The organism is Cupriavidus sp. FW306-01-F10A (genome assembly GCF_058782785.1).
Map to the genome: position 1 here is coordinate 224,665 of NZ_JBYSYA010000008.1, position 52,573 is coordinate 277,237.

Annotated in this window: 46 protein-coding genes and 1 tRNA gene; 10 read left to right on the forward strand and 37 right to left on the reverse strand. The window is 66.6% G+C overall.

What is annotated here, in order from left to right; translation table 11 throughout:
* Positions 1-6: 6 nt before the first annotated feature.
* Both ugpA and ugpB read right to left on the reverse strand, forming a co-directional pair.
* Positions 7-888 carry a sn-glycerol-3-phosphate ABC transporter permease UgpA gene (ugpA, locus tag AC3WLF_RS14695; protein ID WP_010809460.1) on the reverse strand — a complete coding sequence of 294 codons (882 nt, stop codon included), beginning with the start codon at positions 886-888 and terminating at the stop codon, positions 7-9.
* 151 nt (positions 889-1,039) lie between these two features.
* Positions 1,040-2,356, reverse strand: a complete 1,317-nt coding sequence (gene ugpB / locus AC3WLF_RS14700; protein ID WP_492356945.1) for a sn-glycerol-3-phosphate ABC transporter substrate-binding protein UgpB — start codon at positions 2,354-2,356, stop codon at positions 1,040-1,042.
* A gap of 190 nt (positions 2,357-2,546) precedes the next feature.
* On the opposite strand from ugpB, the gene AC3WLF_RS14705 reads away from it, so the two are divergent.
* Positions 2,547-3,338, forward strand: coding sequence for an HAD-IIB family hydrolase (locus tag AC3WLF_RS14705; protein WP_492319903.1), 792 nt, complete (start codon positions 2,547-2,549; stop codon positions 3,336-3,338).
* A gap of 74 nt (positions 3,339-3,412) precedes the next feature.
* On the opposite strand, the gene ntrC is transcribed toward AC3WLF_RS14705, so the two are convergent.
* The 4 genes from ntrC to AC3WLF_RS14725 form a co-directional block, all read right to left on the reverse strand.
* Positions 3,413-4,960, reverse strand: coding sequence for a nitrogen regulation protein NR(I) (gene ntrC / locus AC3WLF_RS14710; protein WP_492319902.1), 1,548 nt, complete (start codon positions 4,958-4,960; stop codon positions 3,413-3,415).
* A gap of 87 nt (positions 4,961-5,047) precedes the next feature.
* Complete coding sequence (gene glnL / locus AC3WLF_RS14715) at positions 5,048-6,226, reverse strand: nitrogen regulation protein NR(II) (protein WP_492319901.1); 1,179 nt, start codon at positions 6,224-6,226, stop codon at positions 5,048-5,050.
* A 4-nt stretch (positions 6,227-6,230) separates the two neighbouring features.
* On the reverse strand, positions 6,231-6,806 hold the full coding sequence (locus tag AC3WLF_RS14720; protein WP_492319991.1) for a DUF4124 domain-containing protein: 576 nt from the start codon (positions 6,804-6,806) through the stop codon (positions 6,231-6,233).
* Positions 6,807-6,948: 142 nt separating this feature from the next.
* Positions 6,949-8,364: a 3-hydroxylaminophenol mutase gene (locus AC3WLF_RS14725; RefSeq protein WP_010809454.1), complete on the reverse strand. Its 1,416-nt coding sequence runs from the start codon at positions 8,362-8,364 to the stop codon at positions 6,949-6,951.
* A 452-nt stretch (positions 8,365-8,816) separates the two neighbouring features.
* Here AC3WLF_RS14725 and AC3WLF_RS14730 point away from each other — a divergent pair, with 452 nt between their 5' ends.
* Positions 8,817-9,281, forward strand: a complete 465-nt coding sequence (locus AC3WLF_RS14730) for a rhodanese-like domain-containing protein (protein WP_010809453.1) — start codon at positions 8,817-8,819, stop codon at positions 9,279-9,281.
* A gap of 71 nt (positions 9,282-9,352) precedes the next feature.
* Here the strand turns inward: AC3WLF_RS14730 and AC3WLF_RS14735 are convergent, their stop codons facing one another.
* The 6 genes from AC3WLF_RS14735 to hrpA all read right to left on the reverse strand — a co-directional run bounded on the left by AC3WLF_RS14735 (position 9,353) and on the right by hrpA (position 18,285).
* A complete protein-coding gene (locus tag AC3WLF_RS14735; RefSeq protein WP_492358429.1) occupies positions 9,353-10,177 on the reverse strand; it encodes a competence/damage-inducible protein A in 825 nt (274 codons plus the stop codon).
* A 12-nt stretch (positions 10,178-10,189) separates the two neighbouring features.
* Positions 10,190-11,089 carry an EI24 domain-containing protein gene (locus tag AC3WLF_RS14740; RefSeq protein ID WP_492352272.1) on the reverse strand — a complete coding sequence of 300 codons (900 nt, stop codon included), beginning with the start codon at positions 11,087-11,089 and terminating at the stop codon, positions 10,190-10,192.
* Positions 11,090-11,242: 153 nt separating this feature from the next.
* Positions 11,243-12,217, reverse strand: a complete 975-nt coding sequence (locus AC3WLF_RS14745; protein ID WP_011615615.1) for a sterol desaturase family protein — start codon at positions 12,215-12,217, stop codon at positions 11,243-11,245.
* Positions 12,217-13,077, reverse strand: coding sequence for a polysaccharide deacetylase family protein (locus AC3WLF_RS14750; RefSeq protein ID WP_492319898.1), 861 nt, complete (start codon positions 13,075-13,077; stop codon positions 12,217-12,219). Before AC3WLF_RS14750 ends, AC3WLF_RS14745 begins: the two co-directional genes overlap by 1 nt.
* 18 nt (positions 13,078-13,095) lie before the next feature.
* Entirely contained in the window at positions 13,096-14,094 is a 999-nt protein-coding gene (locus tag AC3WLF_RS14755; RefSeq protein ID WP_492319897.1) for a YVTN family beta-propeller repeat protein, read from the reverse strand.
* 153 nt (positions 14,095-14,247) lie between these two features.
* Positions 14,248-18,285, reverse strand: a complete 4,038-nt coding sequence (hrpA, locus tag AC3WLF_RS14760) for an ATP-dependent RNA helicase HrpA (RefSeq protein ID WP_492358430.1) — start codon at positions 18,283-18,285, stop codon at positions 14,248-14,250.
* A gap of 23 nt (positions 18,286-18,308) precedes the next feature.
* On the opposite strand from hrpA, the gene argA reads away from it, so the two are divergent.
* Positions 18,309-19,775 carry an amino-acid N-acetyltransferase gene (gene argA, locus AC3WLF_RS14765; protein ID WP_492319895.1) on the forward strand — a complete coding sequence of 489 codons (1,467 nt, stop codon included), beginning with the start codon at positions 18,309-18,311 and terminating at the stop codon, positions 19,773-19,775.
* Positions 19,776-19,873: 98 nt separating this feature from the next.
* A complete protein-coding gene (locus AC3WLF_RS14770; RefSeq protein ID WP_010809445.1) occupies positions 19,874-20,146 on the forward strand; it encodes an oxidative damage protection protein in 273 nt (90 codons plus the stop codon).
* Positions 20,147-20,214: 68 nt separating this feature from the next.
* Here the strand turns inward: AC3WLF_RS14770 and rpiA are convergent, their stop codons facing one another.
* Positions 20,215-20,901, reverse strand: a complete 687-nt coding sequence (gene rpiA, locus AC3WLF_RS14775; protein WP_492358431.1) for a ribose-5-phosphate isomerase RpiA — start codon at positions 20,899-20,901, stop codon at positions 20,215-20,217.
* A 158-nt stretch (positions 20,902-21,059) separates the two neighbouring features.
* Between rpiA and tal the strand changes: the two genes are divergently transcribed.
* Complete coding sequence (tal, locus tag AC3WLF_RS14780) at positions 21,060-22,016, forward strand: transaldolase (protein WP_492319893.1); 957 nt, start codon at positions 21,060-21,062, stop codon at positions 22,014-22,016.
* A 33-nt stretch (positions 22,017-22,049) separates the two neighbouring features.
* Here tal and AC3WLF_RS14785 read toward each other — a convergent pair whose 3' ends face one another.
* From AC3WLF_RS14785 to rnr, 3 genes are all read right to left on the reverse strand, one after another.
* Positions 22,050-22,817, reverse strand: a complete 768-nt coding sequence (locus tag AC3WLF_RS14785; protein ID WP_492357319.1) for an SIR2 family NAD-dependent protein deacylase — start codon at positions 22,815-22,817, stop codon at positions 22,050-22,052.
* 4 nt (positions 22,818-22,821) lie between these two features.
* A complete protein-coding gene (gene rlmB, locus AC3WLF_RS14790; RefSeq protein WP_010809441.1) occupies positions 22,822-23,565 on the reverse strand; it encodes a 23S rRNA (guanosine(2251)-2'-O)-methyltransferase RlmB in 744 nt (247 codons plus the stop codon).
* A gap of 78 nt (positions 23,566-23,643) precedes the next feature.
* Positions 23,644-26,247 (reverse strand): ribonuclease R, encoded by a 2,604-nt coding sequence (rnr, locus tag AC3WLF_RS14795; RefSeq protein ID WP_492319891.1) that lies wholly within the window; start codon positions 26,245-26,247, stop codon positions 23,644-23,646.
* Between the two features lie 70 nt (positions 26,248-26,317).
* Between rnr and AC3WLF_RS14800 the strand changes: the two genes are divergently transcribed.
* From AC3WLF_RS14800 to AC3WLF_RS14810, 3 genes are all read left to right on the forward strand, one after another.
* Positions 26,318-26,404: transfer RNA gene (locus AC3WLF_RS14800), tRNA-Leu, on the forward strand.
* Positions 26,405-26,792: 388 nt separating this feature from the next.
* On the forward strand, positions 26,793-27,227 hold the full coding sequence (locus AC3WLF_RS14805) for an Rrf2 family transcriptional regulator (RefSeq protein ID WP_492319890.1): 435 nt from the start codon (positions 26,793-26,795) through the stop codon (positions 27,225-27,227).
* Between the two features lie 65 nt (positions 27,228-27,292).
* On the forward strand, positions 27,293-27,904 hold the full coding sequence (locus tag AC3WLF_RS14810) for an NAD(P)-dependent oxidoreductase (RefSeq protein WP_492319889.1): 612 nt from the start codon (positions 27,293-27,295) through the stop codon (positions 27,902-27,904).
* Between the two features lie 48 nt (positions 27,905-27,952).
* On the opposite strand, the gene AC3WLF_RS14815 is transcribed toward AC3WLF_RS14810, so the two are convergent.
* The 16 genes from AC3WLF_RS14815 to ndk all read right to left on the reverse strand — a co-directional run bounded on the left by AC3WLF_RS14815 (position 27,953) and on the right by ndk (position 45,414).
* Entirely contained in the window at positions 27,953-28,519 is a 567-nt protein-coding gene (locus AC3WLF_RS14815) for a phosphoribosyltransferase (protein ID WP_492319888.1), read from the reverse strand.
* Positions 28,520-28,644: 125 nt separating this feature from the next.
* The gene (locus AC3WLF_RS14820; protein ID WP_492319887.1) at positions 28,645-29,985 is read right to left on the reverse strand and encodes an adenylosuccinate synthase; all 1,341 of its coding nucleotides are present in this window, start codon (positions 29,983-29,985) and stop codon (positions 28,645-28,647) included.
* 85 nt (positions 29,986-30,070) lie between these two features.
* Positions 30,071-31,222, reverse strand: a complete 1,152-nt coding sequence (locus AC3WLF_RS14825) for an ATP phosphoribosyltransferase regulatory subunit (RefSeq protein ID WP_492319886.1) — start codon at positions 31,220-31,222, stop codon at positions 30,071-30,073.
* Between the two features lie 201 nt (positions 31,223-31,423).
* Positions 31,424-32,332, reverse strand: coding sequence for a protease modulator HflC (gene hflC / locus AC3WLF_RS14830; RefSeq protein WP_010809434.1), 909 nt, complete (start codon positions 32,330-32,332; stop codon positions 31,424-31,426).
* Between the two features lie 10 nt (positions 32,333-32,342).
* The gene (hflK, locus tag AC3WLF_RS14835; RefSeq protein WP_010809433.1) at positions 32,343-33,704 is read right to left on the reverse strand and encodes an FtsH protease activity modulator HflK; all 1,362 of its coding nucleotides are present in this window, start codon (positions 33,702-33,704) and stop codon (positions 32,343-32,345) included.
* Positions 33,705-33,856: 152 nt separating this feature from the next.
* Entirely contained in the window at positions 33,857-35,119 is a 1,263-nt protein-coding gene (hflX, locus tag AC3WLF_RS14840) for a GTPase HflX (RefSeq protein WP_492358432.1), read from the reverse strand.
* Positions 35,120-35,344: 225 nt separating this feature from the next.
* Positions 35,345-35,584 carry an RNA chaperone Hfq gene (gene hfq, locus AC3WLF_RS14845; protein WP_010809431.1) on the reverse strand — a complete coding sequence of 80 codons (240 nt, stop codon included), beginning with the start codon at positions 35,582-35,584 and terminating at the stop codon, positions 35,345-35,347.
* 211 nt (positions 35,585-35,795) lie between these two features.
* Positions 35,796-37,139: a ribosome biogenesis GTPase Der gene (gene der / locus AC3WLF_RS14850; protein ID WP_010809430.1), complete on the reverse strand. Its 1,344-nt coding sequence runs from the start codon at positions 37,137-37,139 to the stop codon at positions 35,796-35,798.
* Between the two features lie 220 nt (positions 37,140-37,359).
* The gene (gene bamB, locus AC3WLF_RS14855) at positions 37,360-38,535 is read right to left on the reverse strand and encodes an outer membrane protein assembly factor BamB (protein WP_492319883.1); all 1,176 of its coding nucleotides are present in this window, start codon (positions 38,533-38,535) and stop codon (positions 37,360-37,362) included.
* Between the two features lie 68 nt (positions 38,536-38,603).
* The gene (locus AC3WLF_RS14860) at positions 38,604-39,236 is read right to left on the reverse strand and encodes a tetratricopeptide repeat protein (protein ID WP_439670731.1); all 633 of its coding nucleotides are present in this window, start codon (positions 39,234-39,236) and stop codon (positions 38,604-38,606) included.
* 69 nt (positions 39,237-39,305) lie between these two features.
* The gene (gene hisS, locus AC3WLF_RS14865; protein WP_010809427.1) at positions 39,306-40,676 is read right to left on the reverse strand and encodes a histidine--tRNA ligase; all 1,371 of its coding nucleotides are present in this window, start codon (positions 40,674-40,676) and stop codon (positions 39,306-39,308) included.
* Positions 40,677-40,715: 39 nt separating this feature from the next.
* Positions 40,716-42,008: a flavodoxin-dependent (E)-4-hydroxy-3-methylbut-2-enyl-diphosphate synthase gene (gene ispG / locus AC3WLF_RS14870; protein ID WP_492319882.1), complete on the reverse strand. Its 1,293-nt coding sequence runs from the start codon at positions 42,006-42,008 to the stop codon at positions 40,716-40,718.
* A 38-nt stretch (positions 42,009-42,046) separates the two neighbouring features.
* Positions 42,047-43,012 carry a RodZ domain-containing protein gene (locus AC3WLF_RS14875; RefSeq protein ID WP_492319881.1) on the reverse strand — a complete coding sequence of 322 codons (966 nt, stop codon included), beginning with the start codon at positions 43,010-43,012 and terminating at the stop codon, positions 42,047-42,049.
* Entirely contained in the window at positions 43,005-43,784 is a 780-nt protein-coding gene (gene pilW / locus AC3WLF_RS14880; protein ID WP_492319880.1) for a type IV pilus biogenesis/stability protein PilW, read from the reverse strand. Before pilW ends, AC3WLF_RS14875 begins: the two co-directional genes overlap by 8 nt.
* A complete protein-coding gene (gene rlmN, locus AC3WLF_RS14885) occupies positions 43,781-44,935 on the reverse strand; it encodes a dual-specificity RNA methyltransferase RlmN (RefSeq protein ID WP_010809423.1) in 1,155 nt (384 codons plus the stop codon). The genes pilW and rlmN overlap by 4 nt, the downstream gene beginning before the upstream one ends.
* 53 nt (positions 44,936-44,988) lie before the next feature.
* Positions 44,989-45,414 (reverse strand): nucleoside-diphosphate kinase, encoded by a 426-nt coding sequence (gene ndk / locus AC3WLF_RS14890; RefSeq protein WP_010809422.1) that lies wholly within the window; start codon positions 45,412-45,414, stop codon positions 44,989-44,991.
* A 373-nt stretch (positions 45,415-45,787) separates the two neighbouring features.
* Here ndk and AC3WLF_RS14895 point away from each other — a divergent pair, with 373 nt between their 5' ends.
* A complete protein-coding gene (locus AC3WLF_RS14895) occupies positions 45,788-46,492 on the forward strand; it encodes a Bax inhibitor-1/YccA family protein (protein WP_010809421.1) in 705 nt (234 codons plus the stop codon).
* Positions 46,493-46,562: 70 nt separating this feature from the next.
* Here the strand turns inward: AC3WLF_RS14895 and rlmD are convergent, their stop codons facing one another.
* Complete coding sequence (gene rlmD, locus AC3WLF_RS14900) at positions 46,563-47,867, reverse strand: 23S rRNA (uracil(1939)-C(5))-methyltransferase RlmD (RefSeq protein WP_492319990.1); 1,305 nt, start codon at positions 47,865-47,867, stop codon at positions 46,563-46,565.
* Between the two features lie 251 nt (positions 47,868-48,118).
* Between rlmD and AC3WLF_RS14905 the strand changes: the two genes are divergently transcribed.
* Positions 48,119-48,973, forward strand: coding sequence for an endonuclease/exonuclease/phosphatase family protein (locus AC3WLF_RS14905; protein ID WP_492358433.1), 855 nt, complete (start codon positions 48,119-48,121; stop codon positions 48,971-48,973).
* Positions 48,974-49,003: 30 nt separating this feature from the next.
* Here AC3WLF_RS14905 and AC3WLF_RS14910 read toward each other — a convergent pair whose 3' ends face one another.
* From AC3WLF_RS14910 to AC3WLF_RS14925, 4 genes are all read right to left on the reverse strand, one after another.
* On the reverse strand, positions 49,004-49,840 hold the full coding sequence (locus AC3WLF_RS14910) for a 3'-5' exonuclease (protein ID WP_492319878.1): 837 nt from the start codon (positions 49,838-49,840) through the stop codon (positions 49,004-49,006).
* Complete coding sequence (rpoS, locus tag AC3WLF_RS14915) at positions 49,837-51,015, reverse strand: RNA polymerase sigma factor RpoS (RefSeq protein ID WP_011615628.1); 1,179 nt, start codon at positions 51,013-51,015, stop codon at positions 49,837-49,839. Before rpoS ends, AC3WLF_RS14910 begins: the two co-directional genes overlap by 4 nt.
* A 6-nt stretch (positions 51,016-51,021) precedes the next feature.
* Complete coding sequence (locus AC3WLF_RS14920) at positions 51,022-51,882, reverse strand: peptidoglycan DD-metalloendopeptidase family protein (protein ID WP_010809416.1); 861 nt, start codon at positions 51,880-51,882, stop codon at positions 51,022-51,024.
* Between the two features lie 8 nt (positions 51,883-51,890).
* The coding region (locus AC3WLF_RS14925) for a protein-L-isoaspartate(D-aspartate) O-methyltransferase (RefSeq protein WP_492358434.1) at positions 51,891-52,573 on the reverse strand (683 nt) is incomplete at its 5' end.

A 52,573-nucleotide genomic window follows, 5' to 3' on the forward strand; every position in this document is an offset into this window, starting at 1 on the left:
TCTCCGTCAGTACTGGACCTTGCGTTCAACATAGCGGAACTGCACCACGGTCAGCGCGATCACGATCACCATCAGCACCACCGACTGCGCGGCCGAGCCCCCGATGTCCATGCCGCGGAAGCCATCATGGAAGACCTTGTAGACCAGCGTGTTGGTCGAATTGAACGGGCCGCCGTGGGTGACCGCGTCGATGATCGCGAAGGTATCGAAGAACGCGTAGACCACGTTGATCACCATCAGGAAGAAGGTGGTCGGCGACAGTAGCGGGAACATGATCGACCAGAAGCGGCGCCATGGGCCGGCGCCGTCGATCGCGGCGGCCTCGATCAGCGAGCGCGGGATGCTCTGCAGACCCGCCAGGAAGAACAGGAAGTTGTAGCTGATCTGCTTCCAGGCGGCGGCCAGCACCACCAGCAGCAATGCCTGGTCGCCATTGAGCAGGAAGTTCCATTCCACGCCGAGCTTGCGCAGCGCATAGGACACCACGCCCAGCGTCGGGTTGAACATGAACATCCACAGCACGCCGGCCACGGCCGGCGCCACCGCATACGGCCAGATCAGCAGCGTCTTGTAGCCGACGGCGCCGCGGATGATGCGGTCGGCAAAATAGGCCAGCAGCAGCGCGGTAGTCAGGCCCACCACGGTCACGCCCACGGCAAAGATGGCGGTGGTCTGGAACGACTCCACGTACAGCGGGTCGTTCCACAGCATGCGGAAGTTGTCCAGGCCGACAAACTCCAGGTTGATGCCGAAGGCATCCTGCTGCAGCATCGACTGGTACAGCGCCTGCCCGGCGGGCAGGAAAAAGAAGATCAGCGTGATCGCGATCTGCGGCAAGACCAGCAGATACGGCAGCCACGGCGAACGGAAAACGACGCGTTTTTCCATGAACGGATTCCGGCGAATGCCGCGGGTCGCGGCATCGGACTAGGTACGGATGCGGACAGTCCCGATCGGTCCGAAGGGGCCGTCCACAATGCAAGCGGGCGGAGGTTTCGCCACCGCCCGCTTGTCACATCAGCTTGCTGGCTATGCCGGCTTACTCGCGGGCAGTCTTCTGGAAGCGCTCCAGCAGATCATTGCCGCGGGCCACGGCCGAGTCCAGCGCCGCCTTGGGCTCCTTCTTGCCGGCCCAGACGGCTTCCAGTTCCTCGTCCACCACGGTGCGGATCTGCACCATGTTGCCCAGGCGCACGCCGCGCGACTTGTCGGTGGTCTTGACCACCATCTGCTGCACCGACACATCGGCACCCGGGTTCTTGTCGTAGTAGCCCGATTTCTTCGTCATCTCGTAGGCGGCCATCGTCACCGGCAGGTAGCCGGTGGCCTGGTGCCAGTCAGACTGGATCTCGGGGCGCGACAGGAAATTGAAGAACTTGGCCACGCCCTTGTACTCGTCGGGCTTCTTGCCGCCCATCACCCACAGCGAAGCGCCGCCGATGATGGTGTTCTGCGGGGCGCCCTGCACCTCCGGGTAGTACGGCAGCTGTGCCACCGCGAACGCGAACTTGGCGTTCTTGCGGATATTGGCCAGCGATGCCGACGAGCCGGTGAACATCGCGCACTCGCCGTTGTAGAACTTGGCCTGCGACTCGGCCTTGCGCCCGCCGTAGCTGAAATAGCCCTTCTTCACCATGTCCTGCAGGTTGGTGATGTGCTTGACGTGCAGCGGGCTGTTGAAGACCAGGCGCGTGTCGGTGCCGCCGAAGCCGTTGTTCTTGGTCGCATACAGCGTGTTGTGCCAGGCCGAGAAGCTCTCCAGGTGGACCCAGCCCTGCCAGTCGGTGGTGTAGGCGCAGTTGGTGCCCGAGGCCTTGAGCTTGGCCGAGTACTGCATCACCTCGGGCCAGGTCTTGGGCGGTTTTTCCGGATCCAGGCCGGCCTTCTTGAAGGCGTCCTTGTTGTAGTAGAACACCGTGGTCGAGCTGTTGAACGGGAACGACAGCATCTCGCCCTTGGACGAGGTGTAGTAGCCCGCCACCGCCGGGATATAGGCCTTCTGGTCGAACTTCTCGCCGGCGTCCTTCATCACCGCCGACACCGGCTTGATCGCGCCCTTGGCGCTCATCATGGTGGCGGTGCCCACTTCAAACACCTGCAGGATGGCGGGCGAGCCGCCGGCGCGGAAGGCCGCAATGCCCGCGGCCATGGTTTCGTCGTAGTTGCCCTTGTTGACCGGCACCACCTTGTATTCGGACTGGCTGGCGTTGAACTTGTTGGCGATCTCGTTCACCTTGTCGTTCAGGGCCCCCTGCATGGCGTGCCACCACTGGATTTCAACGGCGGCGTGGGCGCTGCCGGCCCCGGTCAGGGCTGCCAGCGCTGCGAGTTTGAGCACGGTACGGGAAAAGGACATCGGTGGCTCTCCTTTGGTCTGTCTGTTCCGGCGAAAATCCGACAGTATGTGATTTTTTTGTGACAGCGGCATGTTACGCCTGTCGCACCTGCGCTAGCAAATCAGCAGATTCACCAGTATGGCCAGTACGATGCCTTTTGCAGTGCAATAAGGGAAATTGCCGCCAGATCCGCGGTTACAATGGCCCGCCATGCAATCCCTGAATAAGCTCTCTAATTCCGTGCTGCAGCGCGTGCGCGGCGTGCTGACCGACATCGACGGCACCCTGACCACCGACGGGCGGCTGCCGGCCTCGACCTACCTGGCGCTCGACGGGTTGCGCCGCGCGGGCCTGCACGTGATCCCGGTCACCGGGCGCTGCATCGCCTGGGCCGAGATCCTGACCCGGCTGTGGCCGGTCGACGCCATCATCGGCGAGAACGGTGCGTTCTACTCGCACCTGCACAACGGCCGCCTGCAGACCCGCTTCCTGGACGATGCCGCCACGCGCGCGCGCAACCTGGCGCGCATCGAAGCGCTGGGCCAGCACATCGTGCGCGAAGTGCCGGGCTGCGCGCTGGCCTCGGACCAGGCCTGGCATGCCGCCGACCTGGCCATCGACCATGCCGAGGACGTCGCGCCGTTGCCTGCAGACGCCGTGGCCCGCATCGCCGCCATCATGCGCGAGGCCGGCATGACCGCCACGGTCAGCTCGATCCATGTCAACGGCTGGTTCGGCCTGCACGACAAGCTGTCGATGAGCAGGCTGTGCGTGGCCGAACTGCTGGGCGAAGACGTGGACGCGCGCCGCGACGAATGGCTGTTTATCGGCGATTCGGCCAACGATGCCAGCATGTTCGCCCACTTTCCGCTGTCGGTTGGCGTGGCCAATGTGCGCGACATCCTGCCGCAGCTGCCGGTGCCGCCGGCCTATATCACCGCAGCGGCCGGTGGCGAGGGCTTTGCCGAGATGGCGCAGCGGCTGGTCGAAGCGCACGGCTGAATACCCCACGCATAACAAAAAAACCGGCCGGGAAAGTCCCGGCCGGTTTTTCTTGTCACCCGCCCTGCCCTGGCTCAGTCGAACCCAAGCTCCTGCAGCTTGCGCGTGATGGTATTGCGCCCGATCCCGAGCCGGGTCGCCGCCTCGACGCGGCGCCCGCGCGTGACACCCAGCGCGGCCTCCAGCACCGCCTTCTCGAAGCGGCGCGTCAGCACATCCATGACCTCCGGCTGGCCGGCTTCGAGCATTGCCCGTGCCTCGCCGGCGAGCAGGCTTTCCCAGCCGGCCGGGGCCAGGGCCGGGACCACCGTCGCCACGGACGCGGGCCGGACTGCGGTGGCCGTGTCGGCCTCTGCCACCGGCGTCGCATACCCGCCGTAGTCGGCCAGGTCAGGCGCGCTTTCATACTCGGGCGCACGCGCTTCGGCAACGCGCTCGGGCCGCGGCGCATTGACCGGCTCGCTGGTGCCGGCTTCCAGCATCTCGCGTGGCAGGTCCTTGACCTCGATGGTCTGGGCCGGCGCCATCACGGTCAGCCAGTTGCACAGGTTCTCCAGCTGGCGCACGTTGCCGGGGAACGGCAGCGTGCTGACATAGGCCAGCGCTTCGTCGGACATGCGCTTGGGCTCGACGCCCAGTTCCTTGGCGCTCTTCTGCAGGAAATGACGCGCCAGCAGCGTGATGTCCTCCGGGCGTTCGCGCAGCGGCGGCAGGCGCAGCCGGATCACGTTCAGGCGGTGGAACAAGTCCTCGCGGAACAGCCCTTCCTTGACGCGCAGCTCCAGGTTCTGGTGGGTGGCGGCAATCACGCGCACATTGGCGCGCAAGGGGTTGTGGCCGCCGACACGATAGAAGTTGCCATCGGACAGCACGCGCAGCAGGCGCGTCTGCAGGTCGAACGGCATGTCGCCGATTTCGTCGAGGAACAGCGTGCCGCCCTCGGCCTGCTCGAAGCGGCCGCGCCGCATGGTCTGCGCACCGGTGAAGGCGCCGCGCTCATGGCCGAACAGTTCGGATTCGAGCAGGTCCTTGGGGATGGCTGCGGTATTGAGCGCGATAAAGGGCCCGTTGGCGCGCGGGCTGTGCTTGTGCAGCGCGCGTGCGACCAGCTCCTTGCCGGTGCCGGACTCGCCGGTGATCATCACCGTCACGTTGGACTGCGAGAGCCGGCCGATGGCACGGAACACGTCCTGCATCGCCGGCGCCTGGCCGAGGATCTCGGGCGCATCGACGAGGCGGTCGTCCAGCTCTTCCTCACGCAGGCTTTCTTCGAGCGCGCGGCGGATCAGCTCGACCGCCTTGTCGACATCGAAGGGCTTGGCCAGGTATTCGAAGGCGCCGCCCTGGAACGCGGCCACGGCGCTGTCCAGGTCCGAGTAGGCCGTCATCACGATGACCGGCAGGCCCGGATGCCGGGCCTTGATGGCCTGCAGCAGGTCCAGGCCCGATCCGCCGGGCATGCGGATATCCGATATCAGCACCTGGGGCTGGTCTTCTTCCAGCGCGGCCAGCGCATCCCGCACATTGGTGAAGCTGCGCGAGAGCAGGCTTTCACGGGCCAGGGCCTTTTCCAGGACCCAGCGGATTGATTGATCGTCGTCGACTATCCAGATCGGCTTCATGTGCGTCGCTTGTCTGCTCGGTGTCATTTGGTCTTCCGCATGCCCGGCCACGGCGGATGCACCATCGCTCGCGGACGCCGGCAAAAGCTAGTGCAGCGGCAGCAGGATGCGGAAGTCGGTACAGCCCGGCCTGCTCTCGCATTCGATCAAGCCCTCGTGCTGCTGCACGAAGGTTTGAGCGAGTGTGAGACCGAGTCCGCTGCCGCCATCCCTGCCCGATACCAGCGGATAGAAGATGCGTTCGCGGATGTCTTCGGGAATTCCCGGGCCGTTGTCGATGACATGCAAGTCCAATGCCAGCTTGAACAAGCGCTTGGCAATCGTGACCTGGCGCGCCACGCGCGTGCGCAGCACGATCTGCGCATCGCCGCGCGCCATGCGGTCGGCCAGCGCCTGCGCGGCGTTGTGCACGATGTTGAGCACGGCCTGGATCAGTTGCTCCATGTCGCCCTGCAGCTCGGGCAGGCTGGCGTCGTAGTCGCGCACGATCTCCAGCCCGTTGGGAAACTCCGCCAGCACCACCGAGCGCACGCGCTCCAGCACTTCATGGATATTCAGGCTGGACACGATATGCGGATGCCGGTGCGGCTCCAGCAGCCGGTCCACCAGCGTCTGCAGCCGGTCCGATTCCTTGATGATGACCTGCGTGTATTCGCGCAGCGAGCGCTCCGGCAGCTCGAACTCCAGCAGCTGCGCCGCGCCGCGGATGCCGCCCAGCGGGTTCTTGATCTCGTGGGCCAGGTTGCGGATCAGTTCCTTGTTGGCCGAGGTCAGGTCCAGGATGCGCTCTTCGCGTTCGCTGCGCACCTTCTGTTCATTGGGCAGGATTTCCACCACCACGGTGTCGCCCACCGCTTCCAGCGCGGAGATCACCACGTGCACATGGGCCGGCTCCTGCAGCGGCGGGTGCAGGATCAGGTCCTGCCGGCGCACGTCGAACTGCCGCGTGACCACGGTGTCGATCATGCTGTGCAGCTCGTCGGAACGCCCGAACAGGTCAGGCAGCGTCAGCTCCACCATGCCCTTGCGCGACACGCCGAAGGTGGCTTCAGCCGCCGGGTTCGCAAAGACCACGCGCAGCCCCGGCTGCTGCACCAGCAGCACCGGGTTGGCCACTACGTCCAGGCCGGCATGGAACGCCACGGCGCCCATGGTCAGCACCTGGGCGCTGCCTTCGGCCGGCGCCGCGTCAGCCGCCGGCGATTCGCCACGGGCGCCGTCGGCACCGCCGGCCTTGCGCGACACTCCGCGAATCAGGCGACGCATAAGACTAGTCCTTCAAATTGCCAAGCTCGCGCCGCAGCGACGCCGCATTGGCCTCGCTGCGGGCGATGTCGTCGCGCAGCGCTGCGGTGCGGTCGAGGTATTTCTGATAGTTGCGCTCATTGCCCTGGCGCTCCGGCTGGCCGTTGTTGTACTCGGCGCGCAGCGCCTGCAGCTTGGCCTCTTCGGCCTGCAGCTCCTGCGCGAGCACCGCGCGGCGCTCGCCGTCGCGGCTCTTTTGCGTGGCGCTGTCCACGCGCGGGAAGCTGGTGCCTCCAGCCGCCGCGCCGGCGGTGCTGCCAGCGCCCTTGGCCGGCGCAGCGATGCGCCCGCCCGGAACCGTCACCACCTCCGGCAGTTTCAGCTTCTTGCAGCCCTTGCCGGCGTTGCCATTGCGATACTCGGGCACGCCATTGGGCCCGGTGCAGACATAGACGTCCGAGGACTGCGCGGCAGACTGCCCGGCCCATGCGCCCAGCGTCAGCGCCACGGCACTCACCAGAACAGGGAATCCGAGACGAAATTGGTGCAGAGAGCGGGGCAAGGTCAGGGTCCGGCAGGCCGTGCGTGAAGAGGCGTCCATGAACATGGCGTTAGGTTTGAACGGGGGTGGGAACACGATTCCCCATTCTAGCGAGCAAAGCAAAAAGGGACAGCCGAAGCCGCCCCTTTCTGGTGCAACTGTTGCCCGGTCACAACCTGTGTCATTCCCGGGCAAGGGCCGCTTACAGCGAGTAGTACATTTCGAACTCGACCGGGTGCGTGGTCATGCGGAAACGCGTGACTTCTTCCATCTTCAGTTCGATGTAGGCATCGATCATCGAGTTCGAGAACACGCCGCCGCGGGTCAGGAACTCGCGGTCGTTGTCCAGGTACTCCAGCGCCTGGTCCAGGCTCGAGCACACGGTCGGGATCTTTGCATCCTCTTCCGGCGGCAGGTCGTACAGGTTCTTGTCGGCAGCTTCGCCCGGGTGGATCTTGTTCATCACGCCGTCCAGGCCGGCCATCAGCAGCGCCGAGAAGCCCAGGTACGGGTTCATCAGCGGATCCGGGAAGCGGGTCTCGATGCGGCGGCCCTTCGGGTTGGCCACGTACGGGATGCGGATCGAAGCCGAGCGGTTGCGGGCCGAGTAGGCCAGCTTCACCGGAGCTTCGAAGCCCGGCACCAGGCGCTTGTACGAGTTCGTGCCCGGGTTGGTGATGGCGTTCAGGGCGCGGGCGTGCTTGATGATGCCGCCGATGTAGTACAGCGCGAATTCCGACAGGCCGGCGTAGCCGTTGCCCGCGAACAGGTTCTGGCCGTCCTTCCACACGGACTGGTGCACGTGCATGCCCGAACCGTTGTCGCCGACGATCGGCTTCGGCATGAAGGTGGCGGTCTTGCCGTAGGTGTGGGCGACGTTCTGGATCACGTACTTCTGCATCTGGGTCCAGTCGGCGCGCTGCACCAGCGTGCTGAAACGGGTGCCGATTTCGTTCTGGCCCTGGCCAGCCACTTCGTGGTGGTGGACTTCAACGGGGATGCCCAGCGATTCCAGGATCAGGCACATTTCCGAACGCATGTCCTGGAAGGTGTCGATCGGGGCGACCGGGAAGTAGCCGCCCTTCTTGCCCGGACGGTGGCCGCTGTTGCCATGCTCGAATTCCTTGGCCGACGACCACGGGGCTTCTTCGGAGTGGATCTTCACGAAGCAGCCTTGCATGTCGACGTTCCAGGTCACGCCGTCGAAGATGAAGAACTCGGGTTCCGGGCCAAAGAAGGCGGTGTCGCCCAGGCCGGTGCTCTTCAGGTAGGCTTCGGCGCGCTTGGCGATGGAACGCGGGTCGCGGTCATAGCCCTTGCCGTCCGACGGCTCGACCACGTCGCAGGACAGCACCAGCGTCGGTTCTTCGTAGAACGGGTCGATGTGGGCGGTGTTCGAATCCGGCATCAGCAGCATGTCCGAAGCTTCGATACCCTTCCAGCCGGCGATCGACGAACCGTCGAAGGCGTGGCCGCTTTCGAACTTGTCTTCATCGAAGTGCGACACGGGCACGGACACGTGTTGCTCCTTGCCTTTGGTATCGGTGAAACGGAAATCGACGAACTTGACGTCGTTTTCCTTCACCAGCTTCATCACGTCTGCAACGCTGTGGGCCATGCCAATCTCCTGGATATTCGGCGGAAGTCTGAGAAAGCCAATTCTTGGGCCTGTCGTCACCGGCGCCGATGCATGCTCTGCCGCGCCGTCCCGACCAGCCACGAAAGGACGAGGAATGTTAGCAGAAAGCGTGCCATGCAAACGCCCCACCGCCACCGGCAGCCCGAAAAATGTGCAACGTCGGCGAACCGCGCACCGCGGCGGCGTAAGGAAAGCAGCGGCTCCACTGCCGAGTGGCGCACCGGTTACACGCATTCCGACGTAGCGCCCCCTAATGAAACACCACAATGGTGCATCCAGCAAGGTACCGCACTGAAGCAGTGCATTTGCACCAAAAATAGTCATCAGACGCCCCAGCAGCCGGCAATGAGGTTTCGAATCGGCCCGGCGCTATAGAATAGTGTGTTGCGGCTTTGCCGCCCCCAATTCCATTCCTCAAATTTGTCACGCAGATGACCACCCGAGACGATCTCCTCCAGGCCGCCCGCCAGCGCCAACAACAGAACCAGCTCCCGTATTTCGGCGCGCTGTCGCCGCAGGAAGCCTTTGCGCTGCTGCAGAACGATCCTTCCGCCGTGCTGGTCGATGTGCGCACCCAGGCCGAGCTGGACTGGGTCGGCGGCGTTGACGTGCCGGACGCGCAGTTCGCCCATGTCGAATGGATGTCCTATCCGGGCGGTGCGCAGAATGCCCGCTTCGTCGAAGAGCTGAGGGCACGCGTGCCGGCCGACGTGCCGGTGCTGTTCCTGTGCCGCAGCGCGGCGCGCTCCAAGCACGCCGCGCGCGTGGCCACCGAAGCCGGCTACCACTTCGCCATGGATGTGCTGGAAGGCTTCGAGGGCAACCGCGACGACCACCACCACCGCAAGACTGTTGAAGGCTGGTGCGTGCGCGGACTGCCGTGGCACGGCGCCTGATCGCGGTCGGGCCAGGATGAGAGAAGGGGCAGCCAAGGCTGCCCCTTCTTCTTTTTGCGACCCGTGCCGCCTTAAGCCTGCGCCGCTTCGCGCGGCGGCTGCTCCACGGTCTCGAACCCCATCGCCTGCACGCCTGCGAGCAGCATCGCATAGGCCGGCGTCAGCAGGTCGGCCGGGCCCTTGACCCCCAGGTCGATATGGCGGCGCGCGAAGCGGTCGCCGCGCTGCACGTCGCCGACCGACGGCAGGCTGAACACACGGATGCCCGGATGCGCCGCTTCGACCGTCTCCATCAGCGGCGTCAGCGTGGACTCTGGCGCCTCGAACACGTAGAAGGCCCGCTCCTGCTGCTGCACCTGGTGGAACAGGTGCGCATAGTCGTGGTCCAGCACCCATTCCATCATCGGCCATGCCATCACCGGGAAACCCGGCATGAAGTGGTGGTGACCGACCGAAAAGCCCGGGATGCGGTTGTAGCTGTTGGGGATGATGCGCGCGCCCTCGGGGAACTCACCCATTTTGAAGCGGTGCTGGTTTTCCGGCTGGTTCAGGTCGGCTTTGACCGGGTCGCCGCCGGCGGTCTCGGCAATACGCAGCGCAATCAGCTCGCGCGCGTCGGGATGCAGCACCAGCGGCACGCCCAGCGCGGCGGCCGCGCACTGGCGGGTGTGATCGTCCGGCGTGGCGCCGATGCCGCCGGTGCAGAACACCACGTCCGGGCCGGCCAGCGTGCGCCGCAGCGTGGCGGTGATGCGGGCGCGGTCATCGCCGACGTATTCGGCCCAGTCCAGCGCCAGGCCGCGCGCGCCCAGCAGTTCGATGGTGCGGCGCAGATGCTTGTCTTCACGCCGCCCCGACAGGATCTCGTCGCCAATGACGATCAGGCCAAAACCCATATTGCCCTCGCTTCAGGAGTTTTCGATGCGGCGCACGTCGCTCGGCGCCAGGTCGATGACGTCGCCGTCAAGCGCCGGCTGGTCCGGCTGAGGCACCGGCGGCTGGGCCGGCACCGCCGCGCGCTCGGCCCGCAACTGCGCCAGAGCGCGCAGGCAGAAGTGGCCGAACCACAGCGCCGAGAAAATAAAGATCAGCACATACAGCCACAGCGTGCCGGCCAGCACGAACGGAAACAGGAAGATCACCGCCGCCGACGACACCCACAGCAGCGTCGGCGCCGAGCCCAGCAGCCCCACCGCCACCCCGATCACCAGCAGCGGCGTGCGGTGGCGGCGCACCAGCGTCTTGCGCTCTTCGGCGCTGGCGTGGTCGGCGAGCGCGTCATACGTCATCACGCGGTAGGTCAGCCAGCCCCACAGCACCGGCGGGATCAGCGCAAAGAACGGCGGGATCAGCCATAGCGGCAGCGTCACCAGCACCAGCACCAGGAACACCAGCGTGCTGCCCAGCGACTGGAGCACGCTGCCCAGGATGCTGCCGCCATGGGCCTTGGCCAGGTCCGGGTAGCTGCGCTCCAGGTGGCGCACCACCGCCGGCACCGAGAACACGCCGATAAACATCAGCATCGAGGCAATCACCAGCGGGATCGCCAGCGCCGCCACGAACAGCGGCGCCACGATGGTGCGCATCGATTGCAGGCCGAACCAGTCGAGCGCACTGTAGATCCAGCTGGTCAGGATGGAGGTTTCCAGGAAGCTGCGCGTGGCGCCCATGATGGGGTCCCAGCCCCACCAGAGCAGACCGCCCCACAGCAGCGTGGCCAGGACGAAAGGCAGCACGGTCAGCATCAGCATGCGGGGATGCAGCTGGCTGACCAGCGCGCGGCCAAACGAGCGGAAGATATCGTTCATGCAGTCGAAGGCAAACAGGAGGAAAGGCGCCGGGCGCGGCAGAAGTCCGACTGGGCCGGACCGGCGGCAACCCGGAACACTAGCATACGCCGCTTGCCGCCGCGGCGCGCCGTGTTGCGCCGCGGGTGGAGGACTGCCTCCAGACCCGCCGTTTCAGCGCAGCCGCAGCAGCCGCTTGATGCCGTACCACTGGTGCGCCAGGAAGCCCGCGCCGTAGTCGTGGCCCTTGCCCAGCGGCGGCGGCAGCTGGTCGCGGATGCCGGTCGGATGGTAGGTCTCGGTGAAGACCGCGGTGCCGAGCAGCATGTCCCACCACGGGAAGATCACGCCGTAGTTGCAGCCGCCCAGCTTGGCCGGTGCGCCGTCGGCCTCATGGCCGATGCCCACGGCGTGGTGGGTGCGGTGAAAGCGCGGCGAGATCAGCAGCCGCTCGCCGATGGCGCCGAAGTGCAGCCGCACGTTGGCATGCTGCAGGCTCTGCAGCAACTGCGACAACGCCACCAGCAGCACGTACTGCGACGGCTCCACGCCCACGCCCAGCGCCACCAGCGCGAACACCAGATCGCGCAGCATGTCGTCCAGCAGGTGGTTGCGGTTGTCGCTCCACAGCGTCATCTGGCGCTGGCTGTGGTGCACCGCATGCAGATGCCACCACCAGCGGAACGAATGCGACAGCCGGTGGTACCAGTAGTCGAGGAAGTCGAACAGCAGCAGGTAGACAAAGAAGCTGACCAGCGGCACCGAGGTCACGCCCGGCCACCAGTCTTCCACATTGATGCGGTGCCAGCCCATCAGCCGCAGGTCGCCTTCCAGGGCGTCGGTCAGCGGCGCGAGCAGGAAGAACATGGCCAGCCGGAACAGCCCGAGCCGGTGGATCACCGTGTAGAAGATATCGGTGCGGATGCCGGCGCGGTCGGATACCGGCTCGACCGGGCGCCATTTCTCCAGCGGCCCCAGGATCAATGCCATCACCACGATCTGCACCAGGCCCACCAGCAGCCACTCGGTGCCGGTGAAGGCTTCCTCGGCATAGCGGCCAAACCCGAGGTCGTAGACCACGGGCAGCACCACGTCCTGGAACAGCGTGCCCTCGACCTGGCCGATCCAGCCGTTCAGCGTCTCCCACATCAGCGCCTGCCCTCCTTTTGCCCGACTGGCTGCGGCCTGGCGATCCAGTCGCGGTAGGCCGGGTGCTCGCGCAGCGTCGCGAAACAGAATCCCTTGCGCTCAAGGCCGGCGAGCAGCGGCTCCAGCACGCCGGGCGCCCACGGATCCTTGCGCGACCAGATGCCCAGGTGCGCCATGGTGATATCGCCGTCGCGCAGGTTGGCCAGCGCGCGTTCCAGCAGTGCCGCGTTGGGATAGCGGTCGGACGACAGCTCGTCGCCCAGGAACCCGGCCGGCGCCCAGCCGACGTGGCGGAAGCCGCACTGCTCGGCCCATTGCACCGTCTGCGGCGCGGTGCGCCCGCCCGGAGCGCGCCACAGCGGCACCATGGCGGCGCCGGTCATGCCGTGGAAGGCGTCGGCGCTGCGCCGCAGCTCCTGGCAGAATCCGGCCGCATCCATGGCCATGTCCTTGCCCGCCTGCGCGCCGAACTGCGGCCGCATGGTCACATGCCCGGCGCGCACGCTGCGCAGGTAGACATGGTCGAAGGTATGCGTGCCAAAGGCGTGGCCGTCGGCCACCAGCGACTTCCAGTACGGCGCCCAGGATGGGTCCAGCGAACTGTCCTGGCGCACGGTCGGCTCATTGGCCAGGAAGAACGTGGCGCGGATATGGTGGCGGCGCAGCGTATCGGCGATCAGCTGCGCCTGGCTCATGCTGCCTGTGTCGAAGGTCAGGTAAAGCGTGCCGGCCGGGCACGCCTTGGCGGCAGGCTTGGGCGCGTCAGCCGCCTGCAGCGCAGATGGCAGGCCGCAGGCAAGCGCCAGCGCAGCCAGCAGCCTGCCCAGCCGTCCGGATCGCGATGCCCTGGTGTCATCCATGGTCCCTGCCCTGCCCGGTCAATACAGCGGCGCGCGCGTGCGGAAATAGATGCCGTGCGGCGAGCGCCCAACGCGCACGGTCTTGACCAGCTTGCGGCTGGCCACGTCGACCAGGCCGACCGAGCGCGCCCAGCGGAAGGTGACCCACAGCGTCTTGCCGTCGGCGGTCAGCTCCATGTCGTCCGGGCCCGGCGGCAGGCCGGTGATGTCGCCGACCTTGGTCAGCGTCTGCTGGTCGATGATGCTGATGCTGCTCGTGACCCGGTTGCTGAGGAACAGGTGGCGCTTGTCGCCGACCGCGCGGAAGTTGTGCGCGCCCTTGCCGGTCTGGATCTGCTTGACCACCGTGCGCGTGCGCCAGTCGATCACGGCCACGTAATCAGCCCCGGTCATGCCGACCAGCAGGTATTTCTGGTCCGGCGTGACCCAGATGCCCGCCGGCGCCGAGCCGGTTTCCATGCGCCACATCACGTTCTGCGTGACCAGGTCGATAGCCGCCACCTCATTGGAGTCCTGCAGCGTGATGAAGGCGATGCGGCTGTCGGCGGTAAAGGCGATATGGCTGGGGGTCTTGGCCAGCGGGAACTGCTTGGCCAGCTTCAGCGCCTTGCCGTCCCAGCGGTAGAGGTCGACACGGTCGAGCCGGTTGCCGGTGGCGACAAACCACTTCTGGTCCGGCGAGAAGCCGATCTGGTACGGGTCGTCGACATTGGGCACGCGCTGCTGGACCTTGCCCGAGACCGGGTCCAGGAACACCAGGTCGTTGCCGACCGCGTTGGCAACGATCAGCGACTTGTCGTCCGGCGTTGCGATCAGGTGGTGCGGTTCCTTGCCGATCGGGAAGGTCTCCAGCACCTTCTGCGTATCCTTGTCGATCAGCGTGACGGTTGCATCACCTGAATTCAGTATCACCACCACTTCTGCCGATGCCGGTGCGGCCAGCAGGCCCAGCGCCAGGGCGCCCACCGTGAAACCACCAGCTACAACACGACGCAATGCGAACCGCAGCGCAAACATAAGACCCGCCAGAAGAAGACTGAACCGGCGATTCTAACGGTTGAGCACGAAAATCCGCTGACGCCGCGGCCGATCCCGATCAAGATTTTGGCAGATTGTTGCGCCGGAGCGACCATTTGCGGTTCGCCCCGGCATTGCGCCCCGCGCCGGCGCTCAGCGCTGCATCGATTCCCACACTTTCTGCAGCCGCTTGACCGACATCGGCACCGGTGTGCGCAGCTCCTGGGCGAACAGCGCGATGCGCAGCTCCTCCAGCATCCAGCGGAATTCCTCCAGCCGCGCGTCCTCGCCGCCGCGGCCCTGGGTGCGCAGCTGCTTTTCGGCCCGCTGCCACTGCTGCACCAGCGGCGCCATCTCCTGCGTGCGCTGGGTGTCGCGCGCCGGGTCGCCCTTGAGCTTGTCCACGCGCATGGCGATGCCCTTCAGGTAGCGCGGGAAATGGACCAGCTGCGTGTACGGGGTCTCGCCGACAAAGCGCTTGCCCATCAGCCGCCCGAGCTGCGCTTCCATGTCCGCATGAGGCCCGGCGAACGGCTTGGCCTGCAGCAGCTTGCGCGGCAGCCCGGCGTATTCGGCCAGGATGGTCCCCACCAGCCGCGCGATCTCCTGCGCCAGCAGCGACAGCCGGGTGCGGCCCTCGTCCTTGCGCGCATTGAACTCGGCCTCGTTGCGCGGCAGCGGCGCCTGCATGCAGGCACGCTCCAGCGCCAGCATCACGATCTGTTCGCGCAGCATCTCCTGCGTGCCCAGCGTCATGTACTGCATCGCCATCTGCTGCAGGCCCGGGATGTTCTTCTCGATGAACTTGACCTGCTCGCGCAGCTGCAGCGCAAACAGCCGGCGCAAGCCCAGGTGGTGGACGCGGGCGGCTTCCTGCGGGTCGTCGAAGACTTCCACGTCGCAGTGCGTGCAGCGGTCGACCAGCGCGGGGTAGCCGAACAGGGTCTGGCTGCCCTTGCGGATCTCCAGCAGCTCGGGCAGCTCACCGAAGCTCCACCCGGTCAGGCCCTCGTACTTGCCGGGCTCGGCCGCGGCCAGCGGCGCCGCCTGCTCCGGGGACTGGGTTGCCGCCTGTGCCGCGGCTTGCGCGGCCACCCGCTGGAACGACTGCTGCGCCTGCCCGCCCAGCTCGGCACGCAACTGGGCCAGGTTGCGGCCCATCTCAAGCTGGCGGCCGTGCTCGTCGACCACCTTGAAGTTCATCGTATGGTGCGCGGGCAGCGTTTCCAGCTTGAAGTCGGCGCGCTTGACCATGGTGCCGGTCTGCTCGCGGATATCGGCGATCAGCATGTCCAGCAGCTCGCCCTCGCCAAGCGGCTGGCGCGCGACAAAGCCCGCGGCATATTCCGGCAGCGGCACGCAGTGGCGGCGCAGCTTCTGCGGCAGCGACTTGAGCAGCAGGTGCACCTTCTCCTTGATCATGCCCGGCACCAGCCAGTCGGCGCGCTCCTGGCGCACCTGGTTGAGTGCGTACAGCGGCACGGTCAGGGTCACGCCGTCGCGGTGGCTGCCTGGCTCGAAGTGGTAGGTCAGTCCCATGTCCACCCCGGCCACGTTCATGGCCTTGGGGAACAGGTCGGTGGTGATGCCGGCCGCCTCGTGCCGCATCAGCTCGTCGCGGTTCAGGTACAGCAGCTTGCGGTCCTTGCCGCTGTCTGCCTGGTACCACTGCTCGAAGCTGGCCTGCTGGCAGATGTCGGCGGGAATCGCGCGATCGTAGAAGGCGTAGATCAGTTCGTCGTCGACCAGCACGTCCTGGCGGCGAGACTTGTGCTCCAGGTTCTCGATCTCGCGCACCAGGCGCTGGTTGTGCGCATAGAACGGCAGGCGCGTGTCGAACTCGCCCTCGACCAGTGCACGGCGGATAAAGATCTCGCGCGCTTCCTGCCGGTTCATCGGGCCGTAGTGCACGCGCCGGTGCTGGTAGACCACCAGCCCGTACAGCGTGGCGCGCTCCAGCGCCAGCACCTGGCCCGCCTTCTTTTCCCAGTGCGGATCGCTCCAGCTGACCTTGAGCAGGTGACGGCCCACCTGCTCCAGCCATTCCGGCTCGATGCGCGCCAGCGTGCGCGCGAACAGCCGGCTGGTCTCGACCAGCTCGGCCGCGACAATCCAGCGCCCGACCTTGCGCGCGATCAGCGAGCCCGGCCACAGGTGGAACTTGATGCCGCGCGCGCCCAGGTATTCGCGGCCCTTGCCGTCGCCATCCTCGATGCGGCAGCCGACATTGCCCAGCAGGCCGGTCAGCAGCGCCTTGTGCACCTGCTCATAGGTGGGCTCGCTGTCGTTCAGGCGCCAGCCCTGCTCGGTCACCGTGGTCAGCAGTTGCGAATGCACGTCGCGCCACTCGCGCAGCCGCAGGTGCGACAGGAAGTGGGCGCGGCACTGGTCCTGCAGCTGGCGGTTGGACTTCTTGTGCGCGACCGCGTCCTCGAACCACTTCCACAGCTTGACCCAGCCCAGGAACTCGGACTTCTCGTCCATGAACTTGCGATGCGCCTGGTCGGCGGCTTCCTGCGCCTCCTGCGGGCGGTCGCGCGGGTCCTGCACCGACAGCGCGCTGGCGATGACCAGCACCTCGCGCAGGCAGTGATGCTCGCGCGCGGCCAGGATCATGCGCGCTACGCGCGGGTCCAGCGGCAGCTTGGCCAGCTGGCGCCCGGTGCCGGTAAGTTGGTTGGCGTCGTCGACCGCGCCCAGTTCCTGCAGCAGCTGGTAGCCGTCGGCAACGGCGCGGCCCAGCGGCGGCTCGATAAACGGGAACGACTCGATCTCGGTCAGCCGCAGCGCCTTCATGCGCAGGATCACAGCGGCCAGCGACGAGCGCAGGATCTCGGGGTCGGTAAAGCGCGGCCGGCCGGCGAAATCGGACTCCTCATACAGCCGGATGCACACGCCGTTGGCAACCCGGCCGCAACGGCCGGCGCGCTGGTTGGCAGCGGCCTGCGAGATCGACTCGACCTGCAGTTGCTCGACCTTGTTGCGGTACGAGTAGCGCTTGACCCGCGCCAGCCCGGTATCGACCACGTAGCGGATGCCCGGCACCGTCAGCGAGGTTTCGGCGACGTTGGTCGCCAGCACGATGCGCCGCGCGTTGGACGGCTTGAACACCCGCTCCTGCTCCTGCACCGACAGCCGCGCAAACAGCGGCAGGATCTCGGTATGCGGCGGGTGGTGCTTGCGCAGCGCCTCGGCGGCTTCGCGGATCTCGCGCTCGCCGGGCAGGAACACCAGCACATCGCCGGGGCCGACGCGGCACAGCTCGTCGACCGCCTCGACAATGCCGTCGTACAGGTCGCGCTCGCGCGCCTGCGGGCTGCGCGGCGCGCCCGCGGGCACGTCCTCGGTGATCGGGCGGTAGCGCACTTCCACCGGGTACAGGCGGCCGCTGACCTCGATCACCGGCGCCGGCTTGTCGCCCGAGGCGAAATGCTGGGCAAAGCGCTGGGCATCGATGGTGGCCGAGGTGATGATCACCTTCAGGTCCGGGCGCTTCGGCAGGATCTGGCGCAGGTAGCCGATCAGGAAGTCGATGTTCAGGCTGCGCTCGTGCGCCTCATCGATGATCAGCGTGTCGTAGGCGCGCAGCAGCGGATCGTTCTGAGTCTCGGCCAGCAGGATGCCGTCGGTCATCAGCTTGACCGACGCCCCCGACGACATGGTGTCGTTGAAACGCACCTGGTAGCCCACGTGCTCGCCCAGCGGCGTGCCGATCTCCTGCGCGATGCGTTTGGCGGTCGAGGTGGCGGCGATGCGCCGCGGCTGGGTGTGGCCGATCAGCCCCCCACCCTCGCGCCCCGGGCCGCGCCCGATCGACAGGCAGATCTTGGGCAGCTGGGTGGTCTTGCCCGAGCCGGTCTCGCCCGAGACGATCACCACCTGATTGGCCAGCAGCGCCGCTGCGATCTCGTCGCGGCGGCCGGAGACCGGCAGGGCCTCCGGAAAGGTGATGGGCGGCAGCGGGTTGACCGGCCTTGGCGTACGCGGCGCACGCGCCTCGCGGGGACCGCGTGGCGGGCGCTGCCCGGCTTCACCGGCCGGCCGGGCAGCGGCTGGCTGCGCACGGACGTCCGGCTTCCTGGCCGGGCCTGGGGCCGGCCGGGGCTGGGTTGGGGAGGCTGGCTGAGCGGCACCGGCGCGCTGGCGCGGCGCGGCGGGTGGTTTAGGCTTGACGGGGCGTTGTTCTGACATTGGCCGGGATTATAATCCGCGGGATGAACGCCAGAACCGACGCGCCGCAGACGGCGCCTGCCTCCTCACCCGCCGCCCCCGTGCCGGCGGAGCCGCCCGCGGCTGAACTCCCCGCGCCTGCCCCGGCCTCTCCCGTGCCCGCCACCCCGGCGCCCACGGCGGCCGAGCCCGAGCGCAGCGGCCCCGACCACCAGCAGTTCGTCGACTGGCTGCGCATGGTGGCGCCGTATATCCATGCCTTCCGCGGCAAGACCTTTGTGATCGCCTTCGCCGGCGAACTGGTCAAGTCGGGCGTGCTCAATGCGCTGGTCAACGACGTCGCCCTGCTGCACGCCATGGGCATGCAGATCGTGCTGGTGCATGGCTCGCGCCCGCAGGTGGAAGAACAGCTGGCGCTGCGCCATGTCGAGTCACAGTTCGTCGATGGCGTGCGCGTCACCGACAACGCCGCGCTCGAATGCGCCAAGGAAGCCGCCGGCGAATTGCGCCTGGACATCGAGGCCGCCTTCAGCCAGGGCCTGCCCAATACGCCGATGGCCGGCGCCCAGCTGTCGGTGATCTCCGGCAACTTCGTGACTGCCCGCCCGGTCGGCATCGTCAATGGCACCGACTACCAGCACACCGGCCTGGTGCGCAAGATCGACGCCGAGTCCGTGCGCATGTCGCTGTCGCACGGCAAGGTGGTGCTGCTGTCGCCGCTGGGCTTCTCGCCCACCGGCCAGGCCTTCAACCTGTCGATGGAAGACGTGGCCAGCGCCACCGCGACGGCGCTCAAGGCCGACAAGCTGATCTTCATCACCGAGGTGCCGGGCGTGCCCGACCCGGTCGGCAAGATGATGCAGGAAATGTCGCTGCGCACGGCGGTGGAGCGCCTGCAGAACAACCACCTGCCGCCGGACGTGGCCAACTACCTGCAGCACCTGGTCAAGGCGCTCAAGGGCGGCGTGCCGCGTGCGCACCTGATCCCCTATTCGCTCGACGGCGCGGTGCTGCTGGAACTGTTCCTGCACGACGGCGTCGGCACTATGCTGTCAGACACCGACCTGGAAAGCCTGCGCGAAGCCACGCTCGACGATGTCGGCGGCATCGTCCAGCTGATCGCCCCGCTGGAGCAGGATGGCACGCTGGTGCCGCGCGGACGCCACCTGATCGAGCGCGATATCTCCAACTTCTCGGTGATCGAGCACGATGGCGTCCTGTTCGGCTGCGCGGCGCTCTACGACTACCCGCGCGAGAACATGGGCGAGATGGCCTGCCTGACGGTATCGCAGGAAGCCCAGGGCACCGGCGACGGCGAGCGCCTGCTCAAGCGCATCGAGCGCCGCGCCCGCGCGCTCGGCCTGGAGAAGCTGTTCGTGCTCACCACCCGGACCGAACACTGGTTCCTGAAGCGCGGTTTCGTCCACGCCAACGTCGACGACCTGCCCGAGGACAAGCGCAAGCTCTACAACTGGCAGCGCAAGTCCATGGTGCTGATGAAAAAGCTCTGAAGCCGTAGGGGCAATCGCCGCAGCGCCGCGGCCCGGTGCCCCGCTTGGCTACAATAGCGCCAGCGCCGAAGCTCTAACGAACATACCAAGGAGTCCCCATGGCCCGCATGGTCCAATGCATCAAGCTGAACAAGGAAGCCGAAGGCCTCGACTTCCCGCCGCTGCCCGGCGAACTGGGCAAGAAGATCTGGCAAAGCGTGTCGAAGGAAGCCTGGGCTGGCTGGCTCAAGCACCAGACCATGCTGATCAACGAAAACCGCCTGAACATGGCCGATGCGCGCGCGCGCCAGTACCTGCTCAAGCAGACCGAGAAGTACTTCTTCGGCGAAGGCGCCGACCAGGCCCAGGGCTACGTGCCGCCGCAGTCCTGAACCGGACCGGCCAATGACAAAAGGGGTGCCTCAGGCACCCCTTTTTGCTTGGCAGCGGACGGCTTTGCTCAGTAGTCAGTGCGCTGCACGCCGTCGCCGGTGCCCAGCAGCAGCACATCCGCGCCGCGCAGCGCGAACAGGCCCACCGTGACTACGCCCGACACCTGGTTGACGGCCTGCTCCAGGCCGCGCGGATCGTCGATCTTCAGGCCGACCACGTCCAGGATCACATTGCCGTTGTCGGTCTTGTAGATGCCGCCTTCCTTGGCCATGCGCAGGCGCGGCTGGCCACCCAGGGCCTGCAGCTTGCGCGCCACCGCGGCACGTGCCATCGGAATCACCTCGACCGGCAGCGGGAAGGTGCCCATGGTCTGGACCAGCTTGCTGCCATCGGCGATGCAGACAAAGCGCTTCGCGACCGAAGCCACGATCTTCTCGCGCGTGAGCGCCCCGCCACCGCCCTTGATCATGGCGCCGCTGGCGTCGATCTCGTCGGCGCCGTCGACATACACCGGGATCTCGTCGACTTCGTTCAGGTCCAGCACCTTGAAGCCGTGCTGCTGCAGGCGGCGCGTGGAGGCCTCGGAGCTCGACACCGCACCGGCGAAGCGCTCCTTGAATGCCGCCACGGCGTCAATGAAGAGATTGGCGGTGGAGCCAGTGCCCACCCCGAGCACTGCCCCTTCGGGCACTTCCTGCTTCACGTAGTCGGCGGCAGCTTGCGCGACCAGCGTCTTGAGTTCATCCTGAGTCATGACAACAGCCAGATTGCGTTGGGGGAAACGCGTAGTGTAGCGGATTGCGGCGGCAGGTCACGCGGGCGACGGTACAATGGACCGGACCGGGTGCCGTACGCGCACCCCTGATGCCCGCGACCGATTTTGCAGACGCTCAAGCAGACGACCAAGCGACCATGAACCAGCTCGAACAACTCAGGCAATTCACCACGGTAGTGGCCGATACCGGCGACTTCCAGCTGATGAAGCAGTACACCCCGCAAGACGCGACCACCAATCCGTCGCTGATCCTGAAGGCCGTGCAAAAGCCCGAATACCGGCACCTGCTGGAGAAGGCGGTACAGGACCACCACGGCAACGGCGGCGTCGATGCGGTGATGGACGAAGTGCTGATCGCCTTCGGCTGCGAGATCCTGGCGATCGTGCCGGGCCGCGTCTCGACCGAAGTCGATGCGCGCCTGTCCTTCGACACCGAGGCCAGCGTGGCCAAGGCGCGCCACCTGATCCAGCTGTACGAGCAGCGCGGCATTGCGCGCGAGCGCGTGCTGATCAAGATTGCCTCCACCTGGGAAGGCATCCGCGCGGCCGAGATCCTGCAGCGCGACGGCATCCGCTGCAACATGACGCTGCTGTTCTCGCTGGTGCAGGCGGTGGCGTGCGCCGAGGCCGGCGCGCAGCTGATCTCGCCCTTCGTCGGCCGCATCTTCGACTGGTACAAGAAGCAGGCCGGCGAGCAATGGGACGCGGCCGCCAATGGCGGCGACAACGACCCCGGCGTGCGCTCGGTGCGCCAGATCTACGACTACTACAAGAAGTTCGGCTACCCGACCGAGGTGATGGGCGCCAGCTTCCGCAGCACCGCGCAGATCCTGTCGCTGGCCGGCTGCGACCTGCTGACCATCAGCCCCGAGCTGCTCGAGCAGCTGGCCGCCGGCCAGGGCCCGGTGGCGCACAAGCTGTCGGTGGACCAGGCCCAGGCCGCCAATATCGCCCGCATCGCGGCCGACGAGCCGGCCTTCCGCTGGCAGTTGAATGAGGATGCGATGGCGACCGAGAAGCTGGCCGAAGGCATCCGCCTGTTTGCGGCGGATGCGGTCAAGCTGGAGAAGCTGATCGGCGAGATTGCGAAGTAAGGATGGTCCGGGCGGCAACGCCCGGATCCAGGCTCAGCCGGCCGAGGGTGCCGGCTGCGGCCACAGCAATGGCAGACATGCCCCCGCCGCGGCGGACAGCACGATATCCGCGGTCTGGTCCAGCGCCGACGGCTGCGGATTGACCACGATCACCGGCGCGCCATGCTCGCGCGCCAGGCCCGGCAGCCCCGCCGCCGGATAGACCAGCCCCGAGGTGCCGACCACCAGGCACAGGTCGCAGTTCTGCGCCGCATGCTCGGCGCGGTAGCGCGCCACGCGCGGCAGGTCCTCACCGAACCACACCACGCCCGGACGCATCAGCGCGCCGCACAGGTTGCAGCGCGGCGGCATGCCGGGCAGCGCGGTCGCCTCGTTGCAGCGTCCGCACCCGTCCAGCCATTTGTTGGCGAACAGGTTCCCATGCAGCTCGATCACGCCCGCGCTGCCGGCGCGCTGGTGCAGGCCGTCCACGTTCTGCGTGACCAGCGTAAAAGGTTTCTGCGCAGCCAGCGCGACCAGCGCATGGTGCGCCGGGTTGGGATGCACGGCTGCGACCAGCTCGCGCCGGTGCAGGTACCACTCCCAGACCAGCGCCGGCTGGCGGCGGTAGGCGTCCTCGCTGGCCAGCTCTTCCGGGTCGAACTGTTCCCACAGCCCCGTCATCGCGTCGCGGAAGGTCGGCACGCCGGATTCGGCGGAAATGCCGGCGCCGGTCAGCACGAGGATGTTGCCGGCGGCCGCGATCAGCCGGCGTGCTTCCTCAAGCCCCGGCATGTCAAGGAGACCGGAATCAGCGGCCATGGACTTATCGCGGCAGGCGCCGCTGGCGCACGGCTTCGTACAGGCATACGCCGCTGGCGACCGAGACGTTCAGGCTTTCCACGCCACCCGCCATCGGGATGCCGACCAGCTCGTCGCAGGTCTCGCGCGTCAGGCGGCGCATGCCCTCGCCTTCGGCGCCCATCACGATCGCGGTCGGGCCCTTGAAGTCGATGTCATACAGCGACTTTTCGGTGCCGTCGGCGGTGCCGATGACCCAGATGCCGCGTTCCTGCAGTTCACGCAGGGTGCGGGCCAGGTTGGTGACGGTGATATAGGGCACAGTCTCGGCGGCGCCGCTGGCGACCTTGGCCACGGTGGCATTGAGGCCGACGCTGCGGTCCTTGGGGGCGATCACGGCATGCGCGCCGGCGCCGTCGGCCACGCGCAGGCAGGCGCCCAGGTTGTGGGGGTCGGTGACGCCGTCCAGCACCAGCAGCAGCGGCGTGCCTTCGATGCCGTCGAGCAGTTCATCCAGGTTCAGCGCCAGCGCCACGTCTTCGGCACGTGCCACCACGCCCTGGTGGCGGTCGGTGCCGGCCATGCCGCGCAGGCGCTCGGCATCGACCGGATGCAGGCGCACGCCCAGGCTTTCGGCCAGGCGCACGAAGTCCTGCATGCGCCGGTCGCGGCGCGCGGATTCGATATAGACATCGGTCACGCCCTTGGCATCTTGGCGCAGGCGTGCGGTGACGGCGTGAAAGCCGATCAGGAGTTTGTTTTTAGCCATGGCGCGATTGTACTCGCCCTCACGCCCCCGGCAGCCGGCCGGGGGCGCGAGTCGGCGGCATGGCGGCCGCCGCAGGCTTCAGCGCTTGCGCGGGGTGCGCGGGCTCTTGGCCGGCGTCTTGCCCGCCGGCTTGGCCTGGTGCGACTTGGAGGCCGGCTTGCGCGGCTTCTCCAGGTGCGAGGGCTTGGGCTTGGCCGCGCGCTTGGCCGGCTTGCCGCCGGTCTTCACGTGCGGCCTGAGCGGCGTGATCACCGCCTCGAACACCGGCTGCTCCTCGATCACGCGGTCCAGCGTCTCGTCGAACGACTCTTCCGGCTTGGACGAGCCGCCCAGCAGCGCCGCCAGCTGGCGGCCCTTCTTGCGCGCCGGCACCGCATGGGCGGCGGGCACCCGCGGCTGGGTCTCGGTGCCCCCCGCGCGGGCGCGCAGGGTTTTCGCCGACGGCTCCTGCACCAGGCGGAAGTCGATCTTGCGCGCATCCAGGTCCACGCGCGACACCTGCACGCGCACGCGGTCGGTCAGGCGGTAGCGGATGCCGGTGCGCTCGCCGCGCAGTTCGTTGCGGGCCTCGTCGTACTGGAAGTAGTCGCTGCCCAGCTCGGTCACGTGGACCAGGCCTTCCACGTACAGCTCGTCGAGCTGCACGAAGATGCCGAACGAGGTCACGGCGCTGACGGTGCCGGCGTAGTCGCTGCCCAGCTTGTCGCGCATGAAGTAGCACTTGAGCCAGGCCTCGACATCGCGCGAAGCCTCGTCCGCGCGGCGCTCATTGGCCGAGCAGTGCAGGCCGAGCTCGTCCCAGATGGCCTCGTTGCGCCTGGCGCGCGCCGCGGTCAGTTCCGCCTTCTGCTCGGCGTCCTTGGCCTGCAGCCGGCGCGCCTTGGGCGAGATCGCGGTATTCAGCTCGGTCCCGTGCGCAAACGCCGGCTGGTACTTGGTATGTGCCAGCACCGCCTTGATCGCGCGGTGCACCAGCAAGTCGGGGTAGCGGCGGATCGGGCTGGTGAAGTGCGCGTAGGCCTCGTACGACAGGCCGAAGTGGCCGATATTGTCCGGGCTGTACACCGCCTGCTGCATCGAGCGCAGCAGCATGGTCTGCAGCATCGGCGCGTCGGGACGGGACTTGATCTTGTCCATCACCTCGGCGTAGTCCGATGCCTGCGGCTTGTCGCCCCCGCCCAGCGACAGGCCGGCGGTGCGCAGGAAGTCGCGCAGGTTCTTCAGCTTCTCTTCGCTGGGGCCCGCGTGGATGCGGTACAGCGCCGGGTGCTTGAAGCGTTCGAGGAAGTCGGCCGCGCAGACGTTGGCGGTCAGCATGCACTCCTCGATCAGCCGGTGCGCATCGTTGCGCGTGCGCGGCAGGATCTGCTCGATCTTGCCCTGCGCGTTGCAGACGATATAGGTCTCGGTGGTGTCGAAGTCGATCGCGCCGCGCGCGCGCCGTGCCTTGAGCAGGACCTGGAACAGCTCATACAGGTTCTGCAGGTGCGGCACCAGCTCGCCGCGCTTGTGCGCCTCGGGGCCCTTGGTGTTGGACAGCACCGACCAGACCTCGTTGTAGGTCAGGCGCGCGGTCGAATGCATCACGGCCGGGTAGAACTGGTAGCCCTTGAGCTCGCCCTTGGCGGTGATCACGGCATCGCACACCATGCACAGCCGGTCCACGTGCGGATTGAGCGAGCACAACCCGTTGGACAGCTTCTCCGGCAGCATCGGGATCACGCGGCGCGGGAAGTAGACCGAAGTGGCCCGGTCCAGGGCATCCGCATCCAGCGGCGTGCCGGGGCGCACATAGTGCGACACGTCGGCGATCGCCACGATCAGGCGCCAGCCCTTGGCGCGGCCGATCTTGACCGGCTCGCAATAGACCGCGTCGTCGAAGTCGCGTGCGTCTTCGCCGTCGATGGTCACCAGCGGGATGTCGCGCAGGTCGATGCGGTGGTCCAGGTCGGCCTGGCGCACCTCGTCGGGCAGCGCGGAGGCTTCCTGGGCTGCGGCCGGAGAGAACGCATGCGGCACGCCGTACTTCCGCACGGCGATCTCGATCTCCATGCCGGGATCGTCGATTTCGCCCAGCACCTCCACCACGCGGCCCACCGGCTGCACGTAGCGGTCGGGGAATTCGATCAGCTCGACGCTGACCACCTGCCCCACCCGTGCCTTGCCCTGCGCCTTGGGCGGGATCAGGATGTCCTGGCTGATGCGCTTGTCTTCAGGCGCCACCACCAGCACGCCGCCTTCACTGAGCAGACGGCCGATGACAAAACGGTTGGCGCGCTCGATGATCTCGACGATCTGCCCTTCGGGGCGCCCGCGCCGGTCGTAGCCCACCACGCGCACCTGCGCGCGGTCGTTGTGCATGGCCTTCTGCAGCTCGCGCTCGGGCAAGAAGATGTCGTCTTCACCGTCGTCGCGGATCAGGAAGCCGAAGCCGTCGCGGTGGCCCTGCACCCGGCCGGTGACGAAGTTCGGCTGATGGGCCAGCTCATAGCGGCCCTTGCGGTTCAGCTCGATCTGGCCGTCGCGCTCCATGGCCGCCAGGCGCTTCTGGAAACCGTCATGCTCTTTGCGCGTGACGGAGAGGGCCTTGGCAATATCGCCGGCCGACTGGGGGGATCCCGACGTTCTCAGCACGCCCAGGATTTCTTCCCGGCTGGGGATCGGATAGTTGTTCTGATTCAATTTTTTCTGGAAACTATTTGACAAAATTCTCGCGCTCTCTATAATGAGCGCTTCGGTTGTTTCGACACCTGCCCAGGTGGCGGAATTGGTAGACGCACTAGGTTCAGGTCCTAGCGGTGGCAACACTGTGGAGGTTCGAGTCCTCTCCTGGGCACCAAGTTACCGGAAAACCCGCAGCGCTTTCGAGCCCTGCGGGTTTTTTGTTTTTGACGCCTGTTTCGCGCATCAGATCCGGCAACTTGCACTCCTTGCTTGGCGGCCATGCCGCGATGTCATACCTGCGAGCGTACGGGTTTTTTCCCGTCCGTGAAACCGCGCACCGTACCCCGCGCGGCAGCCGAACCACAACGGTACGGCAATGTCGAGGAGTGTAACAGCTTCAGTGGCGATTCCGGCATTCCACCGGCCATTGGCTGCCACTTCGGCGTATTACCTCCTTCCCTCCCGGTACTCCGCCCTCCTTGCGCTCCTGTCCGTGCTTGACATGCCCGACCATGTGTAACTATCATGGTTTCACATTGCACCTGACATCCCGAGCACAAGCGTTGAGCACAAGCAGCCGGTTCGCCGTGGCGGTCCACATCCTTACCCTGCTCGCCGGTTCGGCCGAGCCGGTGCCCTCGTCGCTGATCGCCGGCAGCGTGGGCACCAACCCGGCGCTGATCCGGCGGCTGATCGGTCAACTGGCTGAAGCCGGCCTGGTGGCGACCACCATGGGCAGCACCGGCGGCGCCACGCTGGCGCGCCCGGCTGCGTCAATCACGCTGCTCGACGTGTTCCGCGTGGTGGAAACCACCGCGCTGATCACGCTGCACCAGAGCGCGCCCAACCCGGCCTGCCCGGTCGGGCGCGAGATCACCGGTGCGCTGCGCAAGGTCGCGGACCGTGCGCAGGCGGCCATGGACGATACCCTTGCCGGCATCACCATCGCCAGCATGCTCGCCGATGTCGAAGGCAACAGCCAGCGCCGCAAGCGCTGAATTTTTTTGCCCCGATATGTAACCACAATGGTTTCATATCAACCTGACCGAAAGAAGGAGTGACCATGAAGATCGCAATCATCGGCGCCACCGGCCGTGTTGGCACGCGCCTGACCGACGAAGCCCTGCGCCGCGGCCACCAGGTGACCGCCATTGCGCGCCAGGCCAGCAAACTGCCCGCACGCGACGGCGTGACCACCGCGGACGTGGACGGCGCCGACGTCGCCGCACTGGCTGCCGCCCTGGCCGGCAACGACGTGGTCATCAGCAGCGCGCGCTTTGCGCAGCTGAACGCGCAGCAGGTGACCTCGGCCGTGCGCCAGGCTGGCGTGCCGCGCCTGCTGGTGGTGGGTGGTGCCGGCAGCCTCTATGTCGCGCCGGGGGTGCAATTGGTCGACACCCCGAACTTCCCCGATGCCTACAAGCCCGAAGCCCTCGCAGGCCGCGACTTCCTCAACGCGCTGCGTAGCGAACAGCAGATCGACTGGACCTTCCTGTCGCCGTCGGCACTGTTCGAGCCGGGCGAGCGTACCGGCAAGTTCCGCGTTGGCGAGGAAAACCTGCTGAGCGACGCAGCAGGCAAGAGCTGGATCTCGATGGAAGACTATGCCATCGCGATGCTCGATGAGATCGAAAAGCCGGCGCATTCGCGCCAGCGTTTCACGGTCGGCTATTAAGCCGGCCGCCGGGGGCCGCCCGTAGCGACAGGCCCCGGCACAAGCGCATCAGGCCTGCGCGGCGTCGTCCTGGCTGGCGCGCTTGCCGCGCTTGAGCCAGGCGGCCAGGTTGTGCGGGCGCAGCGTGTCGTACTCTTCGAACGGCTGGTGGATCCACGGGTTCGACGGCAGGAAGGTCACGTGGTAGTCCGGCTCGACCTTCGAGCACGCCTTGTACCACAGCACGGCCGAACGCACCTCGGTTACGGCCGGATAGCGTTCCTTCAGGTGGCGGCCCACGCGTTCCAGCGTGATGCCAGAATCCACCAGGTCGTCGACCAGCAGCACCCTGCCCGTCAGTTCGCCGCGGGTCATGGTGATGTACTGCGCGATGTCCAGGTTGCCCTGCTGCGTGCCCGCGGCCTCGCGGTAGCTGCTGGTGGCCAGGATGGCCAGCGGCACGTCGAAGATGCGCGACATCTGGTCGCCCACGCGCAGCCCGCCGCGCGCCAGGCACAGGATCTTGTCGAACTTCCAGCCCGACTCATGCACGTTCAGCGACAGGCGTGCGATCAGGCGATGGTATTCGTCCCAGGAGACCCACAGGTTCTCGTCATCGTTCGTTGGCAGGTTCATCGTTTTACTCTTTGTATCGTCGGGTCGGTTGACCGATATGGCTCGGCCCGCTTGCGCGGGCCGATTTATTTCTGGCGGGCCGCAGCGCTCGTGGCGCCGCAGCCTGGTGGTGGGCTGCTGCCGGGTCAGGCCTTGTACGGATGACGCAGCAGGATGGTCTCGTCGCGGTCCGGGCCGGTCGAGATCATGTCGATCGGAATCCCGACCACTTCTTCCACGCGCTTCAGGTAGACGCGGGCCTGCTCGGGCAGCGCGTCCCACGTCTTCACGCCGAAGGTCGACTCGTTCCAGCCGGGGAATTCCTCGTAGACCGGCACGCAGCGAGCCACGGCATCAGAGCCGCGCGGCAGGATGTCGACGGTCTTGCCGTCGAGCTCGTAGCCCACGCACAGCTTGATGGTTTCCAGGCCATCGAGCACGTCCAGCTTGGTCATGCACAGGCCCGACACGCCGTTGATCTGCACCGAGCGCTTGAGCGCGGCGGCATCCAGCCAGCCGGTGCGGCGCGGACGGCCGGTGACCGAACCGAATTCCTTGCCGACGTTGGCCAGGCGCACGCCGACCGGGTCCTGGCGCGACGGGTTGTCGTTGTCGTACAGCTCGCTCGGGAACGGGCCCGCGCCCACGCGCGTGCAGTAGGCCTTGGTGATGCCCAGGATGTAGTTCAGGCGGCCCGGGCCGACGCCGGCGCCCGCTGCGGCAGCACCGGCCACGCAGTTGCTCGAGGTCACGAACGGATAGGTGCCGTGGTCCACGTCCAGCAGCGTGCCTTGCGCGCCTTCGAACATCAGGTTGCCGCCGGCGGCATTGACCGCATACAGCTCGGCCGACACGTCGGCCACCATCGGCGCCAGGCGCGGCGCGTAGGCCAACGCTTCGTCCAGGGTCTGCTGGAAGTCCACGGCTTCGGCGCCCAGGTACTGGGTCAGCATGAAGTTGTGATAGTCCAGGTTCTCGCGCAGGCGTTCGGCGAACTGCTGCGGATCGAACAGGTCCTGCACGCGCAGCGCGCGGCGGGCCACCTTGTCTTCATAGGCCGGGCCGATGCCGCGGCCGGTGGTGCCGATCTTGGCGGCGCCACGGCGCGCTTCGCGCGCCTTGTCGATGGCAACGTGGTACGGCAGGATCAGCGTGGCGGCCTCGGAAATGCGCAGGCGGCTCTGCACCTGCAGGCCGGCGCCTTCGAGTTCTTCGATTTCACGGAACAAAGCTTCGGGCGACAGCACCACACCGTTGCCGATGTAGCAGACCGTGCCGTCACGCATGATCCCGGACGGGATCAGGCGGAGAATGGTCTTCTTGCCACCGATGATCAGCGTGTGGCCAGCGTTGTGGCCACCCTGGAACCGCACCACGCCCTTTGCCTGGTCGGTAAGCCAATCGACGATTTTTCCTTTGCCTTCGTCACCCCATTGGGTGCCGATCACGACGACATTGCGTCCCTGGCCTACTGCGGATGCGGACATATTGCTTTGGTCAATAGGTTAAAAACGTATTCTACTCTTGTTGCCGGGCGATTCTCGATTTTTGGGCACGCCCGGCGCCCAAGCGTCAGCGCGGCACCACGGCCCAGCCGGCATCCTGGCGCACCAGCTGCCGGTCGCAGTTGAATTCATCGAGCTCGTGGGTATGGCCGGGCAGCGACTGGATCACGATCTCGCCGGCCGCGCGCAGCGCGGAAATCGCGGCCCGGAGTGCCGGATCCGCATCCCAGGGCGCAAAAATCGCCTGGGCGCGCACTTCCACAGGCGACAGCGCAGCCACTTCTCGCAGATCCAGCGAGAATCCCGTGGCCGGGCGCGCCCGGCCGAAGGCTTCGCCCACCTTGTCGTAACGGCCGCCACGCGCCACGTAATTGGGCAGGCCGGCAACATAGGCCGCGAACATCACGCCACTGTGATAGTGGTAACCGCGCAAATCCGACAGGTCGATATTCACGCTGGCACCGCGCACCTGCACCGCCAGTGCCGCCAGTTCATCCAGCGCGCGGCCGATGGCCGGGCTGGCCGGCAGCGTCGCGCGCGCGCGCTCGATCACGTCCACGCCGCCGTACAGCGTCGGCAGCGCCAGCAGCGCATCGCGCTCGGTCTGCGGCATGCCCACGGTCAGTTCGCGCAGGGCCGGCACATCCTTGGTTTCCAGCGCGGCAAAGAGCGCGTCCTCGATCTTGCGGATCGACGGTAGGCCCGCCAGCAGCGCTTCCAGAATGCCGGCATGGCACATGTCGATGCGGACATCGGACAGCCCCGCCGCCTGCAGCGCGGCCAGCATCAGGTCCTGGATCTCGACGTCGGCTTCCAGGCCGGCATGGCCATAGATCTCGGCGCCGATCTGGATCGGCTCGCGCGTGGCGTGGAAGCCCGCCGGGCGCGCATGCAGCACGTTGCCCGCGTAGCACAGGCGGGTCACGCCCGGGCGGTTCAGCAGGTGCGCGTCGATGCGCGCCACCTGCGGCGTGATATCGGCACGCAGGCCCATGGTGCGGCCCGACAACTGGTCCACCAGCTTGAGCGTGCGCAGGTCCAGGTCATGGCCGGTGCCGGTCAGCAGCGACTCCAGGTATTCCAGCATCGGCGGCATCACCAGCTCATAGCCGTAGGTGCGGAACAGGTCCAGCATGCGGCGGCGCAGTTCTTCGATCTTGCGCGCTTCCGACGGCAGCACGTCGGCAATGTTTTCTGGCAGCAGCCAATGGTTGGACATAGTGAATCTCTTCTCAGTCAATCTCTTCTCAGTCATTCTGACCACCTCGCGAGGCAATGCCCCCAAGGCACCGGTCCTTGACCAGAAACGTCATCGCAGGCGCCACGCGCCCGCGCCATCACTCGGCGAGGATGGCTCCAGCCGGACAAAACCCCGGCAAGCCGGGGTTTCGTCAATTCGCCACACGGACAAGCGACGGTGCTAGCGCTTGCCTCCGGATCCGCCCGAGGCGGCCGCGGCGGCACCGCCGCTGGAACGCATGTAGCGGAAGAACTCGGAGTTGGGCTCAAGCACCAGCACGTCGCGCTTGTCGCGGAAGGTGTTGCGGTAAGCCTCCATGCTGCGCCAGAACTGCGCGAACTGCGGATCGCGGCCAAACGCGTCGGCATAGATCTGCGAGGCCTTGGCATCGCCCTGGCCCTTGATCACCTGGGCGTCGCGGTAAGCCTCGGCCAGCACCACTTCGCGCTGGCGGTCGGCATCGGCGCGGATCTTCTCGCCCTCGGCGGCGCCGGTGGAGCGCAGCTCGTTGGCCACGCGCTTGCGCTCGGCCTCCATGCGGCGGTACACCGATTCGCTGATCGCGGGCAGCAGGTCAACGCGCTTGAGGCGCACGTCCAGGATCTCGACGCCGACCGACTTGGCATATTCAGCCATGCCGTTGCGGATGGCCTGCATCACCTGCTCGCGCTCGCCGGCGACCACGTCGGCCACGGTGCGCTTGCCGAACTCCTCGCGCGCCACCGAGTCGATGCGCTGGGTCATGCGGTCCTGCGCGCCGCGCAGGTTGCCGCCGAAGGCGACGAAGAACTTGCGCGGATCGGTGATGCGCCATTTGACGAACCAGTCCACCACCATGCTCTTCTTCTCGGCGGTCAGGAAACGCTCGTTGGCGGCGACGTCGATGGTCTGCAGGCGGCGGTCCATGAACACCACGTTCTGGAACGGCGGCGGCAGCTTGAAGTGCAGGCCGGGCTCGCGCACCACCTGCTTGATCTGGCCGAAGGCGAACACCACGGCGTACTGGCGCTGGTCGACCACGAACAGCATGGACGAAACCACGGCCAGCAGGATGAAAAAGCCAATCGCGAAGGAAATCAGTCGGTTCATGACGGTCTCCTCAGCGCGAGTCGCGGTCGCGGTTGCGCAGCGCTTCGCGCGAACGGGCGTCCGTCGATGCATCCGGCGCGGACGCCGGCGGGCTGGCCGCACCCGGTTGGCCCGGCTGCGGCGCAGCGCGGCCGTCGGCCTGTGCCATCAGCTTGTCCAGCGGCAGGTAGAGAAGATTGTTGCCCTGGCGCGCGTCCACCAGCACCTTGGTCGAATTGGTGTAGATCTGCTGCATGGTTTCCAGATAGATGCGGTCGCGCGTCACCTGCGGCGCCTTGGCGTATTCGGTCTGCACCGAACGGAAGCGCGAGGCATCGCCCTCGGCCTGCGCCACCACGCGGGAGCGGTAGGCTTCGGACTCTTCCTTCAGGCGCGCCGCGGTACCCTTGGCGCGCGGGAGGATGTCATTGGCATAGGCCTGGCCTTCGCTGATCGCGCGCTCGCGGTCCTGGCTGGCCTTGTTGACGTCGTCGAACGCGGCCTGCACCTGCTCGGGCGGCTGCACGCTCTGCACGTTCACGGACAGCACGCGGATGCCGGTCTTGTACGCCGTCAGGATGGCCTGGATCGACTTGGCCAGTTGCTGCGCGATCTGTTCGCGGCTCTCGTACAGCACCGCGTCCATCTTGTTGCGGCCGACGATCTCGCGCACCGAGGTCTCGGCGGCCTGCGTCACCAGCTCTTCATCGCCACCGCGGTCGGTCTTGTTGAAGAACAGGAATTCGCCGGCGTCCTGGATCACGTACTGCACCGTAAAGCGCACGTCGATGATGTTCTCGTCCTGCGTCAGCATCGACGAGTCCTTCAGGTTGCTGTCCTTGATCGAGGTGGAGCGCCCCACCTCGACCGAACGCACGGCCGACAGGTTGACGATCTCGGCCGACTGGACCGGCCAGGGCATGCGCCAGTTGATGCCGGGGCCAGTGGAGTACTTGAACTTGCCGAACTGCAGGATCACCGCGGTCTGGCCTTCCTGAACCATGAAGAAGCCGCTGGCCAGCCAGATGCCGACCACGGCCGCCACGATCACGCCAGCGCCCACCCCCGAGCCCTTGCCCGGCGTGCGCGGACCGCCAAAGCCCTGATTGTTGCCGCCGCCGTTGTCCTTGCGGCCGAGCAGGCCGTTCAGGCGGCGGTTGAAGTCGCGCCACAGTTCGTCCAGGTCGGGCGGGCCGCCGTCCTGCTGCGGGCGCTGGTTCTGCTGGCGGTTGTCGTCGCGACCGTCCTTCTTGTCGTCGTCGTCCTGACCGTTGCGACCCCAGCGCGGATCGTTCAGCGAGAAGATGGCGCGCAGGCGCTGCCAGCCCGCGCGCAGCGCGAAGCGGCCGCCTGGTGTCAGGCTCGAATCAGCATTCCGGGGAAACTGGGGCATGAAGTGCACGGGTCCGGGGAAGTTTGTAACAGGGGGATTCTAGCAGTCATCCGAGCCACTTTTGGCCAATTCGCGCAATCCCGGCAGCAATCGCACCGGGATTGGGCAGAACGGCCGGAGCACTGGCGGCGAACTGACGGCAACTTGACAGGCTACAGCCTGCCCGAATCCCCCGCGTCGGCGTCGTCGCTGCCGTCAGCCACGCCGCCCTCATCTGCACTGCCATCATCGCCGGCATCGGCGTACTGGGGCACGTCGGCCAGGCGCGGGTCATAGGGTTGCGGCTCGGGCGGGCGGCTGGCCAGCCATTGCGCCACCTCGACCACGGCCTCGCGCAGCGTATCCAGGCCCATGCCCTCGCGCGCGCTCAGGAACACGCGGGTGGGGATGCCGTCCTCGTCGCGCTCCAGGCGCGGGCCCTGCTCCAACAACTCGGGCGCGGCATCGATCTTGTTCATCACCACGATCTGCGGGATGTCCAGCGCGTTGATTTCCGCCAGCACGCGGTTGACCTGCTCGATCTGCTCGTGGCGCACCGGGCTCGATGCATCCACCACATGCAGCAGCAGGTCGGCATGCACGGTCTCGTCCAGCGTGGCTCGGAACGCCGCCACCAGTTGCGTGGGCAGGTCGCGGATAAAGCCGACCGTGTCGGACAGCACCACGTTGCCCAGCCCGTCCAGGAACAGCCGGCGCGAGGTGGTGTCGAGCGTGGCGAACAGCTGGTCGGCCGCATAGGCGCCAGCCTTGGTCAGCGCATTGAACAGCGTCGACTTGCCCGCGTTGGTATAGCCCACCAGCGAAATGCTGAGCGTGTCATTGCGCGCGCGCGCGCGCCGCTGCGTGCTGTGCTGGCGCTGCAGCCGCGACAGATCGGACTTGAGCCGCTTGGCGCGCTCGTCCAGCATGCGCCGGTCCAGCTCGAGCTGGCGCTCGCCGGGGCCGCCGCGCATGCCGATGCCGCCCTTCTGCCGCTCCAGGTGGCTCCACGCGCGGACCAGCCGCGACGCGCGGTACTGGACCTGCGCCAGCTCCACCTGCACCTTGCCCACGTGGCTCTGCGCGCGCTGCCCGAAGATGTCCAGGATCAGCCCGGTGCGGTCGATCACGTGGCGGTTCAGGAAGCGTTCCAGGTTGCGCTGCTGCGCCGGGCTCAGGGCGTGGTTGAACACGACCACGTCGGCATCCAGGGCGTCGGCGGCCTCCTTCAGCTCCTCGGCCTTGCCCGAGCCGATGAACAGCGCCGGATCCGGCCGCGAGCGGCGGCCCGTCAACGTATGCACCGGCAGCGAGCCTGCGGTAGAGGTCAGCAGCGCCAGTTCGCTGAGGCTTTCCTGGAAATCATGCTTGCCGAAGTCGACGCCGACCAGAATGGCGCGCGAAGGGGCGGTATTGGAAGTGGCTCTGGGGTCCAAGGGAGGGCGCGTAAGCGCAGGGAAAAACGGGTTCAGGGGGAAGGCGGGCGGATGTCGGACACTGTCCCGGCCCCTGCCGGGACAGGCCGCCGCATGATGCGGAACGTGGCGGCAGCGGTGGCGGCATTGGCAACCGCCGGGCCGCGCGGCACCGGGCGCGATGGCGCACCGGCGCCGGGCATCAGTGCGGCGCCGCGGGGCGCCCGCACGATGCCCGCAAGGAGATCAGGCCTCGGCGGCGTCATCCACGCGGAAATTGACCGCGCGCGCAGGAACGACAGTGGAAATCGCATGCTTGTAGACCATCTGCGTCACGGTGTTGCGCAGCAGGACGACATACTGGTCGAACGATTCGATATTGCCTTGCAGCTTGATGCCATTGACGAGGTAGATGGAAACCGGCACGTGCTCTTTGCGCAGCGCGTTCAGGAACGGGTCTTGTAGCAGTTGCCCTTTGTTGCTCATGGCACACTCCAAATTTATAGGTTTAGTGGTGAATGATGGGGATGGAAATCCCCGGTTCAAGTCAGTCGGCGCAAAAACGCGCCAGAAAAAAGATCAAAAACGGTACCAAGTCGGCGTCAATGCACAGGGAACCCCCTGCTACCGCAAATTTAGCCGCAGTTCCAAACGAACGCAAACGAAAACTTGCCCCGCCAGGAATCCGATTCCGGACTCAATCCTTCGAGTCCGCGTACGGATTTTTGTTCGTACGAAATTCGATGCGAAGAGGGGTGCCCTTGAGCTTGAATGCCGTACGGAAACGATTTTCCAGGTAGCGCCGGTAGGTTTCCGCAACGCCCGAGAGCGCATTGCCGTGGATCACGATAATGGGCGGATTCGAGCCGCCCTGGTGCGCGTAGCGCAGCTTGGGCCGCGACGCGCCGACCCGCTTGGGCTGCTGGAATTCCACCGCTTCCTGCAGCACACGCGTGAGCTGCGGCGTCGGCAGCTTGACCATGGCAGCGGCGAACGCATCATCGACCGAACGCATCAGCGCGCCAATGCCGGTACGCTCGCGCGCCGAGACAAAATGGAAATTCGCAAAGCTCAGGAATTGCAGCTTGCGTTCCAGGTCATGCTTGATGCGGTCGCGGGTATGGCCGTCCAGCCCATCCCATTTATTGACGCCCACCACCAGCGCGCGGCCCGACTCCACGATAAAGCCGGCGATATGCGCGTCCTGGTCGGAAATATCCTGTTGCGCATCGAGCAGCAGGATCACCACGTTGGCATCGGCGATCGACTGCAGGGTCTTGACCACCGAGAACTTCTCGATCGCCTCGAACACCTTGCCGCGCCGGCGCAATCCGGCCGTGTCGATCAGCGTGTAGGGCTTGCCGCCGCGCTCGAACTCCACGTAGATGGCATCCCGGGTGGTGCCGGGCATGTCGAACGCGATCACGCGCTCTTCACCGATCAGCGTGTTGACCAGCGTGGATTTCCCCACATTGGGGCGCCCGACGATGGCGATCTTGACGCCCTTGCCTTCGTCCGGAATCTCTTCGCCCAGCTCGGGGCGCTCCTGGACCGCGAGTTCGATGGCCTCGTCGACCAGTTCGCTCACGCCGTCGCCGTGGGCAGCGGAGATCGCGTACGGATCGCCCATGCCCAGCTCATAGAAATCGGCCGCCACCGAGGTGTACTTCATGCCCTCGGCCTTGTTGACCGCCAGCATGATGCGCCGGCCGGTCTTGCGCAGGTAGTCGGCGATGGCGCGATCCTGCGGCGCCAGGCCCAGGCGGCCGTCGACGATGAAGATCACCACGTCGGCCTCGACCACGGCCTGCTTGGTCTGCTTGGCCATCTCGGCGACGATGCCTTCCTTGACCACCGGCTCAAAGCCGCCGGTATCGATGGCGATGAACGGACGTTCGCCGATGCGCCCTTCCCCGTAATGGCGGTCGCGCGTCAGGCCCGGCAGGTCGGCGACAAGGGCGTCGCGCGATCGGGTCATGCGGTTGAATAGCGTCGACTTGCCCACATTGGGGCGGCCGACAAGTGCGATAACTGGTTTCATGCAATAAACGGAAACGGGGGCCGGCACGCCGCCCCCCGGTAACTCCGGAGTCAATGGATCCGACGGCACGCCGCGCCACCTAGGGCGCGGTCTGCCGCTTGTCCTGTCGGGCGCGGTGCCGGGTCAACGGACCCGCTGCAATTGCCGCGCTAAGGATCATGCTACCGGATTCGGCGCTAGCCGTACCGACAGGTGTACGGCAGCGCGCATTGGATTCCTGTCAGCCAGGCTGGAAACCGTAGACGTCGCCGTCGCGGGTCTGGATTACCAGGGTCTGCCCCGCCACCACGGGCGCGGCGGTGATGGCACTGCCATCGGTCTTCATGCGTGCGATGACCTGGCCGTCTTCGCGCGACAGGAAGTGTACATAACCTTCAAAGTCGCCCATAACCACCGAGCGGCCCAGGGCCAGCGGCGCGCCCAGGCGGCGATTGCGCAGGTCGTTGTTCTTCCAGCGCTCGTTGCCGTTCTGGCGGTCGAACGCATGCACGACCGACTGCTCGTCGCTGGCGTAAATTGCATTGTCATCCTGCGCCGGGCCGCTCGGCGACGAGAAATCCTTGCCCCACTGCGGCTGCCCGCTGGCCAGCTCCAGGCAGGCCACCCGGCCCTGGAAGGTAGTGGCGCAGACCTGGCGCCCGCTCACCATCGGCAGGCCGGTGACGTCGTTCAGGCGCTCGATCTCCGACACGCCCTTCGGGTACGAGACCGCACTCTCCCAGCGCAGCACGCCGTTGCCCGGCGTCAGCACGCCCAGCTTGCCGCCGGGGAAGCCCATCACGATGCCGTCGCCGGCAAACACCATCCCCATCGCCGCGCGCAGGTTCAGCGGCGTCTGCGAACGCTGGTAGATCCAGCGGCGCTCGCCGGTCTCGGCGTCCAGGCCGAATACGCGCGTGTCGGTGGTGCGCACCACCACCAGGCCGTTGCCGACCAGCGGCGCCGACAGCACCTCGCCGTTGACCTGCTTCTTCCAGATCTGCTTGCCGCTGGCGTCAAAGGCATAGATGGCGCCCTTCTCGCCGGCGACCGCCGTCACCGAGCCATCGCTGCCCGGGCCCGAGGTCAGGTCCAGGTCGGCCTTGGCCTTCCACAGCACGCGTCCGCTGGCGCCTTCCAGCGCCATCACGTTGCCGTTGTTGGACGAGACGTAGACGTTGTTGCCCGCCGCGGCCGGCTGCATCGAATAGGGGCCGCTCTTGCCCACGTCGGCCTTCCAGGCCTGGCGCACCGACAGCGTGCCCGAGATCGGCTTGAGCTCGGCGGGCGGGTGCTTGTTTTCCTTGCTGAACAGCGAGCAGCCGCCCAGTGTGGCCAGGCAGGCAACCGCCACCAGCGCACGGGTCATGGCGCGGGCGGGCTGGCGATGTACGGCACGGGAAAGCACTGACGTCATAGGGTTACGGTCCTGTTTATACGATCCGCTGGATATGCGGTGTTTGCATGCGTTCGGGAGCGGCCGGATCAGGCCGTGCCCAGCGCATCAAGCTTGAACTGGATGATCTGGCGCATCGCCGGCTCATCCTGGCCCAGCTTGTCCAGCGCCTTGCGATAGGCCGTGCGCGCATCGTCGCGCTTGTCCTGTGCGGCGAGCAGGTCGCCGCGGCGGTCGGCATACAGCGCCACGAACGCTGCCGGCGGTTCATCCTTGAGCAGCGCCAGGCCCTTGTCGTAGGCCTTCTCGTCGAGCAGCACGCCGGCCAGGCGCACGCGCGCCAGGTGCGAATACTCCTGGTCGCCATGGTCGATGGCCCATTGCAGCTGGCTCTTGGCCGCGGCGAGGTCGCCCGCATCGTACAGCACGCGGCCCGCGACCAGCGCGCTCATCTGGCCATAGGCGGTGCGGCCGTACTTGTCTTCCAGGTCGGTCGCGGCGCGCTTGATGCGCTCGATGTCACGCGCCTCGGCGGCCTTGAGCACCTGCTCGTACAGCACCGCGGCCTCGCCCGCCTGCTTGCGTTCCCAGTACTTCCAGCCGTTCCAGCCGGCGAACGCCAGCAGCGCGACGATCAGCACCCAGGTCAGCGCATTGCCGTACTGGCGCCACCAGGCCTTCAGATTCTCAAGCTGTTCCTGTTCTTCTAGATCGTAAGCCATGTCGAGGCAATCACCTGCGTTGGGTTAGGTACTCGTGTACTGGGGTTTTCCGGCTGGCCGGCGCGCGATTTATTCGCTGGCGCCGACCATGGCGTCGATCAGGTAATCGACCAGTCCCTCGGCCGGCACGGTGGCCTGTTGTCCACCGCCTTCGGCCTGCTCGCGCTGGCGAAGTTCCTTGACCTGGACCACGCCGGCAGCCACTTCGTCGTCGCCAATGATAACGGCATAGGCCGCGCCGCTTGTGTCGGCACGCTTCATCTGCGACTTGAAGCTGCCGCCCTTGCCGTCGGGGCTGGCGTGCAGCACCACGTCCAGGCCCGCGTCGCGCAGCCGTTCCGCGGCGATCATCGCCTGCTGCGCGGCGGCTTCGCCCTGGTGCACCAGGTAGACGTCGCAGCCCGCCGCGTCGGGCACCACGCCCTCTTCGCGGATCAGCTCGATGATGCGCTCGATGCCCATGGCCCAGCCGCAGGCCGGCGCCGGCTTGCCGCCCATCTGCGCGATCAGCGGGTCATAGCGCCCGCCGCCGGCGATGGTGCCCTGCGCGCCCAGCTTGTCGGTGATCCACTCGAACACCGTCAGGTTGTAGTAGTCGAGGCCACGCACCAGGCGCGGGTTGATCTTGAACGGGATGTTGTTGGCCTTGAGCAGGCGCTGCACGCCCTCGAAGTGCGCCAGCGACTCCTCGCCGAGGAAGTCGATCAGCTTGGGCGCGTTGGCCGCCATCTCCTGCAGCGCCGGGTTCTTGGTGTCCAGCACGCGCAGCGGGTTGGTGTACAGGCGGCGCTTGCTGTCGTCGTCCAGGATGTCCTGGAAGCCTTCCAGGTACTTGATCAGCTGTTCGCGGTGCGCGGCGCGTTCATGGGCCTGCCCCAGCGAATTGAGCTCCAGGCGCACGCCAACCAGGCCCAGGTCGTCCCACAGGCGCTGGCACATCAGGATGATTTCGGCATCCACGTCCGGGCCGGCAAAGCCCAGCGCCTCGGCGCCGAGCTGGTGGAACTGGCGGTAGCGGCCGCGCTGCGGACGCTCGTGGCGGAACATCGGGCCGGTGTACCACAGGCGCTTGGGGCCGTCGTACAGCAGGTTGTGCTCGATGGTGGCGCGCACGGCCGCGGCGGTGCCTTCGGGGCGCAGCGTCAGCTGCTCGCCGTTGAGCGAATCGGTGAAGGAGTACATCTCCTTCTCGACGATGTCGGTGACCTCGCCGATGCCGCGCACGAACAGCTGCGTATGCTCGACGATCGGCGTGCGGATCTGCTGGTAGCCGTAGGCACGCAGCATGGCGCGTGCGGCATTCTCGAAATGCTCCCACAGCGGCGCGTCCGCCGGCAGCATGTCGTTCATGCCCTTCACGCCCTGCAGGGCCTTGGCGGGGCGCACCTTCGGTTCGGTCTTGGCACCGCCTGCGGCGGCCACGTTCTCGGATTGCGTCATTCTGTTCTTGTCAGGCTGCTGGCACCCGGCCGGTCCGGCTCAGGCTGCCACTTCTTTGTCGGCCCGCGCAGCGCCCGGGCCGTAATGCGTGCGAACGTATTCATCTACGATCGCCTGGAATTCTTCTGCAATGCGCTCGCCGCGCAGCGTCTTCACCTTGACGCCGTCGACGAACACCGGCGCCGCCGGCGATTCACCCGAGCCCGGCAGCGAGATGCCGATATTGGCGTGCTTGCTCTCGCCCGGGCCGTTGACGATGCAGCCCATCACGGCCACATCCATTTCCTCGACGCCCGGGTAGACGGTCTTCCATTGCGGCATCTGCTCGCGCAGATAGGCCTGGATGCTTGCCGCCAGCTCCTGGAAGACGGTGCTGGTGGTGCGGCCACAGCCCGGGCACGCAATCACCATCGGGGTGAAGTTGCGCATGCCCATGGTCTGCAGGATCTCCTGCCCCACGTACACCTCTTTCTCGCGCGGCGCGCCGGGTTCAGGCGTCAGCGAGATGCGGATGGTGTCGCCGATACCTTCCTGCAGCAGCACCGACAGCGCCGCGGTCGACGCCACGATGCCCTTGCTGCCCATGCCGGCCTCGGTCAGCCCGAGGTGCAGCGCGTAGTCGCAGCGGCGTGCCAGCTCGCGGTACACCGCGACCAGTTCCTGCACCTGCGACACCTTGCACGACAGGATGATCTGGTCGCCCGGCAGGCCGATTTCCTCGGCCTTCTTGGCCGAGTCGATGGCCGAGGTGATCAGCGCCTCGATCATCACGCTCTGCGCCGGCCACGGCTCGGCGCGCCCGGCGTTCTCGTCCATGATCCGTGCCAGCAGGTCCTGGTCCAGGCTGCCCCAGTTCACGCCGATGCGCACCGGCTTGTTGTAGCGGCACGCCATCTCGATCATCTGCGCGAACTGCGTGTCGCGCTTGGCGCCCTGGCCGACGTTGCCGGGGTTGATCCGGTACTTGGACAGCGCCTCGGCACAGGCCGGATAGTCCTGCAGCAGCTTGTGGCCGTTGTAGTGGAAGTCGCCCACCAGCGGCACGTTCACGCCCATGCGGTCGAGCTGCTCGCGGATCGACGGCACCGCGGCGGCGGCCTCGGGCGTGTTCACCGTGATGCGCACGATCTCCGAGCCCGCACGCGCCAGTTCCTTGACCTGGATGGCCGTGCCGATGGCATCGACCGTATCCGTGTTGGTCATCGACTGCACGCGCACCGGCGCACTGCCGCCAATGGTCACCACATTGTCGCCCCACGCAACGCGCGCCTGGCGCGTCTGGCGGCGCGGCAGCGGACCGGGCAGGACCGGGAGACAGAGCTGTTGGTTCATAGCGTTACCACCTTGCAAAGACGCACCGCGCGCCCGCGTCAGGGCAGCGTCAGGCGCGCCACGTTGTTGCGGTTGGCTGCCTTCAGGTCGACCGGCGTGCCATTGCGCGTCAACGACTCGACGCCCTTGACGTTGCCGATCACCACCTTGTACGGGGCCGTGCCGCCACCGGCCACGGTCTGGCCGGCCTTGGCGGTACCGCCCATGACGATCTTGCCGCTATTGTCCCGGATCTCATACCAGGTATCGCCGGCAAAGCGGATCTGCAGTTCGCCCTCGCCTGCTGGCGCAGCCGGTGCCGCGGCAGCTGCAGGCGCGGAAGCGGCTGCGGGTGCCGTCGCGGCCACGGGAGCTGCGGCGGCACTGGCCGGAGCGGTTTCGGCAGACGGCGCCGGCGAATCGCTGGCGGCCATGACCGGCGGCAGCGCCGCCGTCACGGTGCCAGCTTCCGTGCTCTGGATCACGGCAGGCGCTTCAGCCGTTACGGTCTCGGCAGCGCTGCTGCGCGCATCGATCCATGCGCGGATATGGTCAAGGCCGAACCAGCCGCCCGCGGCCACCAGCACGGCCACCAGCGCCAGCCAGACCCAGCGGCCGCCGTTGCCGCCCGAGCGGAAGCGGTTGCGGTCGTCGAAGGCCGCATTGATGCCACCCTCGCGCTGCCGGGCAATTTCCGCCACCTGCGCCACCGGGCGCGGCTGGAAGCGTGCCAGCAGCGGGTCGATGTCGACGTGCAGCATGCGCGCATAGGCACGCATCACGCCCTTGGCGAAGGTCACGTCGGGCAGTGCCTGCAGGTTGCCGGCCTCGATCGCGCGCAGCTTGCCTGCAGCCACCTTCAGGCGCGCGCTGACGTCTTCCACCGACATGCGCTGCGCCTCGCGCTCGCGCGCCAGCGCTGCGCCGATCTCGCGTGCGGCAGCTTCGCGTTCTCCTTCGTGCGCGCCCCCGCCGACTTGTTGCGTCGGTACGGCCTGGCCTGCGGCGCGGTCGTGCTCACTCATCCCATGCTCCTTGTTCGTAGGCGGTCAACTCACGCGAGTCGGGGAAGCGGCTGCGCAGTTGCGCCCCAAGCGCATCCTGCGTGCGGCTGTCGCCCTGACGGTGGGCAATGCGCGCTCCCAGCCAGAGGGATTGCGCATTGACAAATTGGCTGTTGTTGACGCGCTGGACATATTGCCGGGCCTGCGCGAAATCGCCGCGCCGGTAGAAGACCAGCGCAAGGTTGGTGTTGGCCACCGGGTTGTTGCGGTCGTAGCCGAGCGCGGCCTTCAGGTTCTTTTCCGCTTCGGCGCTGTGGCCCTGGCGCAGCTCGCACGCGCCCAGGCTGATCAGCGGCTTGGCGGGGCCGCCTGCGGACGGCGCCGACATCGCGCGCTGCAGCATCGGCACGGCCTCGCCGTAGCGCCCTTCCTGGCACAGGAACCAGCCGTAGTTGTTGAGCAGGTCGCCGTCGTTGGCACGCATCGACACCGCCGTGCGGAAGCTGTCATCGGCCAGCGTCCGCTCATTCATGTTCATGTAGATCAGCGCGCGCACATGGTAGGCGTCGGCGAGCGCCGGATCGATGGCAATGGCCTGCTTGATCTCGTCAAGGGCGACCGCGTTCTGGCCCGCCTCCAGGTAGTTGGTGGCAAGCTGCAGCCGGATGCCGGCGCGGCGCCTTGCATCGGTCTGGTCGGAAGCGGTCTGGGGATCCTGCGCCGGCGCATGCGGCAGCTGGCAGCCGGACAACATCAGCAGCCCCAGCAGGGCCGCAGCGAGCAGACGGATCATGCAGGGCGAACCTCCCGAGGCTGGCCGGAAGCAGCGACCGGCACCAGTGGCGTGATCTTGCCGAACTTGCCGCGCTCGGCCAGGCGCGTGCGGTCCTTCACTTCCCCGGCCAGCTGGCCGCAGGCGGCGTCGATATCGTCGCCGCGGGTCTTGCGGATGGTGGTCACGATGCCTGCGTCCATCAGCACCTGCGCAAAGCGCCGGATCTGATCGTTGTTGGAACGCTTCAGGCCCGATTCGGGGAAAGGATTGAACGGGATCAGGTTGAACTTGCACGGCACGTCGGCCACAAGCTTCAGCAGTTCCCGCGCATGCTCGACACCGTCGTTGACGCCGTCCAGCATGCAGTATTCGAAAGTAATGAAATCGCGCGGCGCGAATTCCAGGTAGCGGCGGCATGCCGCCATCAGTTCGGCCAGCGGGTACTTCTTGTTCAGCGGCACCAGCACGTCGCGCAGGGCGTCGTTGGACGCGTGCAGCGACACGGCGAGAGCCACCGGGAGATCCTTGGACAGCCGGTCCATCATCGGCACCACGCCGGAGGTGGACAGCGTCACGCGGCGGCGCGACAGGCCGTAGGCGTTGTCGTCGAGCATCAGGCGCATGGCCGGCACGACAGCATCGTAGTTCAGCAGCGGCTCGCCCATGCCCATCATCACCACGTTGGAGATGACGCGGTCGTCCTTGGGGCCGCGGCCCAGTTGTTCGCGCATGGCGAACTCCGCCATCCACAGCTGGCCGATGATTTCACCGGTGCTGAGGTTGCGCGAAAAGCCTTGCTTGCCGGTGGAGCAGAAGCGGCAGTTGACGGCGCACCCCGCCTGCGAGGAAACGCACAGCGTGCCGCGCGTTTCCTCGGGGATGTAGACCGTTTCCACCGCGTTGCCCTGGCCCACGTCGAGCAGCCACTTGCGCGTGCCGTCGGCCGACAGGTGGTCGGTGATGGCGGCAGGCGCGCGGATCTCGGCCCGCGTCGCGAGCTTTTCGCGCAGCGACTTGGCGAGATCCGACATGGCGTCGAAGCGGCTGGCACCGTAGTGGTGGATCCAGCGTTGCAGTTGCCGCGCACGGAACGGCTTCTCGCCGAGCTCGCCGCAATAAGCGGTGAGCGCGTCCGCGTCGAGGTCGAGCAGGTTGACGAGAGCGTTCATGACGGCAAACTCAGCTTCGGTGTCAGTCTAGTCCTGGCAGCAGCGCCGGACAATCAGCGGCTGTAGACGTTCATGCCCGGGAAGAAGAACGACACTTCCACGGCAGCCGTTTCAGCGGCGTCCGAGCCGTGCACGGCGTTGGCGTCGATGCTGTCGGCGAAATCGGCGCGGATGGTGCCCTTCTCGGCCTTCTTCGGGTCGGTGGCGCCCATCAGGTCACGGTTCTTGGCGATGGCGTTCTCGCCTTCCAGGGCCTGGATCATGACCGGGCCGGAAACCATGAAATCCACCAGGTCCTTGAAGAACGGACGCTCCTTGTGGACAGCGTAGAACTGCTCGGCTTCGCCGCGCGACAGGTGCACCATCTTGGCAGCAACGATCTTCAGGCCGGCGGCCTCGAAACGGGCGTAGATCTGGCCAATGACGTTCTTGGCCACGGCATCCGGCTTGATAATCGACAGGGTGCGTTCGATCGCCATGAAAAACTCCGAAAAATGAAGGGGTTACAAATGGATTAAACATGCGATTCTAGCACGAAGACTATGACCCTTTCGAGGGTCTTCCCTGCTCTCGCGTGTGTCGGGCCGCCCTTGCCGCACAACCGGACGCCAAGCATGCCAATGAACACATTACAACCTTGTCATGCCAGGAACACGCCGCCCCGGCTAACATCCAATGTGAGCGGCACCGAACGGCGCAAAGCAATGCAAGAGGTGACTCATGAGTTACCCCGCCCTTGCAATTCCACCTCCCAGGTGCCACATTGACGATGGTTCCGTCCGGGTTCCATACGAATCTTCGCATCCGAAGCCTCGCAGCCCGGCGCCTCACCGTTTTGAGACAGGAGTCACCATGGATAACAAGCTGAACACCTACGGTTTCGGCAACAGTGCGTCGACCGTCACTGACGTCGTCGTTCGCAACCGGGTCTTGCGCAACACTTACTGGCTGCTGGCCCTCTCGATGATCCCCACCGTGCTCGGTGCGTGGATCGGCGTGGCCACAGGCTTCAGCTTCATGGCGGGCAACCCCTTCCTGTCGCTGATCCTGTTCCTGGGCATCGCGTTCGGGTTCTTCTACGGTATCGAGAAGACCAAGAACAGCAGCATGGGCGTGGTCCTGCTGCTGGCCTTCACGTTCTTCATGGGGCTGATGCTGTCGCGGCTGATCGGCGTGACGCTGCAGTTCTCCAACGGGCCGGCGCTGATCATGTATGCCTTTGGCGGCACGGCGGCGGTATTCGGCGCAATGGCGACCATCGCCACGGTCAGCAAGCGTGATTTCTCCGGCCTGGGCAAGTTCCTGTTCGTCGGCGTGATCCTGCTGATCCTGGCCAGCGTCGCCAATATCTGGCTGCAGCTGCCCTCGCTGATGATCACGGTGTCGGTGATCGCCATCGGTATCTTCTCGGCGTACATCCTGTTCGATGTGCAGCGCGTGGTGAATGGCGGCGAGACCAACTACATCACCGCCACGCTGGCAATCTACCTGGACGTGTACAACGTCTTCGTCAACCTGCTGGCGCTGCTGGGCATCTTCGGCGGCAGCCGCGAGTGACGGCAACCTCCCCTGCAGCATGAAAAAACCGGCCTGATGGCCGGTTTTTTCTTTGGTGCGACTTGCGCGATCAGCCGCGATCGAACACCGCGATCGACTCCACGTGCGAGGTGTGCGGGAACATGTTGACCACGCCCGCGCCGGCGAGCCGGTAGCCCGCCTCGTGCACCAGCAGGCCGGCGTCGCGCGCCAGCGTGGCTGGGCTGCACGATACGTAGACGATGCGCTGCGGCAGCACGTCGCTACCCTGCTGCGCCAGTTCGCCCAGCGCCTTGCATACCGCCAGCGCGCCTTCGCGCGGCGGATCGACCAGCCAGCGGTCGAAGCGGCCCAGCGCGGCAATGTCCTCGGCCGTGACCTCGAACAGGTTGCGGCAGGCAAACTCGGTCCTGGCCGCCAGCCCGTTGTATTCGGCGTTGGCCAGCGCTCGCGTGGTCAGCGCCTCGCTGCCTTCGATGCCCATCACCGACTTGCCCTGCGTGGCCAGCGGCAGCGTGAAGTTGCCGATGCCGCAGAACAGGTCGAGCAGGCGGTCCTGCGGCTGCGCGTCCAGCAAACGCAGCGCGCGGCCGATCAGCACGCGGTTGATCTGGTGGTTCACCTGGGTGAAATCGGTCGGCTTGAACGGCATGCGGATGCCGAATTCCGGCAGCGTATAGGCCAGCTCGGCATCGGCCGGATAGAACGGATAAACCGTATCCGGGCCCTTGGGCTGCAGCCAGAACTGCACCTTGTGCTGGTCGGCGAAGGCGCGCAGCAGGTCCTTGTCGGCATCGGTCAGCGGCTCCAGGATGCGCAGCACCAGCGCGGTGACTTCCTGCCCCACGGCCAGCTCGATCTGCGGCATGCGGTCGCGGATCGACAGGCCGCCAACCAGCTCGCGCAGCGGCACCAGCATGGCCGACACATGCGGCGGCAGGATCTCGCAACGGGTCATGTCGGCCACATAGCTGCTCTTGCGCTCATGGAAGCCAACCAGCACCCCACCCTTCTTGGCCACATGGCGCACAGTCAACCGCGCGCGGTAGCGATAGCCCCAGTCCGGCCCGGCGATGGGGCGGAACACCACATCGGGCTTCACCTTGGACAGGTGCCACAGGTTGTCTTCCAGCACGCGCTGCTTGATCGCCAGCTGGGCGCGCGAATCGAGATGCTGCATCGAGCACCCGCCGCAGACCCCGAAATGCTGGCAGCCGGGCTTCACGCGCATCACCGATTCCTGCCGGACCTCGACCAGGTGGGCCTGCTCGTAGCTGGGCTTGCGGCGAAAGCTGCGGTAGCTGACGGTCTCGCCGGGCAGCGCGCCTTCGACGAAGATCACCTTGCCGGGCGTGCCGTCCTCATTCACCAGGCGGCCAACGCCGCGGGCCTCCATGTCGAGGCTGTCGATCGACACCACGGGATCGGCCGCGGGGGCGCCAGCGTCGGCGCGGACACGGGACTCTTTTGCGACGGGAGCAGCACCTTGAGCGGCAACAGCGGCCGGGGCTGCCGGCGTTTCTTGTTGGGAAGACACGGCTTGGGACACCAGACGAAACCTGACGTATTGTTTTGTGAAAGCGGGATTGTATGCCAGACCGGGCCGGCACCGGCGGCTGCTTCCCGGCGACGTGACGGAGACGGCAAATGGAACTGATTTCCTGGAATATCCAATGGGGTCGCGGCGCCGACGGGCATGTCGACCTGGGCCGCCAGGTCGACACCCTGCGCGGCATTGCCGATGCCGACGTCATCTGCCTGCAGGAGGTCACCCGCGGCTTCGGCGAACTGCGCGGCAGCCCGGGGGAAGACCAGGTGGCGGAGTTGACCGCCCTGCTGCCCGGCTACCACCTGCTCTACGCGCCTGGTGTCGACCGGCGCACCGCCACCGGAGGGCGCAAGCAATTCGGCAACCTGATCGCCACGCGCCTGCCGGTGCGCGAAGTCTTCCACCACGCCCTGCCCTGGCCGGCGGACCCGCAGGTGGCGTCGATGCCGCGCGTGGCGCTGGAAGCCACGGTCGAAGTCGGCACCCGGCGGCTGCGCGTGATCTGCACGCACCTGGAGTATTACTCATCACACCAGCGCGCCGCGCAAGCCGAAGCCTTGCGCACCTGGCACGCCGAAGCCTGCGACCATGCGCGCCGCCCCGGCCGCAGCGAGAAATGGCCGGGTCCGTTCACGCCGGAGCCGCGCCCGGCCGAGGCTGTCCTGTGCGGCGACTTCAACAGCAAGCCTGACGATATTGCCTACCGCCGTGTGCTCGAGCCCTTTGACGACACCACGCCGCCCTGGCGCGATGCCTGGCTGCACACACACCCAGGCCAGCCGCATGCGCCGACCTGCGCCCTGTATGACAAGGAGCAATGGCCGGAGGCGCCGTTCGCCTGCGATTTCATGTTCGTGACGGAGAATCTCGCCGGGCGGATCCGGCGCTGCGAGGTCGATGCCGATACGGCCAACTCGGACCACCAGCCGATCCTGCTGTCGCTGGATCTGTGAATTCGTGTCGGCGGCGCGTCGCCGCCGTGCTCAGTCTAGGTCTTCGGCTTCGGGCGTGAGGCGCTGCAGCCTGAATGCCTGCAGGTATTCCATCCACTGCTCGCCGGGCAGCTCGGCCAATGACTCCTGGACGAACTCCATCTCGACGTCGAACTCGCGCGGCGACATGCCGCCGCGCATCAGCTGGAAGCGGCAGTACATCAGGTAGGTGTTGACGACGTCGGTCTCGCAATAGGCGCGGATCTCGTCGAGCTGGCCGGCCTGGAACGCCTGCCAGACCTTGCTGCCGTCCATCCCCATCTTGCCCGGGAAGCCGCACAGCTTGGCCAGGTCATCCAGCGGCGCGCTGGCGCGGGGCTGGTACATGGCCAGCAGGTCCATCAGGTCCAGGTGCCGCATGTGGTAGCGGCTGATGTAGTTGTTCCACTTGAAGTCGCGGCTGTCGTCGTCGCGGCCCTCTCCCATCTCCCAGTAACGCGGCGCGGTGACGCCGTTGACCAGGCCGCGATAATGCAGCACCGGCAGGTCGAAGCCGCCGCCGTTCCATGAAACCAGTTGCGGGCTGTAGCGCGCGATCAGTTCATAGAACTTCTGGATCAGCGTGGCCTCGCCGTCTTCCGGCGTGCCCAGTGAGCCGACGTGGAACACCGCCGAGCCGTCGCGGTGCGTGCGGCGCAGCACGCAGGAAATCGCGGCGATGCGCTGCAGGTAGTGCGGGAGAAAATCGCTGCCGGTCTTTTCGCGGCGGGCGGCAAACGCATGCTCGGCGACTTCGGCGTCGCTCATCGCATCGGGATGGTCATGCAAACGGCGCAGGCCGGCAACATCGGGAATGGTCTCGATGTCGAATACCAGCACAGGGGTCATAGAACAGCATCCTTCCTGACACCTTGCGAAGCGAAATGCCGCTTGAGCTTGACCAGCGCCTCCTGCTGGATCTGGCGCACGCGCTCGCGCGTGAGGCCCATTTCCTCGGCCAGCTCTTCCAGCGTGGCGGGCTCGATATGGTTGAGGCCGAAGCGGCGCTCCACCACATAGCGATGCTTTTCCGACAGGCGCGCCAGCCAGAGCTTCATCAGCCCTTCCAGCTCGCGGTGCGCCACCTCCTGGTCGGGGGCGGCGTTGTGCTCGTCGGAGAGGAAATCCAGGAGGCTCGAGCCGGGATCGAGATCGAACGGCGTATCGAGCGAGGTGGTATGTTCGTTGAGTGCCAGGACGTCCTGCACTTCGTCCGGCGTCTTGCCCAGCAGGTGGGCGATGTCTTCAAGGCTGGCGTCGCGCCCGTCGGTGCCGCCCTTCTCCAGATGGCGCTTGGCGCGCAGCACCTGGTTGAGTTCGCGGATCACGTGGACCGGCAGGCGGACCGTGCGCGCCTGGTTCATGATGGCGCGCTCGATGCTCTGGCGGATCCACCAGGTCGCGTACGTCGAGAAGCGGAAACCGCGCGACGGATCGAATTTTTCAATCGCGTGCATCAGGCCCAGGTTGCCTTCCTCGATCAGGTCGAGCAGCGGCACGCCACGATTGAGGTAGCCCTTGGCGATGCTGACCACCAGCCGCAGGTTGCGCTCGATCATGACCTGGCGTGCGGCAAAGTCGCCGTCCTTGGCCAGCGTGGAAAAATGCAGTTCTTCCGGGGCCGACAGGAGCGGCTTGATGCTGATGCGGTTCAGGTAGTGCTGGACGGTGTCCGCAGCCAGCTCGGTATGCAGCACGGTGCGGAAATCATCATGCTCGGGGGCGGCACTGTCGGTGCCATTTTCCGCGCTCTCTTCTTCCTCGTCTTCCGACTCGTCCTCATCGTCGTCGCGCACGATGCGCTCACTGTCGTCGGCAAGCAGGTCGGCCTCGCGCAGGCCCACCGAAGTGGACGTGGCGATGGGCTCGTCGGTCACGGGAATCAGTTCGGCGGCGAGATCAGGCTCGAAGCCTTCAGCATCGGCGCGCGCGTCGGGATGTGCCACACCAGCCTTCACTTCCGGCTGCTTGGGACGGCGAGCCCTGCTTACGGTTCCGGAGGAGACAGTTTTCTGGCGTGGCATGAACCCTCACTGTGGCGGCAGGTACCGCATCGGATCAACCGGTTTTCCGTTCTTGCGGACTTCGAAGTGAAGCTTTACCCGGTCGGTATCGCTGTTGCCCATCTCCGCAATCTTCTGGCCTTTTCGGACCGCGGATTGCTCAGCCACGAGCACCTTGTCGTTGTGCCCGTAAGCAGTAAGAAATGTCTCGTTGTGTTTGATGATGACAAGATTCCCGTAGCCGCGCAAGGGGCCAACGTGAATCACCCGACCATCGTCCGCAGCCAGCACCGCATCGCCCTTCTTGCCCGCAATATCGATGCCTTTATTACCCTTGTCGTCGAATTTCCCGACCGTCTGGCCGGTTGCCGGCCAGGCCAGCTTCATCGAGCCATCGGCGACCGGCGCCGCGGCCGCGGCGGGCGCGGCGGGCGTTGCCGCAGGCGCCGAAGCGGCCGCAGCCGGCGGCACCGGCGTGGCGGCCGGGCGGGCCTGGTCGATCGGCTGCGCCTGCACCGTGCCCGGCGCCACTGGCATGGTGGCCACGCCGGGCGCAGTGTTGACGTCGGCACCCGGCGGCACGATGCGCAGCAGCTGGCCGACCTCGATCTGGTTCACATTGGTCAGGTTGTTCCACGTTGCCACATCGCGATACGACTGGCCGTTCTCCAGCGCGATACGGTAAAGAGTATCGCCTCGCTTGACCCGATAGTATCCGGGGGGCGCCGGTTCCAGCGTCGCGGCCGTGGTACCGGAAGTGGAGGTACGGTCAACCACGGGTGCCGGCATCGGCGAATTGGCGCAGGCGGCCAGCAGGGCCGTCAGCGCCGAGGCCGCAAAAAGTTGTCCGGCGCGTGCGAAATATTGCGATTTCACGATGTTGTGCATAGTTCGACTCAGATGGTGCCCGATTTTAAGGGCACAAAGAAAACGGCTTCAAGCGCGGTTCTGTGAAAGCGATGGCGGTTGCGCCGCTCGATCAGCAACAGCTGCTGCGTGACGGTCTGGCCCGGCACGCCCGCCGGCGGCATCACCGCCACCGGGGCGATCAGGCGCCCGCCGATGGCCAGCTGCTCCAGCAGCGCCTCGGGCACCTCCATGCCGGCCGCGGCCAGGATGATGGCCGAAAACGGCGCCGCCTGGGGCAGCCCCAGCATGCCGTCACCGTAGTGCAGGCGCAGGTTGGGCACGCGCAGCGGCCGCAGGTTGGCCTTGGCCTGCTCGTGCAGCGGGCGGATGCGCTCGATCGAGAAGACTTCGCGCGCGACCTGGCTCAGCACCGCGGCCTGGTAGCCGCAGCCGGTGCCGATCTCGAGCACGCGCTCCAGCGGCGCGTCGGCGGCCAGGCCCTCGCGCAGCAGCTCGATCATGCGCGCCACCACCGACGGCTTGGAAATGGTCTGCTGGTGGCCGATCGGCAGCGCGGCGTCCTCATACGCCTGCGATGCCAGCCCCGGCTCGACGAACAGGTGGCGCGGCACGGTGGCAATGGCCGACAGCACGCGCTCGTCGCGGATGCCCGCGGCACGCAGCCGCGCCGCCAGCGCCACGCGCGCGCGCGCCGAGGCCATGCCGCCAC

Bases quoted from the DNA above. Each gene is read 5' to 3' on its own strand.
- AC3WLF_RS14875 (WP_492319881.1), bottom strand. From the start codon at position 43,012: ATGAGTGAGCACGACCGCGCCGCAGGCCAGGCCGTACCGACGCAACAA.
- rlmD (WP_492319990.1), bottom strand. From the start codon at position 47,867: ATGGAGGCCCGCGGCGTTGGCCGCCTGGTGAATGAGGACGGCACGCCC.
- AC3WLF_RS14910 (WP_492319878.1), bottom strand. From the start codon at position 49,840: ATGACCCCTGTGCTGGTATTCGACATCGAGACCATTCCCGATGTTGCC.
- ndk (WP_010809422.1), bottom strand. From the start codon at position 45,414: ATGGCGATCGAACGCACCCTGTCGATTATCAAGCCGGATGCCGTGGCC.
- hflK (WP_010809433.1), bottom strand. From the start codon at position 33,704: ATGCCCCAGTTTCCCCGGAATGCTGATTCGAGCCTGACACCAGGCGGC.
- hisS (WP_010809427.1), bottom strand. From the start codon at position 40,676: ATGACGCAATCCGAGAACGTGGCCGCCGCAGGCGGTGCCAAGACCGAA.
- ntrC (WP_492319902.1), bottom strand. From the start codon at position 4,960: ATGAAGCCGATCTGGATAGTCGACGACGATCAATCAATCCGCTGGGTC.
- glnL (WP_492319901.1), bottom strand. From the start codon at position 6,226: ATGCGTCGCCTGATTCGCGGAGTGTCGCGCAAGGCCGGCGGTGCCGAC.
- AC3WLF_RS14705 (WP_492319903.1), top strand. From the start codon at position 2,547: ATGCAATCCCTGAATAAGCTCTCTAATTCCGTGCTGCAGCGCGTGCGC.
- AC3WLF_RS14750 (WP_492319898.1), bottom strand. From the start codon at position 13,077: ATGGATGACACCAGGGCATCGCGATCCGGACGGCTGGGCAGGCTGCTG.
- AC3WLF_RS14810 (WP_492319889.1), top strand. From the start codon at position 27,293: ATGAAGATCGCAATCATCGGCGCCACCGGCCGTGTTGGCACGCGCCTG.
- AC3WLF_RS14740 (WP_492352272.1), bottom strand. From the start codon at position 11,089: ATGAACGATATCTTCCGCTCGTTTGGCCGCGCGCTGGTCAGCCAGCTG.
- rlmB (WP_010809441.1), bottom strand. From the start codon at position 23,565: ATGGCTAAAAACAAACTCCTGATCGGCTTTCACGCCGTCACCGCACGC.
- ugpA (WP_010809460.1), bottom strand. From the start codon at position 888: ATGGAAAAACGCGTCGTTTTCCGTTCGCCGTGGCTGCCGTATCTGCTG.
- AC3WLF_RS14920 (WP_010809416.1), bottom strand. From the start codon at position 51,882: ATGCACAACATCGTGAAATCGCAATATTTCGCACGCGCCGGACAACTT.
- AC3WLF_RS14895 (WP_010809421.1), top strand. From the start codon at position 45,788: ATGGATAACAAGCTGAACACCTACGGTTTCGGCAACAGTGCGTCGACC.
- argA (WP_492319895.1), top strand. From the start codon at position 18,309: ATGAACGCCAGAACCGACGCGCCGCAGACGGCGCCTGCCTCCTCACCC.
- ispG (WP_492319882.1), bottom strand. From the start codon at position 42,008: ATGAACCAACAGCTCTGTCTCCCGGTCCTGCCCGGTCCGCTGCCGCGC.
- pilW (WP_492319880.1), bottom strand. From the start codon at position 43,784: ATGATCCGTCTGCTCGCTGCGGCCCTGCTGGGGCTGCTGATGTTGTCC.
- rpoS (WP_011615628.1), bottom strand. From the start codon at position 51,015: ATGCCACGCCAGAAAACTGTCTCCTCCGGAACCGTAAGCAGGGCTCGC.
- AC3WLF_RS14785 (WP_492357319.1), bottom strand. From the start codon at position 22,817: ATGGCCGCTGATTCCGGTCTCCTTGACATGCCGGGGCTTGAGGAAGCA.
- rlmN (WP_010809423.1), bottom strand. From the start codon at position 44,935: ATGAACGCTCTCGTCAACCTGCTCGACCTCGACGCGGACGCGCTCACC.
- der (WP_010809430.1), bottom strand. From the start codon at position 37,139: ATGAAACCAGTTATCGCACTTGTCGGCCGCCCCAATGTGGGCAAGTCG.
- AC3WLF_RS14770 (WP_010809445.1), top strand. From the start codon at position 19,874: ATGGCCCGCATGGTCCAATGCATCAAGCTGAACAAGGAAGCCGAAGGC.
- AC3WLF_RS14815 (WP_492319888.1), bottom strand. From the start codon at position 28,519: ATGAACCTGCCAACGAACGATGACGAGAACCTGTGGGTCTCCTGGGAC.
- hfq (WP_010809431.1), bottom strand. From the start codon at position 35,584: ATGAGCAACAAAGGGCAACTGCTACAAGACCCGTTCCTGAACGCGCTG.
- AC3WLF_RS14820 (WP_492319887.1), bottom strand. From the start codon at position 29,985: ATGTCCGCATCCGCAGTAGGCCAGGGACGCAATGTCGTCGTGATCGGC.
- AC3WLF_RS14745 (WP_011615615.1), bottom strand. From the start codon at position 12,217: ATGTGGGAGACGCTGAACGGCTGGATCGGCCAGGTCGAGGGCACGCTG.
- rpiA (WP_492358431.1), bottom strand. From the start codon at position 20,901: ATGACTCAGGATGAACTCAAGACGCTGGTCGCGCAAGCTGCCGCCGAC.
- AC3WLF_RS14735 (WP_492358429.1), bottom strand. From the start codon at position 10,177: ATGGGTTTTGGCCTGATCGTCATTGGCGACGAGATCCTGTCGGGGCGG.
- AC3WLF_RS14905 (WP_492358433.1), top strand. From the start codon at position 48,119: ATGGAACTGATTTCCTGGAATATCCAATGGGGTCGCGGCGCCGACGGG.
- AC3WLF_RS14720 (WP_492319991.1), bottom strand. From the start codon at position 6,806: ATGGACGCCTCTTCACGCACGGCCTGCCGGACCCTGACCTTGCCCCGC.
- hrpA (WP_492358430.1), bottom strand. From the start codon at position 18,285: ATGTCAGAACAACGCCCCGTCAAGCCTAAACCACCCGCCGCGCCGCGC.
- AC3WLF_RS14755 (WP_492319897.1), bottom strand. From the start codon at position 14,094: ATGTTTGCGCTGCGGTTCGCATTGCGTCGTGTTGTAGCTGGTGGTTTC.
- bamB (WP_492319883.1), bottom strand. From the start codon at position 38,535: ATGACGTCAGTGCTTTCCCGTGCCGTACATCGCCAGCCCGCCCGCGCC.
- ugpB (WP_492356945.1), bottom strand. From the start codon at position 2,356: ATGTCCTTTTCCCGTACCGTGCTCAAACTCGCAGCGCTGGCAGCCCTG.
- AC3WLF_RS14825 (WP_492319886.1), bottom strand. From the start codon at position 31,222: ATGTCCAACCATTGGCTGCTGCCAGAAAACATTGCCGACGTGCTGCCG.
- AC3WLF_RS14730 (WP_010809453.1), top strand. From the start codon at position 8,817: ATGACCACCCGAGACGATCTCCTCCAGGCCGCCCGCCAGCGCCAACAA.
- AC3WLF_RS14725 (WP_010809454.1), bottom strand. From the start codon at position 8,364: ATGGCCCACAGCGTTGCAGACGTGATGAAGCTGGTGAAGGAAAACGAC.
- hflC (WP_010809434.1), bottom strand. From the start codon at position 32,332: ATGAACCGACTGATTTCCTTCGCGATTGGCTTTTTCATCCTGCTGGCC.
- AC3WLF_RS14860 (WP_439670731.1), bottom strand. From the start codon at position 39,236: ATGGCTTACGATCTAGAAGAACAGGAACAGCTTGAGAATCTGAAGGCC.
- tal (WP_492319893.1), top strand. From the start codon at position 21,060: ATGAACCAGCTCGAACAACTCAGGCAATTCACCACGGTAGTGGCCGAT.